Genomic DNA, 56,401 nt, shown 5'->3' on the forward strand with positions numbered 1-56,401 from the left:
CTCCCGGCGCGGGGCCGTCGCCACGAACGGGTGACGCCGCCGAGAGCGGGAACTCCCTTGCTGCGGCGGCCCGTTGAGCCGGTATGAGCGAAGTGAACCGCGAGGGGTATTCCGGTACGGGGCCGGGGGCGATCACGCCCGACGGCTGCGCGGTGGAGCTGTACGCGAGACTGCAGGCGGGCGGGGAGCCGGACGTCATCGCGGGCGCTGTGCCGCCCGGCGCTCACCTTCTCGAACTGGGTTGCGGCGCAGGGCGGATGACGCGCCCGCTCGCCGAGCGCGGCTTCACCGTGACCGCCGTGGACGAGTCGGCGGAGATGCTGGCGCACGTCGAGGGCCTGGCCGGGGTGGACCGTGCGGTGCGCAGCCCATCGAGGCGCTCGACGGGGGAGTGCTCGGCCGGCGGTTCGACGTGGTGCTGCTCGCCTCGTTCCTCGTGCACGCCGCCGATCCCGCGGTGCGGGACGGGATGCTGGGGGCCTGCCGCAGCCATGTGAAGGACGACGGCTGCGTCCTGATCCAACGCGAAGGCGCCGACTACCACACCGACCTGCCGAGAGAACGCGTCGATCCCGCCGGTTACACCGTCCGCATCGTGTCGTCCACGCCGGTCGGCGACGGGGTCAACTCCGTGCACGCGCAGTACATATGGCCGGACACCACCTGGACGCACACGTTCCGGGCCCGGGTGCTGAGCACGGCCGAGTTCGAGGAGCAGCTCGCGCGGGCCGGTCTCGCGGTCGACCGCTACCTGACGGATGACGGCACGTGGGTGCGGGCGCGACCGGTGCGGTGAGGCATGAGAGGAGGCGCACCCTGTCGCCATGACCTCCGCCTCCCCGCCCGATGCCGTGCGGGACCGTGCCGCGCGCGCCGAAGGAAGAGGCGGCGGCGGTGGGCTCGTGAAGGTCGTGCGCCGGGTGCTCGATAGGGTGTGGTCCGGGCGAGCCGGTTGTGGTAACCAAGCATCGTTCAGACGCTGTTGACGGAACGTCAACGCCCAACGCCCATCCCCCACAAGCAGCTTGGCGCTGCCGACGACCCTTTGGAGCCCTCTGTTGGAGCCCGAGCCCTCTGCCGAGTCCTCTGCCGAGCCCTCCGCCGTGGCCGAGAACGCCGGAGTCGGCCGGCGCAAGCTGCTCGCATACCTGGTGGCCGCCCCCACCCTGACGGTCGCGGTCCGCGTGGGCGCCGACGCCTGGGCGCCCGAGGCCGCCGCGGCCACCCCCCAGGCGACCGCTGAGGGCGCCGCCCCCGCCGCGCTCCCGGACCTGCTGCCTGACCTCGGCGACGTGCTGATCCTCGCCGCCGCGCCCACCTCGCACCTGCTCACCCTGGAGCTCGACGAGGACGGCACGGCCCGCTTCGGACTGCCCAGGGCCGAGGTCGGCCAGGGCCTCACCACGGCCGTCGCGATGCTGATAGCCGACGAGTTGGACCTCCCCCTCGACAAGGTGCGGGTCCGACTCGACGACGCCCGGCCCGAGTTGCTCTTCAACCAGCTCACCGGCAGCTCCAACTCGATCCGCGCCCTGCACCGCCCGGTACGCGCAGCGGCCGCCGCCGCCCGCGCCCGCCTCGTCGCGACGGCCGCCCGCCAGTGGGGCGTCGACGCCGCGGACCTCACCACGCGCGACGGCGCCGTGCACGCCTCCGACGGCCGGACCCTCGGCTACGGCGCCCTCGCGAAGAGCGCCGCCGCCCCGCGTACGACGGAAGCGCCGGACGTCACGCTGAAGGCCGCCGGCGACCAGCAGGTCGTCGGCCGCCCCACCAACCGCATCGACGCCCGCGCGATCGTCACCGGCCGCAAGGAGTACGCCCTCGACCTGGACGTGCCCGGCGCCAAGCCCGCCATGGTCCGCAGGCCGCCCACCGTCAACGGCACCGTCGCGCAGGTCCACAACGCCGCCGACGTACGCGCGATGCCCGGCGTGCTCGACGTCGTGGAGATCCCGACCGGCGTGGCCGTCGTCGCCGAGACCTTCGGGCAGGCCCTCGCCGGCAAGGAGGCGCTGCGCGTCGACTGGGGCGCGGGCACCGTGGACGAGCTGTCCCACGACGACATCAAGGCCGAGCTCCGCAAGGCCGCCCCCGACTTCCTGCCGCCGCTGCTCGTCCAGCACATCGACGCCGAGTACGACTTCGCACCGGTCAGTCACGCGCCCCTGGAGACCAACAGCGCGGTCGCCGACGTACGCGACGACCGGGCCACCGTGTGGACGGCCGCGCAGTCCCCGATCGCCGCGCGGGCCGCCGTCGCCAAGGCGATCGGACTGCCCGCGTCCCGCGTCGACTTCCATGTGGTGCAGGCGGGCGGCTCGTTCGGGCGGCGCCTGTTCTTCGACGCGGCCGTCGAGGCGGCGCAGGTGTCCAAGGCGGCGGGCCGTCCCGTACGCCTGATGTGGTCGCGGGTCGACGACATGCGGCACGGGCGGATGCGGCCGCCCACGCACCACAAGCTGCGCGTCACCCACACCCGCGACAAGCCGCTGTCCCTGCAGCACCGGGTGGCGTCCGTCGAGACCGACACGGGCCACGGCATCGGCGACGCGCTCACCGCGGGGCTCACAGAACTCCCCGCGGGCAACGAGACGTTCGCGCAGACCATGTTCCGGCTCTCCATGCGTTCCCCGTACGACCTCGGGGCCACCGCGCAGACCCTGACCGAGCTGCCGCTGAAGCTGCACACCGGCTCGTGGCGCAGCGTGTACTCGGGCACCGCGCGGGCCGCCGAGGAGATGTTCCTCGACGAGGTGGCCGAGAAGCTCGGCGCGGACCCGGTGGAGTTCCGGCGTGCACGGCTGAAGAACGAGGCGCAGCGCAAGGTGCTCGACACGGCCGCCGCCGACTGGGGCCGGGAGCTGCCCGAGGGCGTCGCCCAGGGCGTCGGCTTCCACGAGGAGTACAAGTCGCGGGTCGCGTTCCTCGTCGAGCTCGACGCGCGCGACCCGAAGGCGCCGCGGGTGACGCGCGCCGTGATCGCCGTCGACGTGGGCCGGGCCGTGAACCCGCGCGGCGTCGAGGCGCAGATGCTCGGCGGGCTCACCGACGGCATCGCGACCGCGCTGCGGGCGGGGCTGCACTTCGACAAGGGCCTGCCCCTGGAAGGCAGTTACTCGCAGTTCCACTACGCGCGGCAGAAGGACTCCCCGCAGGACGTCACCGTCCACGTCGTCGAGTCCGACGCCGAGCCGGGCGGGGTCGGTGAGCTCGGCGTGCCCGCCGCGGTCGCCGCGATCGGCAACGCCTACGCCCGTGCGACCGGCACCCGCGCCCGCAGCTTCCCCATCCTGTTCGACGTCGACTTCGAGCCGTTCCCGCGCTGAGCCGCGGCGGCACCCCGCTGAGGAGTTCTCCCTTGCCCGCACAAACCTTCACCGTGAACGGCGAGCAGGTCACCGTCGACGCCCCCGACGACCTGCCGCTGCTCTGGGTCCTGCGCGACCTGCTCGGCATCCGCGGCCCCAAGTACGGCTGCGGCATCGACGTCTGCAAGGCCTGTACGAGCCATCTCGACGGCGAGGCGGTCAACCCGTGCGCCGTGCCCGTCTCCGAGGCGGCGGGCCGCGAGGTCACCACGATCGAGGGGCTCGCCGACGGGGAGAAGCTGCACCCCGTGCAGGAGGCGTGGCTGGAGCAGGACGTCGCGCAGTGCGGCTACTGCCAGCCGGGGCAGATCATGGCGGCCGTCGCGCTCCTCAAGCGGACGAAGAACCCGACGGACGAGGAGATCGACGCGATCGCCAACGTGTGCAGGTGCGGTACGTATTTCCGCATACGGGAAGCGATCAAGTCCGCGGCGGATCGGATGAGTTGAGGTCGTCCGCGGTGCGTGCGGGTTGTCCGGGGCTCGGTACCGGGGCTGCGCCCCAGGCCCCGGCTCTCATCGGCCTGCGGCCTCGTCCTCAAACGCCGGACGGGCTGGGTTCAAGCGCCGGGCAACCGCGAGTTGAGTGCCCGCAGCCGCTCCATCTCCCTGCGGTCCCGCTTCGTCGGGCGGCCCGTGCCCGGGTCGCGCACGCCCGCGGGGGCGACCGCCTCGCGGGGCGGCGGCGGGGGGCTGTTGTCCACGTAGCACTCCACGGCGACCGGGGCGCCGACGCGCTTGCGGATGACGCGCTTCACCACGACCACCCGGTCCCGGCCCGCGTACCGCAGCCGCACCTCGTCGCCGGCCTTCACCGGGTGCGCCGGTTTGACCCGGTCGCCGTTGACGCGGACGTGGCCGCCGCGGCAGGCCGTGGCCGCGGCCGAGCGGGTCTTGATCAGGCGCACCGACCAGATCCAGGCGTCGACGCGCACGCTGCCGCCGCCGTCCTGCGGCTGCCCGGAAGGGCGCTGGGAGGCGGGCGCGGCGGCCTTGTCGGACTGCGAAGTCATGCCCGCACTGTAGTCCTCGGGGGCGTCCCGACGCCGCCGAGATTTCCGGGCCGCGGATACGTACCGTGGTGACATGTCGGACGTCCACGACTCCACCGCTCCCGTCGCCCTCGTCACCGGCGGCAACCGCGGCATCGGCCGCGAGGTCTGCCGTCAGCTCGCCGGCCTCGACCACGTCGTGCTGCTCACCGCCCGCTCCATGAAGGCGGCGGAGAAGGCCGCGGCCGAGCTCGGTTCCGCCGCCGTCGTGCCGATGCAGCTCGACGTCACCTCGGAGGACGACCGGCAGCGCGTCGCCCGCGAGGTCGGGGACCGCTTCGGCCGGCTCGACGTCCTGGTCAACAACGCGGCCATCGCGTACGACACCTGGCAGCGGGCCGTCACCGCCGATCTGGACCTGGTGAGGGAGGCCGCCGAGACCAATCTGTACGGGCCGTGGCGGCTCACGCAGACGCTGCTCCCGCTGCTGCGGGCCAGCCGTCGAGGGCGGGTGGTGAACGTGTCGAGCGGGGCGGCGTCCCTCGCCGACATGGGCGCGGGCACTCCCGCGTACGCCACCACCAAGGTCGCGCTCAACGCCCTGACGCGGATGCTCGCCGCGGAGCTGCGGGCCGACGGCATCCTGGTCAACTCGGTCTGCCCGGGGTGGGTGGCCACAGACATGGGCGGACCCGGCGGCCGGCCCGTCGCGGACGGTGCGGCCGGGATCGTCTGGGCCGCGACCCTGCCCGGCGGCGGCCCCACCGGAGGGTTCTTCCGCGACGGGGTGCGGGTGGAGTGGTGAACGACCCGTCCGGCAGCCCGAACCCGAACCGCGACGACCCGGATGCCGGTCTCGACGCCGGCCCCGCCCCACCCGCGGGCCCCGGTCCTGGTCTCGGTACCGGTGGGCCGTATCCCGACCTGCGCGCCCTCGACCGCGACCTCATCCGCTGCCGCAGGTGCCCGCGGCTCGTCGCCTGGCGGGAGGAGGTCGCCCGTACGAAACGGGCCGCGTTCGCCGACGAGACGTACTGGGGGCGGCCCGTGCCCGGGTTCGGGCCGCCGGACGCCGCGCTGCTGATCGTCGGCCTCGCGCCCGCCGCGCACGGGGGGAACCGGACCGGGCGGATGTTCACAGGGGACCGCTCCGGGGACGTGCTCTACCAGGCGCTGTACGACATCGGCCTCGCCTCGCAGCCCACCGCGACCGCCGTCGACGACGGCCTCGCCCTGCACGGCGTGCGCGTCACCGCGCCCGTGCACTGCGCCCCGCCCGCCAACAAGCCGACGCCGCGGGAGCGGGACGACTGCCGTCCCTGGCTGGTGCAGGAGCTGCGGCTGCTCGCGCCCACGCTGCGCGCGGCGGTCGTGCTCGGCGCCTTCGGCTGGCAGGCGGCGCTGCCCGCGTTCGCCGCGGCCGGCTGGGAAGTGCCCCGGCCGCGGCCCGCCTTCGGCCACGGCGCCCGTACGACCCTGCGGGGCGGGGCGGGTGCGCTCGACCTGTTCGGCTGCTTCCACGTCAGCCAGCGCAACACCTTCACCGGACGGCTGACGCCCGCGATGCTCCGCGAGATCCTCCGCGAGGCGGCGACGGCGGCAGGGCTGCGACCAGTGGCTCCGCAGACGCAAGAGCAGACGCAAGAACTGGCGCAAGAACTGACACGCCAAACTGCACAAAAGGGGCGCAAAGAATAACTTGGGCCGGGTGACGGACATCGCTGACACCTCCCGCGCCACCGAAGCCCCGCCCGCCGCCGGTCCCGGAGCCGCCGCGTACCGGAATCTCCTCGTGGCCACCGTCGGCTTCACCCTGACCTTCTGGGCCTGGAACCTGATCTCGCCGCTCGGCGGGGCCTACAAGGACCAGCTCGGCCTGAGTTCCCTCCAACAGTCGCTGCTCGTCGCCGTGCCCGTGCTCGTCGGCTCGCTCGGCCGGGTCCCGGTGGGCGCGCTCACCGACCGCTACGGCGCCCGCCTGATGTTCCCGCTGGTCACGGCGCTCACCATCGTGCCGGTGCTGCTGCTCATCCCGGCGCGGAACTCGTACGCCGCGATGATCGGCGTCGGCTTCCTGCTCGGGCTCGGCGGCACGACCTTCGCGATCGGCGTCCCGCTGGTCAACTCCTGGTTCCCGCCCGCCAGAAGAGGCTTCGCGATCGGCGTGTTCGGCATGGGCATGGGCGGCGTCGCGCTCTCCGGCTACTTCACGCCGCGCATCGCGAAGCACGGCGAGAACCTGCCGTTCCTGGTGGTCGCCGCGGCCCTCGCCGTGTTCGCGGTGCTCGCCGCGATGCTGATCACCGACCGCCCGGACCGGCCGGTGCCCACCGCCTCGCTCTCCTCCCGCCTCGGCTCCGCCAGCGGGCTGCGCGTCACCTGGGAGCTGTCCGCGCTGTACGCGATCGGCTTCGGCGGCGTCGTCGCCTTCGGCGTGTACCTGCCGACGTACCTGAAGACCTGGTACGACCTCTCGCCCACCGACGCCGGTACCCGCGCGGCCGGATTCGCCCTGGTCACCGTCGTGTTCCGGCCGATCGGCGGCTGGCTCTCGGATCGCGCCCACCCGGCGCTCGTGACGGCGGGCGCGCTCGTCCTCGTGGCCCTCCTCGCGATCGCGCAGGCCTTCGACCCGGCCCTCGTGCCGGTGGGCACGTGCTGCCTGCTCGGCATGGCCGCCGGGCTCGGCGCCGCCAGCGGCAGCGTGTTCGCGATGGTCGCGCAGGTCACGCCACAGCCACAGGTCGGCTCCGTCACCGGCATCGTCGGCGCGGTCGGCGGCCTCGGCGGGTTCGTGCCGCCGCTGGTCATGGGGGCGATCTACAGCGCCAAGGACTCGTACTCGATCGGTTTCATGCTCCTGTCCGACCTGGCGCTCGCGGGCTGCGTGTACGCGTACGGGCGGATGCGGGGCGTGCGTCCGGAGTGAAGGGGCGGCGGGCGGGCGCTGTGGTCGTGGCTCAGTCCGGTACGACCGCGGTGGCCGTGATCTCGACCAGCTGCCCCGTATAGCCGAGCGTGGGGACGCCGATCAGGGTCGAGGAGTGCGGGCCCGAGGCGCCGGTGACCAGGCCCGACTCCTCCACGACGGCCCAGACCGCGGAGAGCGGGCCCGGCTCGTCCGCGACCACGTACACATCGGTGTACGCGACGAGCGAGAGGTCGCTGCCGACCGCCTTCAACTGCTCCTCGAGGTTGGCGAGCACCTGCCGGGCCTGTGCGACGTGGTCCCCGGGCCCGACCAGCTCGCCGTCCGCGTCGAGCGGCACCGAGCCCGCGAGGAACGCGAGCCGCGTGCCGGCCTCGACGACCGAGGCGTGCGCGTACCGGGGTGGGGTGAAGAGGGCGGGGACGACGCTGCGCCTGATCACGGTGGGCCTGTTCGCGGTGGGCTCGTTCGCGGTGGGCCTGTTCACGGTGCGGCCTCCTGGATGCCTGCCGACGTGCCTGCGGGGACTGCCGAGCGGATCATGTACGGGAGGGACCGCCCCTCGCACCCGATTTTCGCCGGGAATGCTCTGTACGGCAGGGGAGTTGCGCCCACCATGAAGGCAATCGCACTTGACGGCTACGGTTCCGCGGACGACCTGCACCTCGCCGAGTTGGCGCAGCCCAAGGTCGCGCCCGGTGAGGTCCTGATCCGCGTCCGCGCGGCCGGGGTGAACCCGGTCGACTGGAAGCTCGCCGCCGGCGGCCTCGACCCGATCATGGAGGCGCGCTTCCCGATGATCCCCGGCTGGGACGTCGCGGGCGTCGTGGAGGAGACCGGGCTCGACGCGACCGAGTTCGAGGTCGGCGACGAGGTGTACGGCTACATCCGCAAGGACTGGGCGCAGAACGGCGCGTACGCGGAGCAGGTCGCGGCGAGTGTGCGGATGCTCGCGAAGAAGCCCGCCGCCCTCGACTGGGAGCAGGCCGCGGGCGTCCCGCTCGCCGGGCTGACCGCGCTGCACGCGCTGCGCCGGATCGGCGTGGGGGCGGGGGACACCGTCCTGATCCACGCGGCCGCGGGCGGCGTCGGCTCGTTCGGCGTGCAGATCGCGGTCGCCGTGGGGGCCCGGGTGATCGGCACCGCGAGCGAGCGGAACCACGAGTTCCTGCGGGAGTTGGGGGCGGAGCCGGTGACGTACGGCGAGGGGCTTGCCGAGCGGGTGCGGGCGCTCGCCCCCGAAGGCGTGGACGCGGTCCTCGACTTCGTGGGCGGCGGGGTGGCGGAGGTGTCCGTGCCGCTCCTCAAGCAGGCGCCGCAGGGGGAGCGTTCGGCCCGGCTCGCGTCCATCGCGGACGGGGAGGTACTGGGCGTCGGCGGCCACCTCGTGTGGGTCCGGCCGGACTCGGAGGGGCTTGCGGAGCTGGCGGGGCTTGCGGATGCGGGGAAGTTGAGGGTGCATGTGGATCATGCGTTGCCGTTGGAGAGTGCGGGGGAGGCTTGGCGGCTCAGTCAGGAGGGGCGGACTCGGGGGAAGATCGTTCTGACGCTCTGAGCTTTTCCCCTCCCCGCCCCTTCCCGAAAGTCCTGCGGACAGCCCCGGGGCTGCGCCCCCGCCCCCGCTCGGGGCTGCGCCCCTGTCCCCCCGGCTTGGGGCTGCGTCCCCGCCCCCGCTTGGGGCCGCGCTCCGGACTCCGGTTGCTTTTCGGGTGCGGCGCCGTCGTGGTTGCTCGCGCAGTTCCCCGCGCCCCTTAAAGGCCAGCCCCTCCGGGGTTTGGCCCCGGGGCCCGGTCGTTCTTCGGCTGCTGCGCCGTCGTGGCTGGTCGCGCAGTTCCCCGCGCCCCTGACGGGGCTCGTATCGCCGCCCGAATTCAGCCCCTCCGGCGTTTGAGGAGCGGGGGTCCGGGGGCTGGCCCCCGTGCCGACGGCGGTCTTTCGGGAAGGGGCGGGGAGGGGGGAAGAGGAGGGCCTACGCCCCCAGGTGTGTGAGTAGGCCCGGCGTCGCAGGATACTCCCGCTCCTCCGGCAACAGGGCCCGTGCCGCGGCCAGTTGGCCCTCCCGTACGAGTGCGTGGATGGTGTGGGCCGTGGGCGTGACGTCGGTGATCGAGGTGATCCACTCGTCCGCGTAGCGCCGCGTCGCCTCGCCGGTCAGGCCGAGTTGGAGCGAGCGGTACGGCAGCGGCCGCAGGCGGATGTCGCGTTCCGGGTCCCACTGCACGCGCGCGGGTGCGCTCCGCAGCTCCTGGCGCCAGGCCTGCGCGTCGGCGTGCAGGTCCCGCTCGTAGTGCGAGAGGCAGGCGTTCCGCAGGGCCCACTCGAAGCCCGCGCGGTCGATCTCGACGGCGAGCACGGTCTGTTGGCCGTCCTTGGCGCCCCAGCCGCAGCGGTACATCATCCACAGGAACGAGGGCTTCACCCAGGTCATCCGGTCCCGCTTCCACGCGGCGGGGAAGTGGCCGTCGCGGGCGGCGGGGAGGCCGAGCGCGGGGGAGTAGGCCTGGTAGACGGTGACGGTGGTGTCGGTGTGGAGGGCGCGGATGCTTCGGGTGGCGATCGTCGTCGTCGCTTTCTGGTCGTGTTGACTCATATGGGTATGGTGCAGGAGCGAAGTCGTCGCGCGCCAATGAATTTTCGGTCGAGGGGCGGGCGGGGGCGCCGATAGTTTGGGTGCCATGGAGCACACCCCCACCCCCACAGGCGACGAGGCCTTCCTCGACCGGCTCGCCGAACCCCTCGCCGCGCTGCCGACCGTCGAAGCCGTCGCGCTCGGCGGCTCGCGCGCCCAGGGCAACCACACCGCCGAGAGCGACTGGGACCTCGCCGTGTACTACCGCGGCGCCTTCGACCCCGATCAACTCCGGCGTACGGCAACGGAGTTCGGCTGGGAGGGCGAGGCTTCCGAGATCGGCGGCTGGGGCGGCGGGGTCTTCAACGGCGGCGCCTGGCTCACCGTCGAGGGCCGCCGTGTGGACGTGCACTACCGCGACCTGGACGTCGTCGAGCACGAGCTCGCCGAGGCCGAACAGGGCAGGTTCCGGTGGGAGCCGCTGATGTTCCACCTGGCCGGCATCCCCAGCTATCTGGTCGTCGCCGAACTGGCCGTCAACCGGGTGCTGCGCGGCCGGCTCCCGCGCCCCGCCTACCCGCGGGCACTGCGGGAGTCCGCCCCCGCCGTGTGGCGCGAGCAGGCCGCGCTCACCCTCATGTACGCCAAGGCCAACCACGCCCCGCGCGGCCGCCTCACCGAGGTCGCGGGCGCGCTCGCCGTCGCCGCGGCCGGGGCGGCGCACGCGGTGCTCGCGGCGCGCGGCGAATGGGTCACCAACGAGAAGACGCTGCTCGCCCGCGCCGGACTGCGCGCCGTCGACACCCTCGTCGAGAGCCTCACCCCCGAACCGGAGGCCCTGGTACGGGCGTTGGAGGAGGCCGAACGCGCCCTGCTCGCGGCATGACGAAGGGCGGGCCGGGCGTCGTGCCTCGACCCGCCCCCGTAGAGCCCTACTTGCCCGCGACCGCGCCCGGCTTGGGCAGGCCGCAGCCCTCAGCGCTCAGGTCGATCTTGCTGCCCGCGCCCACGCACGGCACCATCTGGTACGTCTGCTGGGCGTAGTTGATGCCCTTGCGGACCGTGATCTCGCCGTTCTCGTCCACCTCGCACGGGTTGTTGACCGTGCACTCCTCGCCGCTCTCGTTGCCCGTGTTGTTCACGGCGACGACCTTGCCGGTGGCGTCGTCCACGACCGGGGAGCCCGAGGTCCCGCCGATCGTCTTGCACGCGTCGGTGTAGCGGACCGAGTCCTTCCAGGTCCAGTCGCCCTCCTTGAGGGTGGGCACGAACCCGTCGATGTTGCAGCTGTACGTCTTCTTCCAGTACCCGGAGACGACCGTGATCGCGGTGCCCGCGGTGGGGTGCTCCGCGTTCAGCTCCAGGGCCTTGATCCCGTACTCGCTCTCGATCTGCTCGTACGTCGAGGTGAGTTCGTACAGCGAGACGTCCGTGTCGGTCATCGTGCCGTACGCGAGCTTGCTCGCCTTCAGCGTGCCGACCTCGGCGCCCGAGGCGTCGAGCAGGTCGAAGGTGCGGCTCGACGGCTGGTCCACGAGGACCTCGCCGGGACCGGGCATCCCGCCCTCCAGGCAGTGCCCGTTGGACATCACCAGGGCCGGGTCACCGGGCTGCGCGTCGGGCGTGCGGACGACCGAGCCGGAACAGTTGCTCAGCGCCACCGTGCCAGCGAAGTCGACGGCCTGCGGCTTCTGCTTGCCCTTGCCGAGCACCTCGTCCAGGGCGGTGCCGAGCGACTCGGCCTCCGTGCTTCCCGTGGCCGCCTTGCCGGGCGTGGCGGAGTGGTTGTCCTGCGCCGAGACGTCGCCCTGCGCCACGGCGGGAGCGGCGCCCGCGCCGGCCAGGAGGAGCGCGGCGGCGAACGCGCCGACGAGAGGTTTCTTCATGTGGGGGTCCCCTCTGTGGCCGAGAGCCTTGGCGCCCTCGGCGTTGTCATGCGCATTCTTATGCGGTGAACGCTCCGCGGACAACCGTCCGCGCCTGTCGGACAGTTGGTTGACACGTACCGGCGGCCGGGTGAGAGTCACGCGGTGGAGATCATGGATCTGACGGGCAGTGAGCGGCGGGTGTGGGAGGCGTTCCCCAGCGGCGCCCGGATCGACCTCACCGCCGAGCCCGAGGAGAGCCGGACCCTGCGCGCCCAGGTGCTGCGCGCCCTGCTCCTCGGCGACCACCGCAGCGACGGCGAAGTGGCCGCCCTGCGGGTCGCCGGCGCCCGGATCACCGGCACGCTCCAACTGCGCTACGCGGTGGCCGAGTCCGCGATCACCCTCCTTGCCTGCACGTTCGAAGAACCGCCCGATCTGTACGGCGCCGAGCTGCGCCAACTCAACCTCAGCCACTGCACCCTGCCCGCCCTGCACGCCGCCACCGTCCGCGTCGACGGCGTCCTGCGCATCACCGGCTGCCGCATACCAGGGCCGGTACGGCTCGGCGGCGCCCGGATCGCCGGCGCGTTCTTCCTCGACCGGGCCGAACTGGGGCCGACCGAGGGGCAGTTGGCCGAGCCGACCCTCCAGCTCAACCAGGCGACCGTCGGACACGACGTGCACGGCCCCGGCCTCGTGGCCCACGGCGAGGTGCGGCTCCAGGGGGCCGCCGTCAGCGGCGCGGTGCAGCTGAACGACGCGTTCCTCGACAACCCCGGCGGCGACGCCCTGTCCGCGAAGACCCTCGCCGTCGGCTCCGACGTCCACGGCATGCGGCTGCGCGCCCTCGGCCGGGTCAACCTGCGCGGACTCCAGGTGCCCGGCCAGCTCAACTTCGCGTTCGCCCGGTTCGCCAACCCCGGCGGCACCGCGCTGCGCGTCAGCAGCTCCGTCATCGGCGAGCTGTGGCTGCGCGAGGCCCCGCGCATCGACGGCGAAGTGACCCTGCGCCGCTCCCAGATAGACCTCCTGAACATCCCCCCTGAGGCCTACCCGGACACCGTCCGCCTCGACGGCCTCGTCTACACCACCCTCGACCCGCACGAGCCCGCCGAACGCCGACTCGACCTCCTGGAACGCGAGTTGGAGGGATACGTCCCGCACGCCTACGAGCAGCTCACCACCGCCTACCGCCGGGTCGGCGACGACGCGGCCGCCCGTACCGTCCAGCTCGCCAAGCAGCGCCGGCACCGCGCGACCCTGCCCGCGTACGCCAGGGCCTGGGGGCATCTGCAGGACGTCACCGTCGGCTACGGCTTCCGCCCCGTGCGGGCCGCGGGCTGGCTCGCCTCGCTGCTCCTGCTCGGCACCCTCGCGTTCGTCCTCGACGCCCCGCGCGCGCTCAAGCCGGACGAGTCACCGCCCTTCAACGCCCTCGCGTACACGCTCGACCTGCTCCTTCCGATCGTCGACCTCGGCCAGGAGAAGGCGTACGCGCCGGACGGCGGCGCGCAGTGGCTCGCGTACGGGCTGATCGTCACCGGCTGGGTGCTCGCCACCACCATCGCGGCGGGCGTGACTCGGACGATCAGCCGACAGTGAGCGGCGCGCGGCTCCGGCGCGCGGGATGATCGGGACATGACGCGGGACGAACCGGACACCAGCCGAGCCGAGGAACCCCCGACCGCCGCCGGAGCCCTGCGCACCCGGAGCGCCGCCGGCCGCTGGGTGCTGCTCACCACCGTCCTCGGCTCCGCCATGGCGCTGCTCGACTCGACGGTCGTGAACGTGGCGCTGCCGCGGATGGGCGCCGACCTCGACGCCGATCTGGCCGCGCTGCAGTGGACCGTCAACGCGTACATGCTCATCCTCGCCGGGCTCATCCTGCTCGGCGGCGCCCTCGGCGACCGCTTCGGGCGGCGGAAGGTGTTCGTACTCGGCGTCGTCTGGTTCGCGGCCGCCTCGCTGCTGTGCGGGCTCGCCCCGAACGCGGGCGTCCTGATCGCCGCGCGCGCCCTGCAGGGCGTCGGCGGCGCGCTCCTCACGCCCGGCTCGCTCGCCCTGATCCAGGCCTCCTTCCACCCCGACGACCGGGCGCGGGCGGTCGGCGTCTGGTCCGGGCTCGGCGGCGTCGGCGCGGCCGTCGGACCGTTCCTCGGCGGCTGGCTGGTCGACGGACCCGGCTGGCGCTGGGTGTTCCTGCTCAACGTGCCGCTCGCCACGCTCTGCGTCCCCGTCGCGCTGCGACACGTGCCGGAGTCGCGCGGCGGCGAGGAGTCCCGCGAGCACTCCTTCGACGTGCTCGGCGCGGCCCTCGGCGCCCTCGCGCTCGCCCTGCTCACCTACGCCCTGATCGCCGCCCCCGACGGCGCCGCCTCCCCGGCCGTGCTCGGCTCCACCGTCGCCGGGCTCGTCCTCGCCTGGCTGTTCGTGCGGGTCGAGCGGCGCCGCCCCGAGCCGATGCTGCCGCCTTCGCTGTTCCGGATCCGCCTGTTCACCGCCGTCAACGTCGTCACCCTCTGCGTGTACGGGGCGTTCGGCGGCTTCTTCTTCCTGGCCGCGCTGCAGCTCCAGGTCGTCGCGGGCTACTCGGCCCTCGGCGCCGGCGTCGCGCTCCTGCCCACGACGATCCTGATGCTGCTGCTCTCCGCCCGCTCCGGCGATCTGGCGCAGCGGACCGGGCCGCGCCTGCCGCTCACCGTCGGCCCGCTGCTGTGCGCGGCGGGCATGCTCCTGATGCTGCGGGTGGACGGCGCGCACGCCTCGTACGTCGCCGACGTGCTGCCCGCGATGGTCGTGCTCGGGCTCGGCATGGTCACCCTCGTCGCGCCGCTCACCTCGACCGTCCTCGCCTCGGTGGACACCGCGTACGCCGGTCTGGCCAGCGGGGTCAACAACGCGGCCGCCCGTGCCGCCGGACTCGTCACCGTGGCGGCGCTGCCGCTCCTGGTCGGCATGGGGCCCGAGGCGTACCGCTCGGCGGCGGAGTTCGGGAGTGCGTTCCGGCGCGCGATGCCGCTGTGCGCCGGGCTGCTCGCGCTCGGCGCGCTCGTCGCGTGGTGGACGGTGCGGGCGCCCGAGGCGGAGCGGGCGGAGCGCTGCCACCCGGAGTGCCGGACGAACTGCGCGGTCGCGTCGCCACCGCTGGAGCCGCCGGAGGCGGCGGGGGAGGGCGGCGCTGCGGGGTCGAGCGATCCGGCCTGACTCCCGGCCGGATCCCGTACGGCTCTCGGCTGGTTCCCGTACGGCTCTCGTACAGCCTCTTGACCGTGGCCCGTCAGCCGCTATGGTCTAGGCGCAAGGTCTAGACCAAGACTGAGCGTGAACTCCCGTCGCGGGCCGCCGAGTCGGCGCCCTGGCGGCCCGCCGGGCTGCGCACCTTCACGCTCCTTCACCTCCCCCACACCGTGAAGGAGTAGCCATGCAGAGGAACCGTAAGCTCGCCTTCGCCTTCGGCGCGGGCATAGCGCCGCTCATCGCGCTGACCCTGTCGACCGGCACCGCGAGCGCCCACGGGTACGTCAACTCGCCGCCCAGCAGGCAGGCGCAGTGCGCCGCGGGCACCGTCCCGTGCGGTGCGATCAAGTACGAGCCGCAGAGCGTGGAGGGCCCCAAGGGCCTGAAGAGCTGCAGCGGCGGCAACGAGGGCTTCGCCGAGCTGGACGACGACAACAAGGGCTGGTCCGTCACCCCGGTCGGCAGCTCCCAGGACTTCACCTGGAAGCTGACGGCCCGGCACGCCACCAGCACCTGGGAGTACTACGTCGGCGGCAGCAAGGTCGCCGAGTTCGACGACGGGGGTGCGAAGCCGGGTGAGACCGTCACGCACAACGTGAACTTCGGCGGGGCGAGCGGCAAGCAGAAGGTGCTTGCCGTGTGGAACATCGCCGACACGTCGAACGCGTTCTACGCCTGCATCGACGTCAACATCGGCGGTTGAGCGCGCCGTTGACGCGCTGACCGTCGATCGCGCTCCGCGCGCTGGTCTCCCCTCCCCGCCCCTTCCCGAAAGACTGCCGTCGGCTGTTGTTCGGCTGCGGCGCCGTTGTGGCTGGTCGCGCAGTTCCCCGCGCCCCTGAAAACCAGCCCCTGCCGGGGCTGAATCCAGCCGCAGCCCGCAAAATCCAGCCCCTCCGGCGTTTGAGGAGCGGGGGTCCGGGGGCTGGCCCCCGGAATCGGGGGCCGGGGCGGAGCCCCGTGGTGGGGTCCAGGGGCGGCAGCCCCGGGGAGCGGGGGCCGGGGGCGTAGCCCCGGGAGCTGTCCGCTGAGGACTTTCGGGAAGGGGCGGGGTGGGGAAAAGCTCATGCCCCCGGGCGTACCACCCGCAGGCGAGGCGGTGTCTGGACGGTGGGGTGCGGGGGTGCGGCGGCCTCGGGCCTCCCCGCCTCCTCGCCCCGCCGTCCAGGCGCGTGCAGGATCAACGTGAGCCGCGTGAGGCCGCGTTCCCGCAGCGCCCCCGGCGAGTCCGTGACGACCCGGCACGTCGTGCGGCCCCACTCCGGATCCGGATGCCGCACCCCCCGCACCGCGCCGTCGTGGTCGAGCGCGGCCGGGCCCATGCTGTGCATCCAGCGGGGCAGCCCCTGCTGGTAGGCCGCGTTCATCAGCGGGTCGCGCGCGATGTCCTCGCGGATGCCGCGCAACGTGGCGTCCTGCCCGTACGCGTCGAGCGCCGCCGAGAACTGAGCGAGCAGCGGCAGGCACCAGCCCGTCTCGTGCTCGCGCAGCACCGCCCCGGCGTCCGGGTGGAACAGCACGAAGCGCAGCAGGTTCTCGCCCGGCATCGCCGCCGCGGGCGACTCCCGTAACGCGGCGGGCTCCCGTACGTCCCGCACCTCCCGGAAGAGGTCCTCGTACGCCGAGTTGGCGGCGAGGACGTTCCACGCGCGGTCGAGGAGGAGCGACGGGTACGGCGTGGCGGCGATCAGCGCGGTGTAGTCGCGGAGGTAGGAGCGCAGCTCCAACTCGCGCTCCGCGGACGCCGGTTGGGTCTTGGCCGCGCCGTGGGGCCAGGTTTTCAGGGAGCCGGGGGATCCGGACGCCGGGTCATTCGTCATCGAGATCATTCGTCATCGAGACGCTGTCCCTCCGTGGAGTGAGACCGTTCGGTACGCGGATCCGCGGGGTGGATTCCCGCTGCGGACCCCGGACCGGTCGGCGGTGCTCCCCGCCCGGCGCGACCGGCCGTCACGTACTTCGTTGAAAGCGATACTCCTTCTCCCGGAGACCGCATGTCAATGATCGTGGCATTTCCCGCTGCCGGCCGATCGCTTTGCGCCACAGCTGTGGCAAGCCTTGGCCGGGAAGCAGCGGACCGACTAGCCTCCGGGCAGCCCCGGTTGTTGTCCGAAGCCGGTACGGCGCGGGGGCCGGGTGGCCCGACTGCGCCCGGAACAGGGGGAGTTACCCGAGGTGAGGCGCCGTACGCAGGGTTCGGCGCAGGCGACTCGACCGCATGGAACGACAGTTGGCCTGATTCGACATTCGCAGCTCTATTCGCAGCTTTCGCAGCTTTCGCAGCTTTCGCAGCTTTCGCAGCTTTCGCAGCTTTCGCAGCTTTCGCAGCTCTCGACGTAGGAGATCCACCGGTGACTGAAGACTTCTCGGTTCCCGGTCCGGCAGCCGCCGGGCCGCTCGCCGCGGTGGTCGCCCGAGTCGCCGAACTGGCCGACCGGCTCGGCGTGCCCCGCGGCGAGGCCTTCCGTCTCCCGAGGCTCTCCGCGGAGTCCGGGGTGCCCGTCGCGGTCGTCGAGGAGCTGCTCGCGGGGCGTCCCGCGGGCGAGGCCGACCTGCAGGCGCGCTTCCTGCAGCGTTTCGCCCTGCTGCGGAAGACCCGGCTCAAGCCTGACGGGCGCCGCTACACACAGCAGGAGATCGCCGACGGCGCGGGCATGTCACGGCAGCAGGCCGGCGCCCTCATCAACGGCGACCGGCGCCCCACCATGGAGCACTGCGCCGCCATCCAGCGCTTCTTCAAGGTGCACGCCGGGTTCCTCACCGCCGAGGACGCCGACGCCCTGACCGGTGTGCTGCGGCGCGTCGAGGAGGAGCTGCGCCAGCGCCGGACCCACCAGCCGGAGGAGCGCCCGCCGGTGGACGCGGCCGCGCCCGCCATCGACGCGGAGGGGACGCCCGCGGGCGACAACGCGGACGGCGCCGCCGCCGACGGCCCCGACGACCCGCTGCAGCGCCTCCTGCAGGACCACGGCGTGCGCGGCATCGCCTGGCGCGCCGCCCAACTGCCCACCGACAAGCACCGGGACACCGTCACGGAATGGCTGGACATGCTCCTTGAGAACGTCCGGCGGTCGGAGTCCTGATGACCACGCTCGGCAGGGCCCGTACGACCGGCGGAATCCGCGAGACCGGCGGAATCCGCAAGATCAGCGATATCCGTACGACCAGCGATATCCGTACGACCAGCGGTGTCGGCACGACCGTGGCAGGGAACGCGTCCGCAGGCCGCAGCGCCCGGCCGGCGGAGCACAGGAGCGAGGCACGGAGAGAACCGTGGGGATAGCGAAGGACATGCGCAGGCTCTGCGCCGACCTGCTCGCCGGAGTCGAGTCGGCCGCACCCACCCGCCCCCAGGACCTGCACGCGGCGCTGTGCGAGGCGATGAGCCGACGCCGTGGCCGTCCCGTGCGGCTGCGCGCCGCCTCGTTCCCGCCCGGCACCGCCAGCGGTCTGTGGCTCGACATGGCCGACCAGGACCTGATCGTGATCGAGGAGCGCACCGCCCCCGACCACCAACTCGTCATCCTCGGCCACGAGTTGTGGCACATGGAGGCCGGACACGCCGGCCATCACGTGGACGGCGCGGGCGTCGCCGCCCGGCTGCTCGCCGACGAGGCGGACCTGCGGGACACCGTGCTCAAGGTCGCGGCCCGTACGCACTTCGACCACGACGACGAGAGCGACGCCGAGAGCTTCGGGCTGCTCCTCGCCAGCAGATGCCGCGCCTGGCTGACCGAGGTCGACCAGGCGGGCCCCGCCGACCGCGACCGCCTCATCGGCCGCATCGAGGCATCCCTGGGGAGACGCCGACCGCGGGGCTGAGCTGCCAACACGCCTGCTCCGCAAGGGTGTTCAGGAGGTCGTCGACCGCGCGCCGAGCAGCTTCCGCGCCGCCGCATGCGCCCCCACGGCCGTCGCCGCCGCCAGGCCCAGGCTCAGCGCCGCGTCGGCGGCGGTCGTCGGCCGCAGCACGCCCGCACGGCGCAGTCGGCCGCGCGCCCACAGCGTGAACGGGACCACGAGCAGCGGCGAGGTGACCGACCCCGGCGTGTAGCCGCGTACCGCCGCCGCCTGGGCGAGGTGGACCAGACCGTGCAGGCCGAAGCCGCCGAGCACCGACTGGTAGTACGCCGAGCGGCCGCCCGTGCGGTGGCCGTCCGCCGCGGCCGAGGCCATCACGAGCCCCACCCCGGCCACCGCGAGGGCGAACTCCCGCCCGTGCATGCCCTCCATGCTCCGCCACAGCCGCTCCGGCACCTGCGGAAAGCGCCGCCGCAGCGCCGGCACCCGCGTCCGGGTCCAGCGCGGCACCGTCGCCAACTCCTCCAGGTCGTGCACCAGCCAGGCCGCGAAGAGGCCGAGCGTCACGGCGGTGGTGTCATCCGGCTTGCGTCCAGGGGCAGTTCGGTCCATGCCCGCAGTCTGCCGGAGGCCGCGGCGGCACACGCTGAGAGCCCCGGATCCGGTTCAGAAGTCGACACTCAGCCGGTCGTCGAGCCGTGCCACCGCCTCCTGGCCGTACGCCCGGACGTACGCCTCCCGGATCCGCTCCACCTGCCCGTCGCGCGCCGCCGCCGAGGCCTCCGGATACAGCAGGACCAGCTCGTACGAACGCTCCCGCTCCACCGTGCCGTGGGTGTCCCGCCACTGGCCGCGGCCGGTGTGCACGGTCAGGCCCTCGGGGAAGCGCGGCGTGACCTCGCGGTCGACGAAGGACATGAACTGCCGGTCCGTCACATCCGGTCCGCCGTCGGGGCGTTCGGTGCCGAACAGGAGCCTGGTCTCGACGTACGCGTCCCCACGGCCGCCGCCCGTCGGCTTCTCGTCGAGGGAGGCGTACGCGGCGGGCGCACCCACCGGCGGAAAGCCCCTACCGGTGCGCGGTCGGCGAAGGCGGTGCCGTGCGGGACGTGCGCATCCACAGCGGGACCGTGCCCGTGATCCGGCACAGCGTCAGATACAGCGGGATCGGCGGGGTGTAGGGCGCCGTGCCGTCCGGCCGGTGGACCAGGCGGGGCGCGCTCGGCCCGGCCGGGACCCGCGCCCCCGCCGCGTACCGCAGCGGAGCAGGCCAGTCGAGCGAGACCGACGAACCCGACGGCACGAGCCACCACCAGCGCGCGCCGTCCGCGTACACGACGCCGATCTGCGGCAGCCGGGCCCGCGCCTGGCGGCCGTACTCCTCGGGCATGCCCACGGCGTCGCAGCCGAGCGGGGCCGTCATGCCCTCGGGAAGTTCCAGGGGCACGTCATGGGGGAGGCGCGCGAGCGAGGCAAGCGTGGTCAGGGTCAGTACGCGCATGCGGTCACCCCGGCTCCCGTACGGGCGGCTACGGCTGCGGCGTCGGCGTTGTCGGCAGGGCGGGTCACGCGGCCGCCGTCCGGGCGGACCGCGGCAGCTCGGCCCAGACCATCAGGCCGGGCCCTTCCTCCTGGGCGCCCCACGCACGGCTCAGCGCGGAGACGAGCAGCAGGCCGCGGCCGTGGTCCTCGTCGGTGGAGCGCGCCGGGTGCGGATGGGGGCCGCCGTCCTGGCCGGGGCCCTCGTCGTGGACCACTATCCGGACATGGCCCGCGGCGGGGTCGTCCGTGAGGTCGCAGACGATTCTCCGGCTCACCGTGTGCACGAGGGCGTTGGTGACCAGCTCGGAGACGACGAGCGCCGCCGTGTCGCAGGTGTCGTCGCACACCGCGAAGCCCGACAGGTGTTCACGTGTCAGGCGTCTGGCGCGCGCCACCGAGTCGGCGCGAGCAGCGAGTTCGAAACGGCAGCGGCGGTCGCCGAAGGGCGCCCCGGCAGGGGACTGCACAGTCTGGGTCTTACCGAGTGCCACGGCCGGTTCCTAACGGGGCGGACGAGTTCACGCATGCCACTATCGCCGCGCCGCGAACACTTGGCAAGCGTCACTCTGAAAAGTGCAGAGTGCAGTGTGCCTCACGCGGAGCCCATGGCACACTGCTCCAGCGGACCCGTGCGACACCGCGCGGGCGGCAGAAATCCAGGTGATCGACCCCGGGACGACCGGCGGTCACCGACGACGGACCCAGGTGAAACGGAGGCAGGCAGTGAGCGAACCGCGGTCCGCTCCCACCGTGGGTCAGGTCGTTCTCGGCAAACGTCTCCAGGACCTCCGCGAGGAGGCCGGCCTCAAGCGCGAGGAGGCCGCCCGCGTCCTGCGCGTCGCCCCCGCCACGGTCCGCCGCATGGAGACCGCCGAGGTCACGCTGAAGATCCCGTACCTCCAGCTGCTCCTCAAGGCGTACGGCGTCGAGGACGAGGAGGCCGACGCCTTCGTCACGCTCGCCGAGGAGGCGAACAAGGCCGGCTGGTGGCAGCGCTACCACGACATCCTGCCGAGCTGGTTCTCCATGTACGTCAGCCTGGAGGGCGCCGCCAGCCTGATCAGGTCGTACGAGCCGCACTTCGTGCCCGGTCTGCTGCAGACCGAGGAGTACGCGCGCGCGGTGATGCGCTCCGGCGCCGTCGGCAGGACCGACGACGCCGAGATCGAGCGGCATGTGGCGCTGCGCATGCAGCGCCAGGAGCTGCTCACCCAGGACGACGCCCCGAGGCTGTGGGTCGTCATGGACGAGACCGTGCTGCGCAGGACGGTCGGCGGTCCCGAGGTGATGCGGGCGCAGCTCGACCGCCTCCTGGAGGCCGCGAAGCTGCCCAACGTGACGCTGCAGGTCGCCGAGTTCGCCAAGGGCCACCACCCGGGCACCTACGGCCCGTTCGTGCTGTTCCGCTTCGGCGTGCCCGAGCTGCAGGACATGGTCTACGCCGAGTACCTCACCGGCGCGGTCTATCTGGACCGCCGCGCCGAGGTCGTGACGTACCTGGAGGTCATGGACCGGATGGCGGCGCAGTCGGCGACGGCACACCGCACGAAGGAGATCCTCCGCGATCTCCGCAAGGAGCTGTGAATGGACGGCGCGATCGTCGAGGACCACGCGCGCGAGGAGGGCCGTGTCTACAACGGCATGCCCGCGCGCGAGCTCGGCACGGAGGGCTGGCACAAGCCGTGGAGCGGCGGCAACGGCGGCAATTGCGTCGAGGCGATGAAGCTCGCCGACGGCCGGGTCGCGGTGCGCCAGTCCGCCGACCCGGACGGGCCCGCGCTGATCTACACCACCAGTGAGATCCACGCCTTCATCCAGGGCGCGAAGTCGGGGCAGGCCGACTTCCTGCTCTCCTGACGCTTCTCTTCTTCGCAGGTCCCTCTGCTTCTTCTCTTCGCAGGACCCTCCGCTTCTTCGGAGGTCCCTCTGCTTCTTCGCAGGACCCTCCGCTTCTTCGGAGGTCCCTCTGCGAGGTTGTCTCAGCGCGTGTCCGGGGGCAGGGCCGCGCAGAGCGCGTCCACGGCGGCCGGGTAGGCGTGCTCGGGCGGCGTCGCGTACCCCACGACCAGGCCCTCGCGCAGCGGACCGGGTGCCTTCGGGTGCCGGAAATCGGCCAGGCCGTCCAGGGCGAGGCCCTGCCAGTGGGCCGCCTTCAGCGTCGACTGCTCGGTGCCGGGCGGCAGCCGCAGCACCGCGTGCAGACCGGCCGCGACCCCGGTGACCGGAATGTGCGGGGCGCGCGCCGCGAGGGCCTGCACCAGGTGGTCGCGCCTGCGCCGGTAGCGCAACCGCATCCGCCGCACGTGACGGTCGTACGAGCCGGAGTCGAGGAAGTCGGCGAGCGCCAGCTGGTCGGTCACGCCCGTCCAGGCCTCCCGCTCGCCCTTGACCCGCAGCACGTCGTCCACCAGGTGCTCGGGCAGCGCCATCCAGCCCAGGCGCAGTGCGGGGGAGAGGCTCTTGCTGACCGAGCCGAGGTAGACCACCCGCTCCGGGTCGAGCCCCTGCACCGCGCCGACCGGACGGCGGTCGTAGCGGAACTCGCCGTCGTAGTCGTCCTCCACCACCAGGGCGCCACGCGCGCGTGCCCAGTCGACGGCGGCGGTGCGGCGCTCCGCGTGCAGCGGGCCGCCGGTCGGGAACTGGTGCGCGGGGGAGAGCAGGACCGCCCGCTGGTCCCCCAACTCGGCCGTGCGCGCGCCCTGTTCGTCCAAGGTCAGCGGAACCGTCCGTACCGCCGCGTCGGCGAGCAGCGCGCGATGGAAGGCGAGGCCGTACTCCTCCACGGCGAGCGGGCCCTTCAGGATGCCGTCGCCGGTGCCGCCCGCGCCGCCGAACAGCAGGCGCAGCGCGTGCGCGAAGCCGGAGCAGATGACGATCCGCTCCGGGGCGGTGCGCACTCCACGTGCGCGTGCCAGGTATTCCGCGAGCGCCGTGCGCAGCTCGATCCGGCCCTGCGGCGAGGCGGGCCCGAACGCCTCGTGCGGCGCCGCGTTCACCGCCCGCCGCACCGAGGCCAGCCATGCCGTACGCGGGAACGAGGCCGGGTCGGGCTGCCCCTGCCGCAGGTCGAACCGGGGCCCACGCGCGCGTGCGGGCGATTTCTTCGGTACGCGTACGGGGCTCGCGGGGGCGGCGCGCTCGGCGACCCGGGTGCCCGAGCCCTGGCGCGCGACGAGCCAGCCCTCGGCGACCAGCTCCGCGTACGCCTCGGCGACGGTGTTGCGGGCGATGCCCAGATCGGCGGCGAGGGCGCGGTAGGGCGGCAGGAGCGTCCCGGGCGCGAGGCGACCCGACCGTACGGCGGAGCGCAGCGCCTGCAGCAGGGCGGCGCGGCGGCTGCCGGTGGGCGGGAGGTCCAGGTGCAGGTCGGTGCCGGTACCGGCGTCTGTGTCGGTACCGGTGTCCTCGCCGGTGCCGTCGGCCGTGTCGGGCTGCCGCCCAGAATTGACCTCGGAAACTGCCATGGAATTGCACCCTACAGGGGGTCTTTCGGGGCCCTAGATTCAAGGTCATGAGCAACGAGACGATGTACGACACGACGTACGAGGCAACGAACCGCACCGCCCCCAAGCCGGCCCGGGTGAACTTCGCGCAGGCCGCCCCCCGCGCCTTCAAGGCGCTGATCGGCTTCGACGCCGCCGCTCGCGCGGGCCTCGCCCCGGCCCTGGTCGAGCTGGTCCAGATCCGCTCGTCGCAGCTGAACGGCTGCGCCTACTGCCTGCACATGCACACCGGCGACGCCCGCAAGGCCGGCGAGAGCGAGGAGCGCCTGCACATGGTGGGCGTCTGGCGCGAGGCCCGGCACTTCTTCACCGAGCGGGAGCAGGCCGCGCTCGCCCTCGCCGAGTCCGTGACCCTGGTCGCGGCGGGCGGAGTGCCGGACGAGGTGTATGCGGAGGCCGCCGCCCGCTTCAGCGAGGAGGAGCTGGCCCAGCTGATCGCCCTCATGACGGCCATCAACACCTGGAACCGCGTCGCCCTCGCCACGGCCAAGGTGGCGGGCACGGACGAGCGCGCGGGCAGCTGAAGTCCCGTACCGCAGAAGGGCGTTACGCCCGCATCGGGCGGGCGTCCGCCGTGATCGGTGCGGGCAGGCGGGAGGCGCCGGTCAGGTAGCGGTCCACCGCGGCCGCTGCCGCCCGGCCCTCCGCGATGGCCCAGACGATCAGCGACTGGCCGCGCGCCGCGTCGCCCGCCGCGTACACCCCGGGCACATCGGTCGCGAATCCGGAGTCCCGGCGCAGCGCCCCGCGCTCGTCCAGGTCGAGCCCCAACTGCCCGATCAGGCCGTCCTCTTGGGCGGGGCCGGTGAAGCCGAGGGCGAGCAGCACGAGGTCGGCCGGCAGGGTCCGTTCCGTCCCCGGCACCGGACGCCGCCCCTCCGGCTCCACCTCGACCAGGTGCACCTCCCGCACCCGGCCCGACGCGTCCCCGGTGAGCCGCAGCGTCGACGCCGCGAACAGGCGCGCGTCCGCGTCCGCCGCCGGGGCCGTGCCCAGGGCGCCCGCCTCCTCGTGCGCCGCCGAGAGCCGGTACACCTTGGGGTACGTGGGCCACGGCTCGGCGTCCTCGTCGCGCTCGGCGGCCGGCAGCGGGTAGATGTCCAGCTGCGAGACCGAGGCCGCGCCCTGCCGGACGGCCGTGCCCAGGCAGTCGGCGCCGGTGTCGCCGCCGCCGACGATCACGACGTGCCGCCCGGTCGCGGACAGCGGAGCGCGCGGGTCCGCCTGCGGGTCGTGGCAGGCGCGGTTGGCGTGCGGCAGGTATTCCATCGCCTGGTGGACGCCACTCAACTCCCGCCCTTCGACGGGAAGTTCGCGCCAGGCCGTGGCGCCTGTCGCGAGCACGAGCGCGTCGTGCCGGCGCCGCAGCTCGTCCGCCGTGACGTCCCGGCCCACGGTCACCGAGGTGCGGAAGCGGGTGCCCTCGGCCGCCATCTGCTCGATCCTGCGGTCCAGATGGTGCTTCTCCATCTTGAAGTCGGGGATGCCGTACCGCATCAGGCCGCCCGCCAGGTCGTCCCGCTCGTACACCACGACCGTGTGCCCCACCCGCGTCAGCTGCTGCGCCGCCGCGAGACCGGCCGGGCCCGAGCCGACGACGGCGACGGTGCGGCCGGTGAGCCGGTCCGGCGGCCGGGGCGGCGCGTAGCCGCGCTCCCAGGCCCGGTCGGCGATCGCCACTTCGACGTTCTTGATGGTGACCGCGGGCTGGTTGATCGCGAGGACGCAGCCCGCCTCGCAGGGCGCGGGGCACAACCTGCCGGTGAACTCGGGGAAGTTGTTGGTCGCGTGCAGCCGGTCGCTCGCCGCGCGCCAGTCGTCCCGCGCCACCAGCTCGTTCCACTCCGGGATGAGATTCCCCAGCGGGCACGCCTCGTGGCAGAACGGAACCCCGCAGTCCATGCACCGGTCGGCCTGCCCGCGGACGATCGGCAGCAACGCCCCGGGCACGTACACCTCGCGCCAGTCCCGTACCCGCTCCTCGACGGGGCGGCGCGGCCACTCCTCGCGGCCGGTCGTGAGGAATCCCCTGGGGTCGCTGTCACCCATGGCGTTCGCCTCCGCGGGCCGCGCTGCCTGCCTCGTCGGCCCTTCTCGCCACGATACGTCCGGGCTGGGAGGCTGTCCCTTCCGCCGCCTGTCCGGGCCTGCGGCCCCGCCGTCTACGCTGGCCCGCGGACCGCCGACGATCACCGAGGGAGAGTGGGATGGCCAAGCTGCGCTGCGCCGTGCTCGACGACTACCAGGGCGTCGCCCTGACCACGGCCGACTGGTCACCGCTCGCCGAGGACCTCGACCTCCACGTCGTACGCCGGTACCTGGGCGACGAGGACGCGGTGGTCGCGGAGATCGCCGACTGCGAGATCGTCGTCATCATGCGCGAGCGCACCCCGTTCCCCGCCTCGCTCCTCGCCCGGCTGCCGAGGCTGCGCCTGCTGATCACGTCCGGGATGCGCAACGCCTCCGTCGACCTCGAAGCGGCCGCCCGGCACGGCGTGACGGTCTGCGGCACCCCCAGCAACTCCGAGCCCCCGGCCGAACTCACCTGGGCGCTGATCCTCGGCCTCGCCCGGCACGTCCTGCCGGAAGGGGGCGCGCTGCGGGACGGCGGCCCCTGGCAGTCCACGCTCGGCGCGGACCTGTACGGGCGGCGCCTCGGCGTCGTCGGCCTCGGCCGGATCGGCGCCAGGGTCGCCCGGGTCGGCCGCGCCTTCGGCATGGACGTCACCGCCTGGAGCCAGAACCTCACCGCGGAGCGCGCCGCCGCGGAGGACGTCGAGCTCGCCGACTCCCTCGAACACCTGCTGTCCCGCAGCGACTTCGTCTCCCTCCACGTCCAGCTCGGCGACCGTACGCGCGGGCTCATCGGCGAGCCCGAGCTGCGCCTGATGCGCCGCGGGGCCTACCTGGTGAACACCTCGCGGGCCGCCCTCGTCGACCAGGACGCCCTCGTCCGCGCCCTGCACGAGGGGTGGATCGCGGGGGCCGGCGCCGACGTCTTCGACCAGGAGCCGCTGCCCGCCGACCACCCGCTGCGCACCGCCCCGAACTTCCTCGGCCTCCCGCACCTCGGCTATGTCACGCGACGCAACTACGAGGGGTACTTCCAGGGCACGGTGGAGGACATCGCGGCCTTCCTCGCCGGGGAGCCGATCCGGGTCCTGGGCTGAGCGGTCGATCCGGGTCCTGGGCTGAGCGGTCGGTGCGGCTCCTGTTGTGTGTGTGGGGGGGGCTCACGGCTCGGCGCGGGTGCGCCAGCCGTCCAGGACTCCGTCCACCACGGCCCGTACTCGGCGTCTGGCCTCGCCCCGCGGCACTCCGGCCATCAGCAGCGCGTCGTACGCCGAGTCCTCGTGCCGCACCGCCGCCCGCACCGCGGCCCCGACCGCGACCGTGTCCAGGGCCCGGCCCGCCGCGGTGCGGCCCACCCGGCCGCTGCCGCGCCGGGAGGCGTGCGCCGCGATCCGCTCCGCGCGCTCGGGCGGGCAGCCGGGGAACAGGGTGCGGATCTCCGCCGCGAACGCCGCCGCGAACCGGACGTCCGCCGCCGCCCGCCGCGCCGCGTCCCGCTCCCGGCGTCGCGCCCGTGCCTCCGCGTCCGCGAGGCAGCGCCGCTCGGCCAGGGCGAGCGCGGCCTCCTCGACGAGCACGCCCTGCCGCTCGTACCGCCGTTTCCGATGGTTCCTGCGGACCACGACCACCGACAGCGAACTGCCCTCCCTGGCCCGCCGGGTCAGCGCCGTGTCGCCGCGCGGGAGGAACACCAGATGCCCGAGGTCCGCGCAGTCCAGGCAGTGCGGCGCGCCGTCGGCGAGTACGAGGAGCGCGAGCGGGCCGACCGCGCACTCCGCGCAGTGCCGGGGCTTCCGCCCGAGCGGCTGGATCGCCACAAGTCCCGTACGGGCCACGTCCGTTGACGGCCTGACCGTGACCTTGGCCCTGCCCCTGGCCGTGGAGCGCGTCATGAGCGGTATGTACCCGGTGGTCCGGGGGGCTCACCCGGCTCGCGTTTTTTATGTCTCACTGTGTCATCACGGTTCAGGCGGTGAGTCCGAGCACGAGCGCCGCACAGCCCGCCAGCGCGCCGACCGCCCGCACATGGTTCCAGGCCGTCCACTCCCGTACGTACGACCGCCACGGCTCGACGCTCTCCGGGGCCTCCGGGTCGAGCTTCGCCAGGGCCTCGTTGCGCGGGATGTTCGCCGCGACGGTCACCCCGAACGAGCCGAACAGGTACAGCGCGCAGCCGAGCAGCAGCGCGAGCGTGCCCGGATCCGGCCACAGCACGAACGTCACGACCGCCACCACCGCGCACAATCCGGCCGTGCCGACGAACACCGCCAGGAACAAGGGGTTCACGATCAGCACGTTCAGCTTCTGCATCGCGGCCATGCCCTGCGCGGGCGGCAGCGCGCCGAGCGTGCGCATCACCGAGGTGGAGAACGCGAAGAAGACGCCTGCCATGAGGCCGCAGCCGAGCGCGGCCGCGAGTGTCAGTACGAAGTACGGTCCGTCCATCACTGAGATTCCCCCGGTCACTGCGAGTCCCCCGGTTCTGCGTTTCCCCGACTGCCCGACTGCCCGACTGCCCGACTGCCCGGTGTGCCGATTCGCCCTCGAATGTGGCCCGTTGATCCTGTCGCCGAAGGGCTTGCGCGGCAAGTCGATTGGCCCGTCCCTTCCGGCGGCTTCAATCTGCCTCCCCGGTCGTCTTCCTCCGTGTCCGCAGCCGGGCATCATGGCCGCGTGCGACTCGAACCGATCACCTGGGACCGCCTGACCGACGCCCTCGCCGACCGCATCGCCGGCCTCGACACGGCCGACGGCGGCGACTGGCCCCGGATCGGCATCGACGGCGCCCCGGCCGCCGGCACCGGCGGACTCGCCCGCCGCCTCGCCGACGCGCTGCGGGTACGCGGCCGATCCCCGCTGGTCGTGGACACAGAGGACTTCCTGCGCCCCGCGTCGCTGCGCTTCGAGTACGGGCACGAGGACCCCGAGTCGTACTACGGCGGCTGGTTCGACACCGGCGCACTCTGGCGCGAGGTGCTCGGCCCGCTCGACCCCGGTGGCGCCGGGCGGGTGCTGCCCGACCTGTGGGACCCGGCCGCCGACCGCGCCACCCGCAGCCCGTACGTCCAACTCCCGCCCGGCGGTGTCCTGTTGCTGCACGGGCCGCTGCTCCTCGGCAAGTGGTTCCCCTTCGACCTGACGGTCCACCTGGCGCTCGCCCCCGGCGCCCTGCAGCGTCGTACGCCCCCGGACGACCGGTGGACCCTCCCCGCCTTTGCCCGCTACGCCGACGAGGTCGCCCCGGAGGCCGCCGCCGACGTCCTGGTCCGCGCCGACGACCCACAGCGCCCGGCTTGGGCGGGCGGTTCGTGAGGGCGGGGCGTGCGGGCGGGGCGTGAAGGCGGTGCTTGAGGGCGGGGGCTCGTCACGGAGCGTGGCCGGGGTTGCTCGTGCGGGTGCGGGGTACTCGGCGCGGGACGAGAATTGAGTGCGCCGGCAGCGGCGGCGCCCTTGCGCTCCGTGCCGTTGAGCCGGCCCACCGCCCGGTCTACCCCCGGTCTGAGACCAGGCCGGCCAACCGGCTTACGACCAACCGGCATACGGAGGCACACCATGACCACCGCCGGAGACATCATGCACCGCGGTGCACAGTGGATCCCCGCCCACGAGACCCTGGACCGCGCCGCGCAGTTGATGCGCCAGCTCAACGTGGGCGCGCTCCCGATCAGCGACGAGAACGAGCGCCTCTGCGGCATCCTCACCGACCGTGACATCGTCGTCGGCTGCGTGGCGATGGGCCACGACCCGGCCAAGGTCACCGCGGGCGAGATGGCCAAGGGCACACCCCGCTGGATCGAGGCCGACGCCGATGTCGACGCCGTGCTCCGCGAGATGCAGGGGCACCAGATCCGTCGACTCCCGGTGATCGAGGACAAGCGCCTCGTCGGCATGATCAGCGAGGCCGACCTGGCCCAGCACCTCACCGAGGATCAGCTCGCCTCCTGGGCGGAATTGGTCTACGCGAGGAGCTAGCCCCGGCTCCTGCCCCTGCTGCCGCTCCTGCTCCTGCTCCTGCTTGCAGGGCTCTGGAGCTTGCAGCGTTCTGGAGCTTGTAGGGCTCTGGCGCGTCGGGCCGCCGGCTCGGGCGGCGTTTCGGCGTACTTCACCTGCGTACGGAACGCCGCCCTGCCGGATGATCCGCAATAAAAACGGATCAACTGGGATGATCGCGCCATGACGCAGACGCGAACCCACGGGTATCTCTTCGACCCCCGCCAGACCGAGGCCGGCCGGCCTTACGACGCGACCGCCGCCCTCTTCGACGCGAGCACCTTCCGGCACTTCGAGCGCATCGGCGTCGGCCCCGGCTGGCGCTGCTGGGAGGTCGGCGCGGGCGGCACGTCCGTACTCGCCTGGCTGGCCAAACGGGTCGGGCCCACCGGGCGGGTCGTCGGCACCGACCTCGACATCGCGCGCGCGAGCGCCGCCGCCCGGCCGCCCGTCGAGGTCCGCTGCCACGACGTGTCCGCGCAGGAACCTCCGGGCGAGGGCTTCGACCTGGTGCACGCCCGGCTCGTCCTCTCCCACGTCACCGACCGCGACCGCGCCCTGCGGTCGATGGTCCGCGCCCTGCGCCCCGGCGGCCGACTGCTCGTCGAGGACGCGGACATCGCGCTCCAGCCGCTCGGCTGCCCCGAAGAGCAGGGCCCCGCCCAGCAGTTGGCCAACCACGTACGCCAAGGGCTGCGCGCCCTCCTCGCCGAACGCGGAGCCGACACCGCCTACGGGCGCAGGCTGCCCCGACTGCTCCGCGAGGCCGGCCTGGCCCAGGTCGAGGCCGAGGCGTACTTCCCGCTGACCTCCCCGGCCGCCGTCGCCCTGGAGACCGCCACGGTCCAGGAGGCCCGCGACCGCCTCGTCGACCGCGCCCTGGTCACCGGCGCCGACGTCGACCGCTACCTCGCCCAACTCGTCAGCGGCACCCTCGACTTGGCCACGGCGCCCTTGATCTCCGCCTGGGGGCGTAAGGCCGCCTGACTCCCAGAACACTCCCGCCCGGCATGCACTCACCCAGGCCGTCCTCCCACCCGCAGTACCGCGCGTGCCCCCGCCCGGCAGCCCTCCGCCGCCGCGTCCGCCGCCGAGGCGCCCGCGAGGCGGGTGGCCAGGAAGGCGCCGGTGAAAGCGTCCCCGGCGCCCGTGGTGTCCCGCGCCGCGACGCGTACGCCGGGCACGCGCACCGCGGCCGCCCCTGCCTCGGCTACGAGCGCACCCTCCGCGCCGGCTGTGACCGCCACCAGCGGAAACCGGCTGCCCAGCTTCGCCGCCGCCTCCGCCACCGCCGTGAGGTCGAGCGGGACGAATGGGTCTGACGGGTCGGACCGGCCGGACGGGTCGGACGGGTCGGACCGGCTGGACGGGTCGGATGGGTCGGACGGGCTGGACAGGTTAGGCGGGTGGGGCTGTTGGGGCGGTCGGGGTGATCGGGGCTGTTGGGGTGGGGCGGGCGTCGGCAAGCCCGCGAGCAGCATCGCCTCGTCCCAGTTCGGCAGCAGTACGTCCGCTCCCTCCACCGCGTCCAGGAACCGGTCCACTCCCGACTCGGCCAGGAACCCCGCCGACGCCGGATCGACGCTCACCGTTATCCCCCGCGCGCGTGCCGCCGACAGCGCGAGCCGTGCGGTGGCCCGGCTGCCGTCCGCGAAGAACAGGTAGCCCGACAGGTGCAGATGGGCGACCCCGTCGAGGAATGCCGGCGACCAGTCCGCAGGCCGGAGCCGCAGCACCGCCCCGCTGTCCGTCAGGAACGTCCGCTCCGCCGCCCCGTCCACCAGGCAGATCACCGTGCCTGTCGCCGCCTCCTCGTCGACGACCAGGCGCGGCCGCACCCCGGCGGCCCGCAGTGACTGTTCGTGCCACGCCGCGGACTCGGCGCCCACCCGCCCGAGGAGCGTCACCTCCGCGCACCCCCAACGGGCCGCCCAGCACGCCACGTTGGCGCCCGCCCCGCCCGGCATGAGCCGGATCGCGGCCGCCGTGTCCGTGCCATGGGCGAGCGGCGCGCGATACCGCGCCACCACATCCGTCACCACGTCGCCGAGCACAAGCAGCCCACCGGCCCCCGACCCGGACCCCGCCGCATCCGCCGACCGCGCTCCCGGGCTCACCCCGACCACGCTCCCCGGCTGCTCACCGCGTCCGCCCTCCCCGGCTGCTCATCGCGTCCACGCCGCCGCGACCCGTGCGGCGAGCCGCACATTGCCCCGTACCGCCGCCAGATTCGCCCGCAGCGACGCCCCGTCCGTGTGCCGCACGAGGAAGTCGAGCAGGAACGGCGTCACCGCCTGCCCCGTGATGCCGCGCCCCGCACACTCCTGCAACGCCTCGGCCAGCACGCGCGCGTGCAGCTCGGGGTCCAGCTGTTCCGCCTCGGCCACGGGGTTCGCCACGATCAGCGCCGAGTCCGGCCCGCCGAGCGCGTCCTGGGCCCGCAGCACCGAAGCCACCTCCTCGGGAGAGTTCAGCGTCCAGTCCACCGGGTGTCCCGAGTCGGTGAGGTAGAAGCCGGGGAAGCGGTCCGTCCCGTACCCGGCGACCGTCACTCCCAGCGTCTCGAGCCGCTGCAACGTCGCCGGCACGTCCAGGATCGACTTCACGCCCGCACACACCACCGCGATCCGCGTACGGGACAACAGCGCCAGGTCCGCCGACTCGTCCTGGGTCGACGTCCACTCCCGATGCACCCCGCCGAGCCCTCCCGTGGCGAATACCCGCACCCCCGCGCGTGCCGCGAGGAACGCTGTCCCCGACACCGTCGTCGCGCCGCTCGCCCCGGTCGCGAGTGCGGGCGCCAGATCCCGGTGCCCCAGCTTCCGGATGCCGTCGCCCGAGGCGATCCGCTCGACCTGCTCCTTGTCGAGGCCGACCCTGGCCCGACCGTCGAGCACCGCCACCGTGGCGGGCACGGCGCCCTCGCGGCGTACCGACTCCTCCAGTTCCAGGGCCACTTGGAGGTTCTGCGGGCGTGGCAGCCCGTGCGCGATGATCGTCGACTCCAGGGCCACGACCGGCCGCCCCGCCGCCAACGCCTCCCTGACCTCTTCCGACACGATCAGCACCTGTGGCCTCCCATCGCCGATGTCCACCCCGGCCTTGACTCTCGCCTCATCCCTGGCGTCCGGGCCCCGAGCCCAAACCCGCACACGCACGTACCGGGCCGAAAGCGCGGCCTCCGGCGCAGGGGGGCGGGCGAGGTCGAGATACGCCGAGCCTCAGGCTCTCCGCGTCCCCGCCCACGGCATCAGCCGTCTCTCCGCCGCCCCGAGCAGCGCGTTGACGGCCAGGCCGAGCGCGCCCGCCCACAGCGTCCCCGCCAGCACGTCCGTCGTGCCGTCCGGTATCTGCGCGGCCTGTGCGATGGACGTGCCGAGCCCCTCGCCGAAGCCCGAGAGGATCTCCGACGCGACCGCCAGGATCAGCGCCACCGCCGCCGAGATCCGCACCCCCGCGGCGATGAACGGAGCCGTAGCCGGCAGCGACACCCGCCACAGCACCTGCAGCCGCCCGAACCCGAACGCCCGCAACGTGTCCTTGGCGACCGGGTCGACGTCACCCAGCCCGTACACCGTGTTGAAGAGCACCGGCCACACGCAGGCGTACGCGATGACCGTCACCTGCATCTCGCTGCCCGTGCCGAGCAGCAGCGCCACCAGCGGGATCAGCGCCACGGACGGGATCGGCCGCAGGAACTCGACCACGGCACGGGCCGCCGCGTCGGCCTTCGGAACGCTGCCGAACAGCACCCCCAGCGGCACCGCCAGGGCACACCCGAGCAGCAGCCCGTACGCCCAGACGGTGAGCGTCGCCGCCAGGCCGTCGAGGAAGAGCGGGTCGCCGGCCAGCTCCGTCGCGCGCGCCACGACCTCGGAGGACGGGGGCAGATAGGCGCGCTGCACGATCCCCGCGCGGCCCGCCACCTCCCCGGCGGCCAGCACGACCAGGACGCCGGCGAGGCCGAGCAGCGCCCGCCGCGGCCGGGACAGCGCCGTCACCGCGCTCATGACGACCCGGCCCGGAACAGCAGCTTCTCCGGGTCGAGTTGCTTCTTCAGCAGCCCGCCCTCCGTCATCATCGCGATCAACTTCCCGATGCGCTCGGGGTCGTTGGAGCGTGCGTAGCGGGGGAGTGCGATGGCGCGGGCCGTCTTCACGTCGAGCTTCGTGTACCCCGGCAGCACCTCCTCCACGTGTCCCGGTTCTGCGCCGCGTCCCGCTGGGCCCGTCGGACGGCACGCTGGAAGGCCGCAGCCGTCCTCGGGTTCTCTTCGGTGAACTGCTGCGTCGCCGCGTACCCGGACAGGGGCAGACCGGAGGCGGGGCCGCTCGCGCCGTCGACGACCACGCGCGCGTTGAGCCTGCGTCTGGCGTCGGTGAGGAACGGCTCGGTGATGTCGGCCGCCTCCACCTGGCCCTTCTCCAGCGCTGCGGCCATCTGTGGGAAGGGCACCTGCCGGTACTCCACCGGCTTCGCGCTCTTGCCCTCGGCCTTGAGAATCGCGTCGAGCCGCAGCGACTGGATGCTGTGCAGGACGTTCTCCGCGACCTTGCGGCCCTGAAGGTCCTTCGCCGTACGGATCGGTGAGTCGGGCATGACGACGACGTCCATGGAGTGCCGGGCGAGCGCCACCCCGTCCACCAGGATCCGCAGCTTCAGCGCGCCTCGCTCCTGGGCCTGCAGCATCGTCACGTAGTTGCCGCCCGCCACGACGTCCACCTGGCCGTTGGCGAGCGCCGGAACGGCCTGCACGCTCTGCTGCACGGGCCGCACCCGCACCCGCACCCGCAGCCCCTCGTCCTTGAAGTAGCCGCGCTCCTGGGCGATGTAGAGGGCGGCGCTGTCCACGAGCGGGGTCGCCGCGACGGTGACCGTGGACTTCTCCGGACCATCGCCCCCTGCGGCGCCGCTCCCGGAGCCCGAGCCTCCGCAGCCGGTCGCCAGGAGCAGCAGCGCGACCGGGGCCGCCGCAAGGCGGCGCAGCGCGCCCCGCAGCCGACGGCGCCGCCCGTCGCGGCCCGCGCGGGTCCCCGAGGAGCTCTCCGACGCCCCTGCTGCATGTGCTGTCGAGTGACGTGCCGTCGTGTGCTTCGTCTGCTGTGACACCGTCAACTCCCCCGTATCAGACGTAACTTGGATAGTGCATGCCGCGTTCGCGGTTCAAGACCGCGTTCTGCGGCGGCCGCGCCGGTGAACAGCCGAAAGGCCGTGCCCGCGCGGGCTGTTGACGCTCGCTCTAAAGTGACCGTCCATGACGACGACCGACGCCGCCCCCGCCTCGTTCAGCACGCACATCCCCGACGCCGACCTGGAGCCGGAGCCCCTCGACCCGGCCCAGATCGTCTCCGGCGATCCCGTCGTGACCGGCAAGGTGCTCTGGGAGTCCCCCGACGGCCGGCAGGCGCGCGGCATCTGGCAGATCACCCCCGGAGTCGTGACCGACACCGAGGCCGACGAACTCTTCGTGGTCGTCAGCGGCCGCGCCACCGTAGAGGTGGAGGGCGGTGACGTACTGGAGGTCGGTCCCGGCGACATGGCCGTCCTGCGCGCGGGCGACCGCACGACATGGACGGTGCACGAGACCCTCCGCAAGGCGTACCACGTCAACCTCTGAGGCCGCGGGGCACACCGGACGGCACGAACGCGCGCGGCCGGAAGGGGCGGGCGTGCTCAGAACAGCGGTTCCGGCAGCACTCCTTCGAGGGCGAGCAGCTGACGCTTGGTCTCCAGACCGCCGCCGAAGCCGCCTATCCCGCCGTCGCTCTCCACCACCCGGTGACACGGCACCACGACCGGCAGCGGATTGGCGCCCATCGCCGCACCCACCGCCTGGGCCGCGCCGGGCTGGCCGACACGAGCCGCCAGCTCGCCGTACCCCACGACCGTGCCGAACGGCACGCCTCTCGCCAGCTCGCGCAGCACCTCGCGGTTGAAGCCGGAGATCAGCGTCCAGTCCAGGTCGAGCGTGAACGTGTGCAGCTCGCCCGCGAAATAGGCCGTGAGCTGGCGTATCGGCTCCGCGAGACGAGGGGAGCCGGGAGCCTCGACCGGCGTGCCGCCGAAGCGGGAGGCGAGCCGCTCGACAGCCGCCTTCCGGGTCTGCGCGTCGGCGTGGAAGACGACGTTGACGAGCCCATGGCCGGTCGCGGCCAGGAGCAGCGGGCCGATGTCGCTCGCGACGACGGCCCACTCGACGTCCTGGCCGGAGGTCTGCGGATCACGGTTCGTGTTCACGCTGACAACCGTACGGCCGGGCACTGACAACGGGCCCGCATCGCGCCCCCACCAGGGAGAAGAAGGCCGAGGGCCGGGGCCCGGGAACGACGAGAGCGGCGCGCGGCCCCCCGACCGCGCGCCGCGCTCCGACCCGGCGAGCGAGCGCGGCCCGAGGCCGCACCCGCTGCGGATCGTGTCCGCTGCCGAACCGAAGGCCGGCTCAGTCGTCGGCGATCGCCGAGCGCACCACATCCGGCTTGTTGCTGATGATCCCGTCCACGCCGTACCCGTCCGCCCGCTGCGCGTCGGCCGCCTCGTCGACGGTCCACGTGAAGATCTCCAGCGGTTTGTCGTGCGGGCCGCGCATCGCGTGGATCGATGCCACGTACGCGTACGAGATCGTGGTGTGCCGCGAGTTGATCTGGTCCACGAACTTCGCGTACTCCGGCAGCTCGGCTACCGAAGGCGTGCCGAGGAAACCTTTCTTGATGTCCGGCCGCAGGGCGTGCACCTTGCGCATGCTGTCCGCGCTGAAGCTCTGCCACACCAGCTTGCTGCCGACGTGCTCCCGGTCGAGCCAGCCGGTCTTCTTGAGCACGTCCAGGGTGTCCTGCTCGATGCCGGGGTACAGCTCCGGCTTCTTGACCTCGAGGACGAGCTTCTGGTGGTTCTGCTCGACCCGGTTCATGTACTGCTCGAGCGTCGGCACGCGCGCGCCCGCGTACTTGGCGTCGAACCAGCTGCCCGCGTCCAGCTTGGCGATCTCGGCGGCGGTGAAGTCCGCGACCTTCCAGGGGGAGCGGTCGGGGAACACCTCCTCGACGTTCGTCGTCCGCTTCAGGTTGTCGTCGTGCATGATGACGAGCTCGCCGTCCTTGGTGCGCTGGACGTCGTTCTCGACCCAACGGAAGCCCATGTCACTGGCCTTGTCGATGGCGGCGAGCGTGTTCTCCGGGGCGTAGGCGGACGCGCCGCGGTGCGCGACGACGACGGGGCTGTCGGTCGCGGTGGACGCCTGGACGGTGTTCGTGCTCTGCGGGGTGGCCGCCTGAGCCGTGGCCGTGGGGAGCAAGAGCGCGCCGACTCCCAGTAGCGCTGCGGCAGTTGCGGCTGCGGGACGTGCGTACACGTGAACTCCTCGGGTCGATGGATCGCGGACCGGACGAGAGTGGCAGTCGGGGACCAACAAGAGGCTGGTACCGGATGGACATAGGTTGAACGGAGTTGCCCCGAGACAGGCCGAACACGCCCATCCCGCCTGATTCTTTGCCGAAAAATCGCTCGTACGTTTGTCGGTGCGCTCTAATCTCTGCTCAATCACTCGCACTGAGAGGGTGGTTGCACGGGGGCTCGCAGGTGATACCAGGTCAATTCAGGTGGAAGGGCTACCGCGCATGCAGGGCACGATCGACGGATTCAGTTACGGGCTGGTCACGCCCGTGGTCGCGTACCTCATGGCATGCCTGGGCGGCGCGCTCGGGCTGCGCTGCACCACCAGAGCGCTGCTCGTGGAGAACTCCTGGCGCCGCGGCTGGCTCGCCCTCGGCTCGGCCGCCATCGGTTCGGGCATCTGGACCATGCACTTCGTCGCCATGATGGGCTTCGCCGTCGAAGGGGTGCCCGTCCGGTACGACGCTCCGATCACCTTCGCCAGCCTCGGCGTCGCCGTCGTGATGGTCGGCATCGGGATCTTCATCGTCGGCCACCGCGGAGCGACCGTCATGGCCCTCTTCACAGGCGGCACCATCACGGGACTCGGCGTCGCCTCCATGCACTACCTGGGCATGGCCGGCATGCGCCTGCAGGGAACGCTCCGGTACGACACGTTCACCGTGTCCCTCTCCGTCCTCATCGCCGTCGTCGCCGCCACCGCCGCGCTCTGGGCCGCCGTACAGGTGCGGGGTTTCCTGTGGAGCCTCGGCGCCAGCCTCGTCATGGGGCTCGCGGTCACCGGCATGCACTACACGGGCATGGCCGCCCTCGACGTCCACCTGCACGGCGCCGGCGGCGGACCGGCCGGCGACCCGGCCGCCGAACTGCTCGCGCCCATGCTGATCGGCCCGCTCGCCTTCCTCGTCCTCGCCGGCGTCGTCGTCATGTGCGACCCGCAGATGGCGGTCGGCGCCGACCGGCAGCGCGCGGAGCAGAGCGTGCGCCCCGGTCTCGCCCTCGTGCCCCGACCCGGCATCCCGGCCCACGGCCCCGGCTCCGACGCCGCCCGCGGCCGCCCGCCGCACCGCCGCCGCACCTTCGTCTCCGCCCCGCCGCGAGGCCCCCGCTCACGCCTCGACCGATGATCGCCCTGGCACTCCCACCACGCCTCTGACCAGGGAGGAAGGCGCCGCCCGGCAGATTCCGAGGCCGGTTGTCAGTGGGGAGTCGTACGGTGGGTCTCATGCGGCCCGTATCCAAGATCGAACGCACGGTGGCGCCCTTCGAGGTCGTCAGCCCGTACCAGCCCAGCGGTGACCAGCCCACCGCCATCGCCGAACTCGACCGACGCATCCGCGCAGGCGAGAAGGACGTCGTCCTGCTCGGCGCGACCGGCACCGGCAAGTCCGCCACCACCGCGTGGATGATCGAGAAGCTGCAGCGCCCCACGCTCGTCATGGCGCCGAACAAGACCCTCGCGGCCCAGCTGGCCAACGAGTTCCGAGAACTCCTGCCGAACAACGCGGTCGAGTACTTCGTCTCGTACTACGACTACTACCAGCCCGAGGCGTACGTCCCGCAGTCGGACACCTACATCGAGAAGGACTCCTCGATCAACGAGGAGGTGGAGCGCCTGCGCCACTCCGCGACGAACTCCCTGCTGACCCGGCGCGACGTCGTGGTGGTCGCCTCCGTCTCCTGCATCTACGGCCTGGGCACGCCGCAGGAGTACGTCGACCGCATGGTCCCGCTCAAGGTCGGCGACGAGATCGACCGCGACCAACTCCTGCGCCGCTTCGTCGACATCCAGTACACGCGCAACGACCTCGCGTTCTCGCGCGGCACCTTCCGCGTCCGCGGCGACACGATCGAGATCTTCCCGGTCTACGAGGAACTCGCCGTGCGCATCGAGATGTTCGGTGACGAGATCGAGGCCCTCTCCACCCTGCACCCGCTCACCGGCGAGGTCATCAGCGACGATCAGCAGCTGTACGTCTTCCCCGCCTCGCACTACGTCGCCGGTCCCGAGCGCATGGAGAAGGCGATCAACGGCATCGAGAAGGAGCTCGACGAGCGCCTCGCCGAGCTGGAGAAGCAGGGCAAGATGCTGGAGGCCCAGCGCCTGCGCATGCGCACCACGTACGACCTGGAGATGCTCCGCCAGATCGGCTCCTGCTCCGGCGTCGAGAACTACTCGATGCACTTCGACGACCGCGACCCGGGCACGCCGCCGCACACTCTCCTCGACTACTTCCCGGACGACTTCCTGCTCGTCCTGGACGAGTCCCACGTGACCGTGCCGCAGATCGGTGCCATGTACGAGGGCGACGCCTCCCGCAAGCGCACCCTCGTCGACCACGGCTTCCGGCTCCCCTCCGCGCTCGACAACCGCCCCCTCAAGTGGGAGGAGTTCCAGGAGCGCATCGGCCAGACCGTGTACCTCTCGGCGACGCCGGGGGCGTACGAACTCTCGCGCGGGGACGGGCACGTCGAGCAGATCATCCGCCCCACCGGCCTGGTCGACCCGGAGGTCGTCGTCAAGCCGACGGAGGGCCAGATCGACGACCTGGTGCACGAGATCCGCACCCGCGCGGAGAAGGACGAGCGGGTCCTCGTCACCACGCTCACCAAGAAGATGGCCGAGGACCTCACGGACTACTTCCTCGAACTGGGCATCCAGGTCCGCTATCTGCACAGCGACGTCGACACCCTGCGCCGCATCGAGCTGCTGCGCGAGCTGCGCGCCGGCGAGTTCGACGTCCTGGTCGGCATCAACCTCCTCCGTGAGGGCCTCGACCTGCCCGAGGTCTCCCTGGTGGCGATCCTCGACGCCGACAAGGAGGGCTTCCTGCGCTCCGGGACCTCCCTGATCCAGACCATCGGCCGCGCGGCGCGCAACGTCTCCGGCCAGGTCCACATGTACGCCGACAAGATCACCCCGGCGATGGAGCGGGCCATCGACGAGACCAACCGGCGCCGCGAGAAGCAGATCGAGTACAACAAGGCGAACGGCATCGACCCGCAGCCCCTCCGTAAGAAGATCAACGACATCGTCTCGGCCATCGCGCGCGAGGAGGTCGACACGGAGGAGCTCCTCGGCTCCGGGTACCGCAAGGCCAAGGACGGCAAGGGCGCCAAGGCCCCGGTGCCGTCGCTCGGTTCGGAGAAGAAGGGCGCCAAGGCGGGCGCCTCCGCCAAGTCCGGCAAGTCCGCGAAGTCCGCGAAGGGCAAGGCCGAGCAGGTGCCGACGGACCGGCCCGCGGCCCAACTCGCCGAGCAGATCGAGGAGATGACCGACCGGATGCGGGCCGCGGCTGCGGACCTGCAGTTCGAGGTCGCCGCCCGGCTGCGCGACGAGGTGTCGGAGATGAAGAAGGAACTGCGTCAGATGAAGGAGGCAGGCCTCGCCTGACAGGTGGCAACGGCAGCCCGGGGGGCGCCGTTGGACCGGCCGGAGACGACCGGCCGGCCGGGTTGGCTGGATGTGTTGCAAGACCGCCACAATGCGCGGTCCGGACTGCGGTGCTGTCAGTGGCACTGCGTAGGGTGCTGACCAACCGCACCTGGTGCGGTTGGTCGTCGGGGAAGGTTCGAGAGGGGACAGCGCGTGTCGGTCAACATGACGAAGGGGCAGGCGATCAGCCTGCAGAAGAGCGACGGGGGCACTCTGACCGCGGTGCGCATGGGGCTCGGCTGGCAGGCGGCGCAGCGCCGGGGCCTGTTCGGCTCCCGGACCAAGGAGGTCGACCTCGACGCGTCGGCCGTGCTGTTCGCCGACAAGCAGCCGGTGGACGTCGTCTTCTTCCGCCACCTCGTGAGCGACGACGGCTCGGTGCGGCACACCGGTGACAACCTCGTCGGCGGCGTCGGCCAGGGCGGCGACGACGAGGCGATCCTCGTCGACCTGCAGCGAGTCCCGGTCCACATCGACCAGATCGTGTTCACGGTCAACTCCTTCACCGGCCAGTCGTTCCAGGAGGTGCAGAACGCCTTCTGCCGCCTGGTCGACGAGACGAACGGCCAGGAGATGTCCCGCTACACGCTGGACGGCGGCGGCCAGTACACCGCCCAGATCATGGCGAAGGTGCACCGCACGGGCTCCGGCTGGTCCATGACGGCTCTCGGAACTCCGTCCAACGGCCGCACCTTCCAGGACCTGATGCCGTCGATCCTGCCGCACCTGTAAGCATCACGCCGCGTCCGTGAATCAACGGCAACTGCCGTTCTGGCAGCGGGAGCTGAGGCGTCCGTGCCTCGTTGAGGCTGGGCCGAAGCCGACTGCGCCGATGATGACTGCGTCGGCGGCAACTGCGTCGTAGGCAACTGAAGAGAAGCGCAACGAGGGGAACGAAGGCGATGACGGCCGAGCTGGTCAGGGGCCAGAACCATGTACTGCCCCAGACCCGACTGGAGATCCGGGTGTCGGCCGGCAAGCCGATCGTGGCGGGCGCGACGCTCAGCGACGAAGAGGGCAGAGTCCGCGGCGCCGACTGGGTGGCCCACCCCGCATCCCCAGGAATGCCAGGCCTCGAAGTCTCCAAGCAGGCCGCAGCCGACCACCGGCTCGCCGTCGACCTCGGCGCACTGCCGAGCGGCGCGGAGCGGGTCAACATCCTCCTGGCGCTGCCCGTCACGGATGGCGCTCAGGGGCCGGGCAGCGGGGGAGGGCCGGCGCGGTTCGGTGCGCTCGCGGCCCCCTTCGTCGCGGTGACCGGCCTGGACGGCGCCGAGATCGCCAGCTACACCATCACCGATCTCGACGCCGAGTCCGCGGTGGTGGCCCTGGAGCTGTACCGCAGGCAGGGCGCCTGGAAGGTGCGCGCGGTCGGACAGGGGTACGCGGGCGGGCTCGCGGCGATGCTCAGCGATCAGGGCCTGCCCGACGGCCCGGCGCTCGCCACCGAGATCCTGGACGCCGTGGCGAGCGGTATGGCCCGTTCCGTCGCGGCGCCCCCGCAGCGCACCGCCGAGGCCGACCGCGTGCGGCACTCGACGCCAACGGTCCAGCCGGCCCACGAGACTTACGGCGCGTCCGCCTCTCAGCACGCCAACTCGGGGCGCTCTGCGATGACTTCGCCGCCGGACGGCCAGGCCTCGCCCGAGGGGCAGGTGTCGGTCGACGGCCACGTCCCGCCCGACGGCCAGGTGACGCAGGCGCCGTCCACTGCCCCGTCCACCGCCCCGTCCGGTGACAGCGGCAGCCCGCAGCAGCCCGAGCCGCACGACTCGCGCAGCCGCGACGACCTGCATGGCCAAGGCCACCCTGGCCAGGGCCAAGACCGCCAAGGCCAAGACCACCTGGACCAGCCCGAGCAGCAGACCGCCGCCCCGGCGTCCACCGGCCCCGTGGACTACACCCACCCCAGTCGTCGTACGGCCGCACCGCCCACCCCCGCGCCTGCCGCACCGACCGCCCAGCCGGGGCAGCCCGCGCAGCCCGTCGCAGGCGATGCGACCGGCTGGTCCATGGAGGAGCGGCTCTACAACCAGGTGTGGGGCATGTTCGAGGACCTGGCCCGCACCGCCGCCGCGTACCGCAGCGCCGTCGAATTCGCCGACTCCCGGATGGAGCAGGAACTCGACCAGGTCCTCACCGACCCGCGCAGCCGGATCAGCGGGCAGGGCGACGCCGCGCGTGAGGCGGCCCGCGCCAAGCAGGCCAAGCTCGTCGAGCAGGCCAGGGAAGTCCTCGACCGGGACATCGCCCAGCTCACGGCGGAGGCGGACGTGGTCGAGCCCGCCCTGCCCCCGTCCTTCGCCGCCTGGGGCAACCCGATCTGGCAGGCGTACCGCGTCCCGATGGAGCCGCCCATGGCGCTGCGCCTGGGCGACCTGCATCTGCCCGAGTGCACCGACCTGCGGATCCCGATGCTGATCAGACTGCCGCTGGAGCGCGGACTCTGGATCGACAGCGGGCGCACGGCCTCGTCGGCGACCGCGTCCCTCGCCGACAGCGAGGAGCTGCGCCGCCTGGCCATGGACACCGCGGTCGCGCACGCGGCCCGGCTGCTCGCCGTGTACCCGCCCGGCGACTTCGCGGTGCATGTCATCGACCCCGCCGGCTCGGCGACCGGATCGCTCGCGCCGCTGCGGGAGTCGGGCGTGCTCGGCGAGCCGCCCGCCGCAGGGGCGGCAGGCGTGTCCGAGATCCTGGCCCAGCTGACGCGTCGTGTGGACCTGGTGCAGATGGCGGTCCGGGCACGCGCCACGGACTCGCTGCCGCCCGACATCGACCCGGCCGAGCAGCTGCTGATCGTCAACGACTTCCCGCACGGCTTCGACGACCGCGCGGTGACCCAGCTGCGGTACCTCGCCGACGAGGGCCCGGCCGTGGGCGTGCACCTGATGATGGTCGCCGACCGCGAGGACGCCGCGGAGTACGGTCCGATCCTCGACCCGCTCTGGCGCTCGCTGCTGCGGCTCACACCGGTGCCCGACGACCACCTCGCGGACCCGTGGGTCGGCCACGCGTGGACGTACGAGCCTTCGCTCACCCCGCCCGGCAGCGAGGTGCTCAGCGACGTCCTGGCCCGGGTCGCGGACGCGCGCAGAGCCTGGGGCCGCTGAGGCATGACCGGGGTTTTGCCAACGCCCCCTGCTGGCAAAACCCATCTGACCTGGGCTTTTGGTTTGTGCTTTACCTCACTCTTTACCTTTCCTTGGTAATTCGCGTACTCTTCATCTCGCGGAGGGGAGTACTCCCTGAATGCGGCGTTCCCGTCAATACGGACCTGGGCCAGGTCCCGGGGCGTCGGCCCGTCGGGCGTTCGTGAGAGCGGCGCCCAGGGTGGAAGAGACCTCCGGCAGCGACGACGCTGGTGTTTGTGCCGTTACGTACTGCCGGAGGCGCAGTGGATGTTTCCCTGACCCTATGGGTCCTCACGATCGTGGGCCTGTGTGTCCTGATCGGTGCCGACTTCTTCATCGGGCGCAAGCCCCATGACGTATCCATCAAGGAAGCCGGAATCTGGACGGTCGTCTGGATCGTCCTCGCCGGACTCTTCGGCCTCGGCCTCCTGATCTGGGGCGGCGGCCAGCCCGCCGGCGAGTTCTTCGCCGGCTTCATCACCGAGAAGTCGTTGAGCGTCGACAACCTCTTCGTCTTCGTACTGATCATGGGCAAGTTCGCGGTGCCCTCGCAGTACCAGCAGCGAGTCCTGCTCGTCGGAGTCCTGATCGCCCTCGTGCTCCGCGCGATCTTCATCGCCGCCGGCGCCACGATCATCGCGAGCTTCTCCTGGGTGTTCTACATCTTCGGCGCGTTCCTGATCTACACCGCCTGGAAGCTGATCCAGGAGGCCAGGGCTGAGGAGGAGGACGAGGACTGGGAGGAGAACAAGCTGCTCAAGGCGGCGGAGAAGCGCTTCGGCGTGGCCGACCGCTACCACGGCACGAAGCTGTGGATCGAGCAGAACGGCAAGAAGGTCATGACGCCGATGCTCGTCGTCATGCTGGCGATCGGCAGCACCGACGTCCTCTTCGCCTTGGACTCCATCCCTGCGATCTTCGGCCTGACCCAGGACCCGTACATCGTCTTCACCGCCAACGCCTTCGCCCTGATGGGTCTGCGGCAGCTGTACTTCCTCATCGGCGGACTGCTGAAGAAGCTCGTCCACCTGAGCTACGGCCTGTCGGTCATCCTCGGATTCATCGGCGTGAAGCTGGTCCTGCACGCACTGCACGAAAGTGGCGTGCACGTGCCGGAGATCTCCATTCCGGTCTCTCTCGGCGTCATCTGCGCCGTGCTGGTCATCACCACGATCACCAGCCTGATCGCCTCGAAGAAGCAGGAGGCGCGAGAGGCGCAGGATGCGGAGCAGCCCGAGCAGCCCGAGCAGCCCGAGCAGCCCGAGCAGCGGGAGCAGGCGTTGGGGGCTGAGAAGGCCGCCGACAGCGCAGGCCTGCCGAGCGACGCTCTGACGAAGAGCGGTTCGGCGCAGCCCGAGCGCTCGAAGGACGACATAGAGGCCTGACCGGACCGAACCGGCCGACCGAACCTCCGAGTTCGAAGGCCGGCACGGCCCTCATGACGACAGCCCGTCTCCGCCCCGCAGGGGGTGTAGACGGGCTGTCGCCGATCTGTCGACGCGGCGCGAGAGCCTCGACCCATGACCTCGTACGAGACAACGCTCCCGGTTCGTTTCCTCCAAGTCGTCCGCGCCCGACGCCTCACCTCGCGCATGGTCCGCGTCACCTTCGGCGGTGCCGACCTCGCGGACTTCCGCCTCGACGGCCCCGATCAGCAGGTCAAGCTGTACTTCCCGAAGCCCGGCCAGGACCGCCCGCGGCTTCCCGAACGAGGTGCCGGGGGCGGCGATCCGGTGCGCTGGTACGAGGAGTTCAACGCGATCCCCGAGGCCGAGCGCCCCTGGATGCGCAGCTACACGGTGCGCGGCCACGACCCGGCGGCCGCCACGATCGACATCGACTTCGTCCTGCACGGCGACACCGCCCCCGGCGCCGACCGGCACGGCGGAGGCGCGGCGGGGCCAGCCACCCGATGGGCGGCCGGCGCCCAACCCGGCGACGTCCTCGGCATGTTCGGCCCGTCCGCGTACTTCGCGAAGCCGCTCCCGCTCGGCACCGCCGACTGGACCCTCCTCGCCGGTGACGAGACGGCGCTCCCCGCACTCGGCACGATCGTCGAAGCCCTGCCGGAGGGCGCCAAGGCGGTCGCGTACATCGAGGTCCAGGACGCCTCCGACGAGCAGCACTTCACAACCTGCGGGGAGCTGGCCGTGCATTGGCTGCACAGGGGCGAGACACCCGCCGGGCACGAGGGTCTGCTGCTCGACGCGGTACGGACGGCCGATCTCCCCACCGGTTCCGCCTACGCCTGGCTGGCGGGTGAGGCCGGGGCTGTACGCGAGCTCCGTCGCCACCTGGTGGGGGAGCGGGGCATCGCCAAGAACGACATCGACTTCGCCGGGTACTGGCGACTGCGTCTCACCCAGGACGACGCCCCGACGGCGGCCGATCTGGCCGACGCGCAGGAGCTTCTCGCCCAGGCCCAGGCCCAGGCCCAGGCCCAGGCCCAGGCGCAGGCCTCGGGGTGACCTGGCGGAGGCGGAGGTGGAGGCGGAGGTGGGGGTGGAGGTGGATGCGCTGGTTCACCCCCGAATCAGACCAGCGCCGCGGCCTCCCGTACGGACAGCTCCGCGCCCTGTGCGTGCGCCTGCTCGTACACCGCAGGGCCCAAGTCCGTGCGCAGTTCGGCCTCGGCGCGCGCCCGCAGCTCGGCCGCGTCGGGGAACGGCCGGAAGCCGAAACTACCGCTCAGCCCGTAACCGTCGTACGCACCGAGCAGCCGCGCCCCCTCCTCGCCCGCGCCGAGCCGCGCCTTGGCCCAGGCGGCGATGAGGAACTGGTCCGCGACGACCCACGGTGCGACCAGATACGCCACGCTCTCCATCCGGCGCACCGCCCGCTCGACCTGCTTCGCAGCCTCCTCGAACCTTCCGTCCAGACAGTCCAGCCAGGCCCACTGCCCCGCGAGCGCGCCTTCGAACAGTGCCGACACCCCGCCGGGCAGGGACCGCTCCAACTCGAGCAGTTCCTCCCGGGCCGGCTCGGTCCGGCCGGAGGCGCCGTAGTGCTGGACGAGCAGCAGCCGCGCGGTGCTGACCGGTTCGACGCCGAACCGGTCGGCCTCCCGCGCCGCCTCGCGCAACAGCCCCTCGGCCTGCTCCCGCTCCGCCGCGTCGCGCGCCGTGCGCAGCCGGACATCGGCCAACCTGGCCTTGAACAGCGGCACTTGGTGGTGCGCGCCGAGCCGTACGGCCTCCGTCATCGCCCGTTCGAGGTCCACGGCCGCAGCCGCGTACCGTCCCTTGCGCGCGTGCTCCTCTCCCCGGGCGGCGAGCGACTCGGCGATGCCCCACGGGTTGTCCGCCCGCTCGAAGTGCGCGAGGGCCAGGTCAGCGTCCCTGGTCGACGGCCCCGGCGACTCGGGGCGGTCGTGCGTCAGCCGCGCCCGCATCAGGTACGTGAACCCGAGCTCCCAGGCGTGCTGCTCCCGCCAGCGCTCCCCGAGGGCCTCGGTGTCCCGCACGACGGCGTCCATCGTCTCCTCGACGCTCGCGAACTCGCCCGTCATCAGCCGCGCGAAGTACCACATCGCGCCCGGCTGTCGACTGACCTGCGGCATGCCGGAGTCGTACGCCGTCACGATCCGGCGCAGGTACGCCTGCGTGTCCGGCCGCGCGAGCGCCTCCGCGTCCCCGTCAGGGCTGGTGGCCTGCACCAGGAGCCGCACCCCGCGCCGCGCCTCCCACAGCTGCGCCTCGTCCCAGGGCGGCGGGCGCTCGGTGCACCGTTCCTCCAGCGGTACGGCGACCCGCACCGGATCCGCGAAGGGGTCGGGGCCGAGCTCGGCGACCGCCGAGGACCAGATACGGGCGTCCGCCTGGTTGCCCCGCACCTGCCAGAACCAGCTCATCGACAGTGCCAGGCACAGCCCGTCCTGCTCCGCGCCCAGCTCGACAGCGGTGCGCAACGCCGTGCGCACATTGTCGTGCTCGCGCTCGAACCGCCGTAGCCAGCCCACCTGTTGCGGCCCACGCAGCTCCGGTTCGCCGAGGCGCATCAACTCCCGGTACGCGGTGAGGTGACGCCGTAAGACGAGCTCCCGTTCCCCGGCCTCCTCGAGGCGCTCGGCGGCGTATTCGGCGACTGTTTCGAGTAGCCGGTACCGCATGCCGTCCGAGTCACCGGAGCGTCGGGTCGCCCTTGCGCCCCCGCCCCGGCCCCGGCCTGCGCCATCGTGGCCGTGGGCTTCAAGTCCGCTGCGCGCATATGCAGTTGTGGTCGTGTCTGTGCCTGTGTTCGCGTTCCAGGGGCAACCCTCCTCTCGTTCGACCCCTTCGACCCCTTCGGCCTGTTCGGCGCCCCCGATGCCGACGGCATTCCGAAGCCCCTCAGCTCCCTGCGGTGTCGCCACCACGAGGGACTTGTCGACCAGGGACGCGAGCGTCTCCAACGTGCCCGCGCCGCACACTTCCTCTGCATCTTCCACGGCGCAGCCGCCCGAGAAGACGGAGAGCCGCCGCAAGACCGTCCGCTCCGCCTCGTCGAGCAGGTCCCACGACCAGTCCACGACGGCGCGCAGCGTCTGCTGCCGGGGCAGCGCCGTCCGGCTGCCGCTGCCCCGGCCGAGCAGCCGGAACCGGTCGTCGAGCCGGTCCGCGAGTTGCCGTGGAGTGAGCAACCGCAGTCGTGCAGCGGCCAGTTCGACCGCCAGGGGCAGGCCGTCGAGCCGGAGGCAGATCTCCGCGCAGGCGTCCGGATCGACCTGGACGCGGAATCCCGGCCGCGCAGCCGCACCCCGAGCGGCGAGCAGGCGCAGCGCGACGTCCTGCGGCAGCGGCTCGACGGGCCGCACCGTCTCACCTGGCACCCCGAGCGGCTCCCGGCTGGTTGCCAGGACCGTCACCTCGGAGCACTCCGCGAGCAGCGCGTGCACCAACTCGGCGGCGGCCCCCACCAGATGTTCGCAGTTGTCGAGGACGAGCAGCAGCCGTCGACGCCGGCAGTGCTCCACCAGTTGCGCCAACGGGTCGCGGGGCGCGGGCTGTAGCTCCTCGGCCGACGCACCGGGGCCGCGCACCGTCGTCTCGCGGGCGCCAAGGGCGGTGAGCACCGCCTCCGGGACGGTCTTCGCATCACGTACGGGTGCCAGTTCGGCCACCCACACGCCGTCCGGCCACACCTCCTTCCCTGCTGTCTCGCGCCCTGCGCGGGCTGCTTCCGTGGCCAGTCGCGTCTTGCCGACACCGCCAGGGCCGAGCAGCGTGACAAGTCGCTGCTTCTGCAACTCCCCGGACAGCAGCCGGAGTTCCGACTCGCGACCGACGAACGAGGTGAGGGGCGCGCGCAGATTGCCCCGGGCGCGCGCCCCAGGCGCGGGGGAGCGCGAGGGGTGGCCGACAGGCGGATGCGCGGCCTCCGGGCTTCCGGAAGCCCGCCCCGAGCCGTCGCCCGCTCCCTCTGCCGGACTCAGCAACTCCGCATGCAGGACCCGCAGTTCGGCCCCCGGATCGGCCCCGAGCCGTTCGGCGAGGCCGAGACGTACCTCCTCATAGGCCGCGAGGGCCTGGGCCGTGCGGCCGGCGGCGTGCAGGGCGCGCAACCGCAGCGCCTGCAGCGGCTCGTCCAGCGGGTTCTCCGAGGCCAGCGCGGTGAGTTCCGCCAGCGCCGTGTCGGCGCGCCCCAGTGCGACCTGTGCTGCGAGCCGGTTCAGATGTGCGGACTCGCGCAGCCGATCCAGCCGTACGGCCAGCGGGTCCGTCGCATGTCCGGGGAGGTCGAGCAGAGCGGGCCCCCTCCACAGGGCGAGCGCCTCGTCGAACAGCGTCACCGCGCGGGCGGCGTCACCCTCGGCGGATGCGGCCGAACCCGCTGCTGCGAGCCGCTCGAATCGGTGCAGGTCGACATCGTCCCGGTCCACGGCCAGCCGGTAGCCCCCGGGCGCCGAGGCGACCGCCGCGCGCCCGAGCGTGCGCCGCAGCCTGCCGACCAGCGCCTGCAGAGCCTTCACCGCATCCGCCGGAGGCTCTTCGTCCGGACCCCACACCTGGGCGATCAACCGCCCCACCGGCACGGTGCGGCCGCAGTCGGCGGCCAGGGCGGTCAGCAGCGCGCGCAGTCGTGCACCGCCGAGCGAGGCCTCCTCGCCGTCGGGTCGCAGCACACGCGCGGTGCCGAGTACGCGGTAGTGGGGAGTCACCCGACCATTGTCCAAGGCGCGCGGACACGTCGCCCGCCGCTCCCGGAAGCCGTACGGCGGCCCGTGGCCGCAGGCATCGGCGGGCGCAGAATTAGCCCCCGCGCGTGTGCGGATTACCGCAGGAGCCCCGTCCACTCCGGGAGCGCCGCAAGCCCCCGTCGCAACGAGGCGGCAGCCGCGCGGAACCGCGCCGCCGACCGCGCACGCTCGAGGGCGTCACCACCGCGGTGCCCGAGCGACAGCCACAACGTGTACGCGGTGAACCCGAGCGTGGCCCGCAGCAGCCCGGCGAACGCCGACTCGTCGGCCGGGCCCTGCACCCCGCCCGCTGCCCGGTGCCCGTCGAGCACCGCGCGTACGACATCGGGGCGTGACGTCGTCGCGTCGTCCAGGCCGCCGGCGAACCGGAACGCGGTGTGCACGGCCTCCCACCACGGCACGGCAGGACCGGCATGGTCATGGTCCCAGTCGATGAGCGTGAACCCCGCGGGGCCGTGGAGGACGTTGGCGGGGCCCATGTCGCGGTGGCAGAGGAGCACAGCGGGACAGGTCGCCTCGGCGCGCTGCACCAGAGCCGTGGCGCGCTCCACGTACGGCAGCAACTCGCGCGCGGTGTCGGCCACTTCGAAGGAACCGGCCTCCGCGATCCACGCGCGCCAGTCGGTGATCGGATGCAGGGGCGTGGACTCGTCGTCGGACAGGTCACCGGGCAGGCCGAGCTGTTCGACGGCGGCCAAGGTGCGCCCCAGCCACGCGCCGAGGGTGACAAGCTCGACGCCCGAATCACCCTCTACAGGGCGCGCGTTCTCGACGAACCGCACCACGCGCGCGTGCATACCGTCGATCTCGGACCAGAAGCCGACGGCGGGCTCGGGCGGGGCGAGGGGGTGCGGTAGCGGAAGGCCCGCGCCGTGGGCGGCCTGCTCCAGGGCGTGTGCGCGCCACATGTGGCGCCGCCGCCAACCTTCAGGCGAGGCCTGGGTCTTGACCACCCACCGCCCCTCGGTGGTGCGCAGCTCCCACACCCTGTCGGAACTCCCGCCGCGCAGCACCCGCGCGGGGCCCGACACCGGCCCGAGGCCGAAGACCTCGGCCACCCGTTCCTGGTCCACGACCGGCCTTCCGACGGTGCGTACGAGGGCCCCCTTGGCGGACGAAGAGGCCCCGCCACGGCGTGCGCGGCGGGGCCGGTCGAGCTTCGTCCGGGCGGGTCAGCGGCTACCAGCCGCGCTCGCGCCACTCCGGGAGGTGCGGCCGCTCCGCGCCCAGGGTGGTGTCGTTGCCGTGGCCCGGGTAGACCCAGGTCTCGTCCGGGAGCTGCCCGAAGATCTTGGTCTCGACGTCGTCGAGCAGGCTCGCGAATGCCTTCGGGTCGCTGTGCGTGTTGCCCACACCGCCCGGGAAGAGGCAGTCGCCGGTGAACACATGCGGGTGACCGTGCGGGTCGTCGTAGATCAGGGCGATCGAGCCCGGAGTGTGCCCGACCAGGTGGCGGGCGGTCAGTTCCACCCGGCCCACCTTGATGGTGTCCCCGTCCTCGACCGCCACATCGGTCGTCACCGGAATGCCGTCCACGTCGAAACGGCCCGCATACGTGCGGGCGCCGGTGGCGGAGACGACCTCCTGCAGTGCGCCCCAGTGGTCGCCGTGCCGGTGGGTCGTGACCACCGACGCGATCCCGCTCGGGCCGATGAAGTCGAGCAGCGCGGCCGCCTCGGCCGCCGCGTCGATCAGGAGCTGCTCGCCGGTGGTCCGGCAGCGCAGCAGATATGCGTTGTTGTTCATGGGGCCGACGGCGATCTTGGAGATCATCAGGTCCGCGAGTTCGTGCACGTCCGCGGGTCCGCCGACCTTCACCGCTCCGCTGTACGTCATGGATTCACCCTACAGAGCAGGAAGTACGGGCAGCAGGCCGCCGTCACAGTCGAGACCCGCGCCCTCACGGCGGCCGGCGAGCCAGCCGAGGATGTCGGCGGCCGGGCCGATCACGGAGATCACGTCGTCGTCCGCGCGGCCGGTGGTCCACTGCCCGCCGTCGGTGGCGGTGATCGCGATCTGCGGCACATGCGTGTTGCCGGAGAAGCGGTCCGCGAGGAACGTGATCTCGCGCTGAGTGAAGTCGGTCGGCAGGTCCTCCAGTTCGTAGCCGATGTCCAGGTCCACGTGGTGCAGCTCCACCTCGATCAGACGTCGGAACGGCACCCGCGACGCGGTGTCGGTGATGCCGTTGCGCAGCTCCACGGTCCGCGACCAGTCGGCGTCGACCGACGCGGCCTCCAGGAACCGGTCCGCGCTCTCACGCAGGTCGGCGAGCTGCTCGGGCTGCGGGCGCGGGGCGTCCCGCTCGATGTCACCGTCGCGGTCGGCGGCGCTCGCGTACATGGGACGGCCCGCGAAGACGTTCACGAGGGCGTCCGCGTTGCGGGAGAGGTGGGCCAGGACGTGCCCGCGGGTCCAGCCCGGGAGCCGTGACGGCGCGGCGAGCGCCGCGTTGTCCAGTTTGCCGACCGCGGTCAGGAGCCGATCGGTCGCTTCTCGCAGAGTCGCCAGGTCACGCACATGATCACTCATGACTCCGACGATAGACCCCGCCACTCGTACGGGTGAAGGAACCAAACGATGGCCGTAAATCGAATGCCCGTGCTATAGCCTGGGTCGAGGCACTCTTGGACTGTAGGAATGCGAAGCGGTGCCGAGGAGTTTCAAGCAGTGCAGTCCTTCGCTGTGGCGGCCCCCAATAGTCTGTTGAGACGGGGGCCCCGCCCCCGCTTCTCTAGTGAAAGGTGCGGACCGGCGTGGCCGACCGTCTCATCGTCCGTGGCGCGCGCGAGCACAACCTGAAGAATGTCTCGCTCGACCTGCCGCGTGACTCGCTCATCGTCTTCACCGGTCTGTCCGGCTCCGGTAAGTCCTCGCTCGCCTTCGACACGATCTTCGCCGAGGGCCAGCGCCGGTACGTGGAGTCGCTCTCCTCGTACGCGCGCCAGTTCCTCGGCCAGATGGACAAGCCGGACGTCGACTTCATCGAGGGCCTCTCGCCGGCCGTCTCCATCGACCAGAAGTCGACCTCGCGGAACCCCCGCTCCACGGTCGGCACCATCACCGAGGTCTACGACTACCTGCGCCTGCTCTTCGCGCGCATCGGCAAGCCCCACTGTCCCGAGTGCGGCCGCCCCATCGCGCGCCAGTCGCCGCAGGCCATCGTCGACAAGGTCCTGGAACTGCCCGAGGGCAGCCGCTTCCAGGTGCTCTCGCCGCTCGTGCGTGAGCGCAAGGGCGAGTTCGTCGACCTCTTCGCGGACCTCCAGACCAAGGGCTACAGCCGCGCGCGGGTGGACGGGCAGACCATCCAGCTCGCCGAGCCGCCCAAGCTGAAGAAGCAGGAGAAGCACACCATCGAGGTGGTCGTCGACCGCCTCACCGTGAAGGACTCCGCCAAGCGCCGCCTCACCGACTCCGTCGAGACCGCCCTCGGCCTCTCCGGGGGCATGGTCGTCCTCGACTTCGTCGACCTCCCCGAGGACGACCCCGAGCGCGAGCGGATGTACTCCGAGCACCTCTACTGCGCGCACGACGACCTGTCCTTCGAGGAGCTCGAACCCCGCTCCTTCTCGTTCAACTCGCCCTTCGGCGCCTGCCCCGACTGCACCGGCATCGGCACGCGCATGGAGGTCGACCCCGAGCTGATCGTGCCCGACGAGGACAAGTCCCTCGACGAAGGCGCCATCCACCCCTGGTCGCACGGCCACACCAAGGAGTACTTCGGCCGCCTCACCGGAGCCCTCGCCGACGCCCTCAGCTTCAGTACGGACACCCCCTGGGCAGCGCTCCCGCAGCGCGCGAAGAAGGCCCTCCTCAACGGCCACAAGACCCAGATCGAGGTCCGCTACCGCAACAGGTACGGCAGGGAGCGCGTCTACACCACGCCCTTCGAAGGCGCCGTCCCGTTCGTGAAGCGGCGGCACAGCGAGGCCGAGGGCGACGCCAGCCGCGAGCGCTTCGAGGGCTACATGCGCGAGGTGCCCTGCCCCACCTGTGAAGGCACCCGCCTCAAGCCGATCGTCCTCGCGGTCACCGTGATGGGCAGGTCCATCGCCGAGGTCTCCGCCATGTCCATCGCGGACTGCGCGGACTTCCTGGCCGAGCTGAAGCTCAACGCGCGCGACAAGAAGATCGCCGAGCGCGTCCTCAAGGAGGTCAACGAACGCCTCCGCTTCCTTGTCGACGTCGGCCTCGACTACCTCTCCCTGAACCGGGCCGCGGGCACCCTCTCCGGCGGCGAGGCCCAGCGCATCCGCCTCGCCACGCAGATCGGCTCCGGCCTCGTCGGCGTGCTGTACGTCCTGGACGAGCCCTCGATCGGCCTGCACCAGCGCGACAACCACCGGCTCATCGAGACCCTGGTCCGCCTGCGCGACATGGGCAACACTCTGATCGTCGTCGAGCACGACGAGGACACCATCAAGGTCGCGGACTGGGTCGTCGACATCGGCCCCGGCGCCGGTGAGCACGGCGGCAAGGTCGTCCACAGCGGCCCCATGAAGGAGCTGCTCAAGAACGCCGAGTCGGTGACCGGCCAGTACCTCGCGGGAAAGAAGGCCATCCCGACGCCCGACATCCGCCGCCCCAGCGATCCGGCCCGCCGCCTCACCGTCCACGGCGCCCGGGAGAACAACCTGCGGGACATCGACGTGTCGTTCCCGCTCGGCGTCCTCACCGCCGTCACCGGAGTCTCCGGCTCCGGCAAGTCGACGCTGGTCAACGACATCCTCTACACGCACCTGGCACGCGAGCTGAACGGCGCCCGGAACGTCCCGGGCCGGCACACGCGCGTGGACGGCGACGACCTCGTCGACAAGGTGGTGCACGTAGACCAGTCGCCCATCGGCCGTACGCCGCGCTCCAACCCGGCGACGTACACCGGGGTCTTCGACCACGTCCGCAAGCTGTTCGCCGAGACCACCGAGGCGAAGGTCCGCGGGTACATGCCCGGACGCTTCTCGTTCAACGTCAAGGGCGGCCGCTGCGAGAACTGCTCCGGCGACGGCACGATCAAGATCGAGATGAACTTCCTGCCGGACGTGTACGTCCCGTGCGAGGTCTGCCACGGCGCTCGGTACAACCGCGAGACCCTGGAAGTCCACTACAAGGGCAAGTCCATCGCCGAGGTCCTGGACATGCCCATCGAGGAGGCGCTCGGCTTTTTCGAGGCCGTCCCGACCATCGCCCGCCACCTCAGGACGCTCAACGAAGTCGGCCTGGGATACGTGCGGTTGGGCCAGTCCGCGCCCACCCTCTCCGGTGGTGAGGCGCAGCGCGTCAAGCTCGCGAGCGAACTGCAGAAGCGCTCCACGGGCCGCACGGTGTACGTGCTGGACGAGCCCACCACCGGCCTGCACTTCGAGGACATCAGCAAGCTGATCAACGTCCTGTCCGGACTGGTCGACAAGGGCAACACGGTCATCGTCATCGAGCACAACCTCGACGTGATCAAGACCGCCGACTGGGTCGTGGACATGGGCCCCGAAGGCGGCAGCGGCGGTGGCCTCGTCATCGCCGAAGGCACCCCCGAGGAGGTGGCGGGCGTCCCGGCCAGCCACACCGGCAAGTTCCTGCGGGACATCCTCGGCGCCGACCGCATCAGTGACGCGACGGTGCCGCCGGCCCGGAAGCGCACCGCGAAGAAGGCCGTGAACAACACGGTGGCGGCGAAGGCACCCGCCAAGAAGACCGTCACCGCGAAGACCGGCACCGCCAAGGGCGCGGCGAAGAAGACGGCCAAGGAAGCCACCACCCCGGCCAAGAAGGCGGCACGCACGCGCAAGGCCTGACACGCGCAGCAGTGCACTGCACCACGCGCAGCAGTGCACTGCACGCACGGCACACCCGCGCGGCACCGCACCACCCCGCCGCCGGACGGGCTCGGCACACCACACGGAGCCGAGCCCGTCCGACGGGGCAGCGGCCTGAGCCACTGCTCTGCCCCGAGAGCTGCCGTACTGATCTGCACCGGTATCGTCGGTTCCGTAACCGACCCCCCTGACCAGTGGAGACTCCATGTCCGGCAAGGCCTCTGCCGCCCGTCGTACCGTCCTGAAAGGCGCTGCCCTGGCGGGAACGGCAGGCCTGGGCGTCGCGGCCTGCTCGACGGAGTCCAAGGTCGGGCACGCCAAGAACCCCACGCCCACCGCGCCCGTGGACCTCGGCGACGCGGAGGCTGTGCCGGTCGGCGGCGTGAAGCTCTACCGCGAGCAGCGCCTGCTGGTGACGCGCTCCGCCGACGGCGAGTACAAGGCGTTCAGCGCCCAGTGCACCCACGCCGGCTGCGTCCTCGACAAGATCGAGAAGGACGAGGGCAACTGCCCCTGCCACGGCAGCAGGTTCGACATCCGCACCGGCGAGGCGCTGAAGGGCCCGGCCACCGTGCCG

General features: G+C 72.4%; 51 protein-coding genes and 2 pseudogenes (1 of these 53 cut by a window edge). 29 read left to right on the forward strand and 24 right to left on the reverse strand.

Annotated features, from left to right (window positions below):
* The first annotated feature begins 83 nt into the window (after positions 1–83).
* The 3 genes and pseudogenes from QIS96_RS13240 to QIS96_RS13250 all read left to right on the forward strand — a co-directional run bounded on the left by QIS96_RS13240 (position 84) and on the right by QIS96_RS13250 (position 3,820).
* Positions 84–796: pseudogene (locus QIS96_RS13240) on the forward strand (class I SAM-dependent methyltransferase).
* 262 nt (positions 797–1,058) lie between these two features.
* The gene (locus QIS96_RS13245; RefSeq protein ID WP_282542730.1) at positions 1,059–3,329 is read left to right on the forward strand and encodes a xanthine dehydrogenase family protein molybdopterin-binding subunit; all 2,271 of its coding nucleotides are present in this window, start codon (positions 1,059–1,061) and stop codon (positions 3,327–3,329) included.
* A 32-nt stretch (positions 3,330–3,361) separates the two neighbouring features.
* A complete protein-coding gene (locus QIS96_RS13250) occupies positions 3,362–3,820 on the forward strand; it encodes a (2Fe-2S)-binding protein (RefSeq protein WP_282542731.1) in 459 nt (152 codons plus the stop codon).
* A 110-nt stretch (positions 3,821–3,930) separates the two neighbouring features.
* Here QIS96_RS13250 and QIS96_RS13255 read toward each other — a convergent pair whose 3' ends face one another.
* Positions 3,931–4,383: an RNA-binding S4 domain-containing protein gene (locus QIS96_RS13255; RefSeq protein WP_282542732.1), complete on the reverse strand. Its 453-nt coding sequence runs from the start codon at positions 4,381–4,383 to the stop codon at positions 3,931–3,933.
* A gap of 73 nt (positions 4,384–4,456) precedes the next feature.
* Between QIS96_RS13255 and QIS96_RS13260 the strand changes: the two genes are divergently transcribed.
* From QIS96_RS13260 to QIS96_RS13270, 3 genes are all read left to right on the forward strand, one after another.
* Positions 4,457–5,167 carry an SDR family NAD(P)-dependent oxidoreductase gene (locus QIS96_RS13260; RefSeq protein ID WP_282542733.1) on the forward strand — a complete coding sequence of 237 codons (711 nt, stop codon included), beginning with the start codon at positions 4,457–4,459 and terminating at the stop codon, positions 5,165–5,167.
* 119 nt (positions 5,168–5,286) lie between these two features.
* Positions 5,287–6,060: a uracil-DNA glycosylase gene (locus QIS96_RS13265; protein ID WP_282542882.1), complete on the forward strand. Its 774-nt coding sequence runs from the start codon at positions 5,287–5,289 to the stop codon at positions 6,058–6,060.
* A 10-nt stretch (positions 6,061–6,070) separates the two neighbouring features.
* The gene (locus tag QIS96_RS13270) at positions 6,071–7,291 is read left to right on the forward strand and encodes an MFS transporter (RefSeq protein ID WP_408907175.1); all 1,221 of its coding nucleotides are present in this window, start codon (positions 6,071–6,073) and stop codon (positions 7,289–7,291) included.
* 31 nt (positions 7,292–7,322) lie between these two features.
* Here QIS96_RS13270 and QIS96_RS13275 read toward each other — a convergent pair whose 3' ends face one another.
* Positions 7,323–7,778, reverse strand: coding sequence for a RidA family protein (locus tag QIS96_RS13275; protein ID WP_408907176.1), 456 nt, complete (start codon positions 7,776–7,778; stop codon positions 7,323–7,325).
* Between the two features lie 129 nt (positions 7,779–7,907).
* Here QIS96_RS13275 and QIS96_RS13280 point away from each other — a divergent pair, with 129 nt between their 5' ends.
* Positions 7,908–8,846, forward strand: a complete 939-nt coding sequence (locus tag QIS96_RS13280) for an NADP-dependent oxidoreductase (RefSeq protein WP_282542734.1) — start codon at positions 7,908–7,910, stop codon at positions 8,844–8,846.
* Between the two features lie 414 nt (positions 8,847–9,260).
* On the opposite strand, the gene QIS96_RS13285 is transcribed toward QIS96_RS13280, so the two are convergent.
* Positions 9,261–9,881: a DUF4291 domain-containing protein gene (locus tag QIS96_RS13285; protein ID WP_282542735.1), complete on the reverse strand. Its 621-nt coding sequence runs from the start codon at positions 9,879–9,881 to the stop codon at positions 9,261–9,263.
* A gap of 85 nt (positions 9,882–9,966) precedes the next feature.
* On the opposite strand from QIS96_RS13285, the gene QIS96_RS13290 reads away from it, so the two are divergent.
* Positions 9,967–10,746 (forward strand): nucleotidyltransferase domain-containing protein, encoded by a 780-nt coding sequence (locus QIS96_RS13290; protein WP_282542736.1) that lies wholly within the window; start codon positions 9,967–9,969, stop codon positions 10,744–10,746.
* A 46-nt stretch (positions 10,747–10,792) separates the two neighbouring features.
* On the opposite strand, the gene QIS96_RS13295 is transcribed toward QIS96_RS13290, so the two are convergent.
* Positions 10,793–11,746, reverse strand: a complete 954-nt coding sequence (locus QIS96_RS13295) for a S1 family peptidase (protein ID WP_282542737.1) — start codon at positions 11,744–11,746, stop codon at positions 10,793–10,795.
* 144 nt (positions 11,747–11,890) lie between these two features.
* Between QIS96_RS13295 and QIS96_RS13300 the strand changes: the two genes are divergently transcribed.
* The 3 genes from QIS96_RS13300 to QIS96_RS13310 all read left to right on the forward strand — a co-directional run bounded on the left by QIS96_RS13300 (position 11,891) and on the right by QIS96_RS13310 (position 15,668).
* Complete coding sequence (locus QIS96_RS13300; RefSeq protein ID WP_282542738.1) at positions 11,891–13,330, forward strand: translocation/assembly module TamB domain-containing protein; 1,440 nt, start codon at positions 11,891–11,893, stop codon at positions 13,328–13,330.
* A 36-nt stretch (positions 13,331–13,366) separates the two neighbouring features.
* Positions 13,367–14,932 (forward strand): MFS transporter, encoded by a 1,566-nt coding sequence (locus QIS96_RS13305; protein ID WP_282542739.1) that lies wholly within the window; start codon positions 13,367–13,369, stop codon positions 14,930–14,932.
* A gap of 217 nt (positions 14,933–15,149) precedes the next feature.
* Positions 15,150–15,668 (forward strand): lytic polysaccharide monooxygenase auxiliary activity family 9 protein, encoded by a 519-nt coding sequence (locus QIS96_RS13310; protein WP_282542740.1) that lies wholly within the window; start codon positions 15,150–15,152, stop codon positions 15,666–15,668.
* Positions 15,669–16,029: 361 nt separating this feature from the next.
* Here the strand turns inward: QIS96_RS13310 and QIS96_RS13315 are convergent, their stop codons facing one another.
* On the reverse strand, positions 16,030–16,785 hold the full coding sequence (locus tag QIS96_RS13315; RefSeq protein WP_282542741.1) for an MmyB family transcriptional regulator: 756 nt from the start codon (positions 16,783–16,785) through the stop codon (positions 16,030–16,032).
* Positions 16,786–17,316: 531 nt separating this feature from the next.
* On the opposite strand from QIS96_RS13315, the gene QIS96_RS13320 reads away from it, so the two are divergent.
* Positions 17,317–18,048, forward strand: coding sequence for a helix-turn-helix domain-containing protein (locus tag QIS96_RS13320; RefSeq protein ID WP_282542742.1), 732 nt, complete (start codon positions 17,317–17,319; stop codon positions 18,046–18,048).
* Between the two features lie 208 nt (positions 18,049–18,256).
* Positions 18,257–18,787: a toxin-antitoxin system, toxin component gene (locus QIS96_RS13325; RefSeq protein WP_282542885.1), complete on the forward strand. Its 531-nt coding sequence runs from the start codon at positions 18,257–18,259 to the stop codon at positions 18,785–18,787.
* 30 nt (positions 18,788–18,817) lie between these two features.
* On the opposite strand, the gene QIS96_RS13330 is transcribed toward QIS96_RS13325, so the two are convergent.
* The 4 genes from QIS96_RS13330 to QIS96_RS13345 all read right to left on the reverse strand — a co-directional run bounded on the left by QIS96_RS13330 (position 18,818) and on the right by QIS96_RS13345 (position 20,799).
* Positions 18,818–19,378 (reverse strand): HXXEE domain-containing protein, encoded by a 561-nt coding sequence (locus QIS96_RS13330; protein ID WP_282542743.1) that lies wholly within the window; start codon positions 19,376–19,378, stop codon positions 18,818–18,820.
* Positions 19,379–19,432: 54 nt separating this feature from the next.
* Positions 19,433–19,822, reverse strand: coding sequence for a DUF3574 domain-containing protein (locus QIS96_RS13335; RefSeq protein WP_282542744.1), 390 nt, complete (start codon positions 19,820–19,822; stop codon positions 19,433–19,435).
* Positions 19,823–19,835: 13 nt separating this feature from the next.
* The gene (locus QIS96_RS13340) at positions 19,836–20,267 is read right to left on the reverse strand and encodes a hypothetical protein (protein WP_282542745.1); all 432 of its coding nucleotides are present in this window, start codon (positions 20,265–20,267) and stop codon (positions 19,836–19,838) included.
* A gap of 64 nt (positions 20,268–20,331) precedes the next feature.
* On the reverse strand, positions 20,332–20,799 hold the full coding sequence (locus QIS96_RS13345; protein ID WP_349017382.1) for an ATP-binding protein: 468 nt from the start codon (positions 20,797–20,799) through the stop codon (positions 20,332–20,334).
* A 232-nt stretch (positions 20,800–21,031) separates the two neighbouring features.
* Here QIS96_RS13345 and QIS96_RS13350 point away from each other — a divergent pair, with 232 nt between their 5' ends.
* Positions 21,032–21,892, forward strand: a complete 861-nt coding sequence (locus QIS96_RS13350) for a helix-turn-helix domain-containing protein (protein WP_282542746.1) — start codon at positions 21,032–21,034, stop codon at positions 21,890–21,892.
* Positions 21,893–22,165 (forward strand): DUF397 domain-containing protein, encoded by a 273-nt coding sequence (locus QIS96_RS13355; RefSeq protein ID WP_282542747.1) that lies wholly within the window; start codon positions 21,893–21,895, stop codon positions 22,163–22,165. It abuts the gene before it with no gap.
* A 122-nt stretch (positions 22,166–22,287) separates the two neighbouring features.
* Here the strand turns inward: QIS96_RS13355 and pdxR are convergent, their stop codons facing one another.
* Positions 22,288–23,775: a MocR-like pyridoxine biosynthesis transcription factor PdxR gene (gene pdxR / locus QIS96_RS13360; protein ID WP_282542748.1), complete on the reverse strand. Its 1,488-nt coding sequence runs from the start codon at positions 23,773–23,775 to the stop codon at positions 22,288–22,290.
* A 62-nt stretch (positions 23,776–23,837) separates the two neighbouring features.
* Between pdxR and QIS96_RS13365 the strand changes: the two genes are divergently transcribed.
* Positions 23,838–24,338 (forward strand): carboxymuconolactone decarboxylase family protein, encoded by a 501-nt coding sequence (locus QIS96_RS13365; protein ID WP_282542886.1) that lies wholly within the window; start codon positions 23,838–23,840, stop codon positions 24,336–24,338.
* Between the two features lie 22 nt (positions 24,339–24,360).
* Here the strand turns inward: QIS96_RS13365 and QIS96_RS13370 are convergent, their stop codons facing one another.
* The gene (locus QIS96_RS13370; protein WP_282542749.1) at positions 24,361–25,863 is read right to left on the reverse strand and encodes a glutamate synthase subunit beta; all 1,503 of its coding nucleotides are present in this window, start codon (positions 25,861–25,863) and stop codon (positions 24,361–24,363) included.
* 158 nt (positions 25,864–26,021) lie between these two features.
* Between QIS96_RS13370 and QIS96_RS13375 the strand changes: the two genes are divergently transcribed.
* Entirely contained in the window at positions 26,022–26,984 is a 963-nt protein-coding gene (locus tag QIS96_RS13375) for a D-2-hydroxyacid dehydrogenase family protein (protein WP_282542750.1), read from the forward strand.
* 63 nt (positions 26,985–27,047) lie between these two features.
* Here QIS96_RS13375 and QIS96_RS13380 read toward each other — a convergent pair whose 3' ends face one another.
* Together QIS96_RS13380 and QIS96_RS13385 are read right to left on the reverse strand one after the other, a co-directional pair.
* Complete coding sequence (locus QIS96_RS13380; protein ID WP_282542751.1) at positions 27,048–27,779, reverse strand: DUF2293 domain-containing protein; 732 nt, start codon at positions 27,777–27,779, stop codon at positions 27,048–27,050.
* Positions 27,780–27,852: 73 nt separating this feature from the next.
* A complete protein-coding gene (locus QIS96_RS13385; protein ID WP_282542752.1) occupies positions 27,853–28,335 on the reverse strand; it encodes an anthrone oxygenase family protein in 483 nt (160 codons plus the stop codon).
* Between the two features lie 225 nt (positions 28,336–28,560).
* Between QIS96_RS13385 and QIS96_RS13390 the strand changes: the two genes are divergently transcribed.
* From QIS96_RS13390 to QIS96_RS13400, 3 genes are all read left to right on the forward strand, one after another.
* Entirely contained in the window at positions 28,561–29,199 is a 639-nt protein-coding gene (locus QIS96_RS13390) for a nucleoside/nucleotide kinase family protein (protein ID WP_282542753.1), read from the forward strand.
* 240 nt (positions 29,200–29,439) lie between these two features.
* On the forward strand, positions 29,440–29,859 hold the full coding sequence (locus QIS96_RS13395) for a CBS domain-containing protein (protein WP_282542754.1): 420 nt from the start codon (positions 29,440–29,442) through the stop codon (positions 29,857–29,859).
* A 201-nt stretch (positions 29,860–30,060) separates the two neighbouring features.
* A complete protein-coding gene (locus QIS96_RS13400; protein ID WP_282542755.1) occupies positions 30,061–30,864 on the forward strand; it encodes a methyltransferase domain-containing protein in 804 nt (267 codons plus the stop codon).
* A gap of 29 nt (positions 30,865–30,893) precedes the next feature.
* On the opposite strand, the gene QIS96_RS13405 is transcribed toward QIS96_RS13400, so the two are convergent.
* The 5 genes from QIS96_RS13405 to QIS96_RS13425 form a co-directional block, all read right to left on the reverse strand.
* The gene (locus tag QIS96_RS13405) at positions 30,894–31,994 is read right to left on the reverse strand and encodes a carbohydrate kinase family protein (protein WP_282542756.1); all 1,101 of its coding nucleotides are present in this window, start codon (positions 31,992–31,994) and stop codon (positions 30,894–30,896) included.
* A 48-nt stretch (positions 31,995–32,042) separates the two neighbouring features.
* Positions 32,043–32,945 carry a pseudouridine-5'-phosphate glycosidase gene (locus QIS96_RS13410; RefSeq protein WP_282542757.1) on the reverse strand — a complete coding sequence of 301 codons (903 nt, stop codon included), beginning with the start codon at positions 32,943–32,945 and terminating at the stop codon, positions 32,043–32,045.
* A gap of 153 nt (positions 32,946–33,098) precedes the next feature.
* Positions 33,099–33,887 (reverse strand): ABC transporter permease, encoded by a 789-nt coding sequence (locus QIS96_RS13415; protein ID WP_282542758.1) that lies wholly within the window; start codon positions 33,885–33,887, stop codon positions 33,099–33,101.
* On the reverse strand, positions 33,884–34,036 hold the full coding sequence (locus QIS96_RS13420; protein ID WP_282542759.1) for a hypothetical protein: 153 nt from the start codon (positions 34,034–34,036) through the stop codon (positions 33,884–33,886). The genes QIS96_RS13415 and QIS96_RS13420 overlap by 4 nt, the downstream gene beginning before the upstream one ends.
* Positions 34,033–34,986, reverse strand: a complete 954-nt coding sequence (locus QIS96_RS13425) for an ABC transporter substrate-binding protein (RefSeq protein ID WP_282542760.1) — start codon at positions 34,984–34,986, stop codon at positions 34,033–34,035. Before QIS96_RS13425 ends, QIS96_RS13420 begins: the two co-directional genes overlap by 4 nt.
* 145 nt (positions 34,987–35,131) lie before the next feature.
* Between QIS96_RS13425 and QIS96_RS13430 the strand changes: the two genes are divergently transcribed.
* The gene (locus QIS96_RS13430; protein WP_282542761.1) at positions 35,132–35,494 is read left to right on the forward strand and encodes a cupin domain-containing protein; all 363 of its coding nucleotides are present in this window, start codon (positions 35,132–35,134) and stop codon (positions 35,492–35,494) included.
* A 56-nt stretch (positions 35,495–35,550) separates the two neighbouring features.
* Here QIS96_RS13430 and QIS96_RS13435 read toward each other — a convergent pair whose 3' ends face one another.
* Both QIS96_RS13435 and QIS96_RS13440 read right to left on the reverse strand, forming a co-directional pair.
* The gene (locus QIS96_RS13435) at positions 35,551–36,114 is read right to left on the reverse strand and encodes a methylated-DNA--[protein]-cysteine S-methyltransferase (RefSeq protein WP_282542762.1); all 564 of its coding nucleotides are present in this window, start codon (positions 36,112–36,114) and stop codon (positions 35,551–35,553) included.
* A 202-nt stretch (positions 36,115–36,316) separates the two neighbouring features.
* Entirely contained in the window at positions 36,317–37,225 is a 909-nt protein-coding gene (locus QIS96_RS13440) for a glycerophosphodiester phosphodiesterase (RefSeq protein ID WP_282542763.1), read from the reverse strand.
* A 265-nt stretch (positions 37,226–37,490) separates the two neighbouring features.
* Between QIS96_RS13440 and QIS96_RS13445 the strand changes: the two genes are divergently transcribed.
* From QIS96_RS13445 to QIS96_RS13470, 6 genes and pseudogenes are all read left to right on the forward strand, one after another.
* The gene (locus tag QIS96_RS13445; protein WP_282542764.1) at positions 37,491–38,393 is read left to right on the forward strand and encodes an MHYT domain-containing protein; all 903 of its coding nucleotides are present in this window, start codon (positions 37,491–37,493) and stop codon (positions 38,391–38,393) included.
* 98 nt (positions 38,394–38,491) lie between these two features.
* Positions 38,492–40,660 carry an excinuclease ABC subunit UvrB gene (uvrB, locus tag QIS96_RS13450; RefSeq protein ID WP_282542765.1) on the forward strand — a complete coding sequence of 723 codons (2,169 nt, stop codon included), beginning with the start codon at positions 38,492–38,494 and terminating at the stop codon, positions 40,658–40,660.
* 195 nt (positions 40,661–40,855) lie between these two features.
* Complete coding sequence (locus tag QIS96_RS13455; RefSeq protein WP_282542766.1) at positions 40,856–41,434, forward strand: TerD family protein; 579 nt, start codon at positions 40,856–40,858, stop codon at positions 41,432–41,434.
* Between the two features lie 170 nt (positions 41,435–41,604).
* On the forward strand, positions 41,605–43,815 hold the full coding sequence (locus QIS96_RS13460) for a TerD family protein (protein WP_282542767.1): 2,211 nt from the start codon (positions 41,605–41,607) through the stop codon (positions 43,813–43,815).
* A gap of 284 nt (positions 43,816–44,099) precedes the next feature.
* Positions 44,100–45,062: pseudogene (locus QIS96_RS13465) on the forward strand (TerC family protein); the annotation flags it as partial.
* Between the two features lie 294 nt (positions 45,063–45,356).
* On the forward strand, positions 45,357–46,304 hold the full coding sequence (locus QIS96_RS13470; protein ID WP_282542768.1) for a siderophore-interacting protein: 948 nt from the start codon (positions 45,357–45,359) through the stop codon (positions 46,302–46,304).
* 65 nt (positions 46,305–46,369) lie between these two features.
* On the opposite strand, the gene QIS96_RS13475 is transcribed toward QIS96_RS13470, so the two are convergent.
* The 4 genes from QIS96_RS13475 to QIS96_RS13490 all read right to left on the reverse strand — a co-directional run bounded on the left by QIS96_RS13475 (position 46,370) and on the right by QIS96_RS13490 (position 52,543).
* On the reverse strand, positions 46,370–49,972 hold the full coding sequence (locus QIS96_RS13475; protein ID WP_282542769.1) for an AfsR/SARP family transcriptional regulator: 3,603 nt from the start codon (positions 49,970–49,972) through the stop codon (positions 46,370–46,372).
* 113 nt (positions 49,973–50,085) lie between these two features.
* Positions 50,086–51,084 carry an aminoglycoside phosphotransferase family protein gene (locus QIS96_RS13480; protein ID WP_282542770.1) on the reverse strand — a complete coding sequence of 333 codons (999 nt, stop codon included), beginning with the start codon at positions 51,082–51,084 and terminating at the stop codon, positions 50,086–50,088.
* Positions 51,085–51,190: 106 nt separating this feature from the next.
* On the reverse strand, positions 51,191–51,847 hold the full coding sequence (locus QIS96_RS13485; RefSeq protein ID WP_282542771.1) for an MBL fold metallo-hydrolase: 657 nt from the start codon (positions 51,845–51,847) through the stop codon (positions 51,191–51,193).
* Positions 51,848–51,856: 9 nt separating this feature from the next.
* On the reverse strand, positions 51,857–52,543 hold the full coding sequence (locus QIS96_RS13490) for a maleylpyruvate isomerase family mycothiol-dependent enzyme (protein ID WP_282542772.1): 687 nt from the start codon (positions 52,541–52,543) through the stop codon (positions 51,857–51,859).
* Between the two features lie 224 nt (positions 52,544–52,767).
* Between QIS96_RS13490 and uvrA the strand changes: the two genes are divergently transcribed.
* Together uvrA and QIS96_RS13500 are read left to right on the forward strand one after the other, a co-directional pair.
* The gene (gene uvrA, locus QIS96_RS13495; RefSeq protein WP_282542773.1) at positions 52,768–55,803 is read left to right on the forward strand and encodes an excinuclease ABC subunit UvrA; all 3,036 of its coding nucleotides are present in this window, start codon (positions 52,768–52,770) and stop codon (positions 55,801–55,803) included.
* A 226-nt stretch (positions 55,804–56,029) separates the two neighbouring features.
* On the forward strand, positions 56,030–56,401 hold the 5' portion of the coding sequence (locus tag QIS96_RS13500) for a Rieske (2Fe-2S) protein (protein ID WP_282542774.1). 60 nt of this gene lie beyond the right edge of the window; 372 of the gene's 432 nt are visible here — the first part of the coding sequence; it begins with the start codon at positions 56,030–56,032; its stop codon lies off the right edge, out of view.

Origin of the sequence: Streptomyces cavernicola (genome assembly GCF_029968035.1) — a bacterium.
Lineage (GTDB): Bacteria > Actinomycetota > Actinomycetes > Streptomycetales > Streptomycetaceae > Streptomyces > Streptomyces cavernicola.

What these genes read in the sequence shown, in the direction of transcription:
- QIS96_RS13255 (WP_282542732.1), bottom strand. Translation starts at nt 4,383, where the DNA reads ATGACTTCGCAGTCCGACAAGGCCGCCGCGCCCGCCTCCCAGCGCCCT.
- QIS96_RS13260 (WP_282542733.1), top strand. Translation starts at nt 4,457, where the DNA reads ATGTCGGACGTCCACGACTCCACCGCTCCCGTCGCCCTCGTCACCGGC.
- QIS96_RS13280 (WP_282542734.1), top strand. Translation starts at nt 7,908, where the DNA reads ATGAAGGCAATCGCACTTGACGGCTACGGTTCCGCGGACGACCTGCAC.
- QIS96_RS13285 (WP_282542735.1), bottom strand. Translation starts at nt 9,881, where the DNA reads ATGAGTCAACACGACCAGAAAGCGACGACGACGATCGCCACCCGAAGC.
- QIS96_RS13290 (WP_282542736.1), top strand. Translation starts at nt 9,967, where the DNA reads ATGGAGCACACCCCCACCCCCACAGGCGACGAGGCCTTCCTCGACCGG.
- QIS96_RS13295 (WP_282542737.1), bottom strand. Translation starts at nt 11,746, where the DNA reads ATGAAGAAACCTCTCGTCGGCGCGTTCGCCGCCGCGCTCCTCCTGGCC.
- QIS96_RS13305 (WP_282542739.1), top strand. Translation starts at nt 13,367, where the DNA reads ATGACGCGGGACGAACCGGACACCAGCCGAGCCGAGGAACCCCCGACC.
- QIS96_RS13310 (WP_282542740.1), top strand. Translation starts at nt 15,150, where the DNA reads ATGCAGAGGAACCGTAAGCTCGCCTTCGCCTTCGGCGCGGGCATAGCG.
- QIS96_RS13315 (WP_282542741.1), bottom strand. Translation starts at nt 16,785, where the DNA reads ATGACGAATGACCCGGCGTCCGGATCCCCCGGCTCCCTGAAAACCTGG.
- QIS96_RS13325 (WP_282542885.1), top strand. Translation starts at nt 18,257, where the DNA reads ATGCGCAGGCTCTGCGCCGACCTGCTCGCCGGAGTCGAGTCGGCCGCA.
- QIS96_RS13330 (WP_282542743.1), bottom strand. Translation starts at nt 19,378, where the DNA reads ATGGACCGAACTGCCCCTGGACGCAAGCCGGATGACACCACCGCCGTG.
- QIS96_RS13340 (WP_282542745.1), bottom strand. Translation starts at nt 20,267, where the DNA reads ATGCGCGTACTGACCCTGACCACGCTTGCCTCGCTCGCGCGCCTCCCC.
- QIS96_RS13355 (WP_282542747.1), top strand. Translation starts at nt 21,893, where the DNA reads ATGGACGGCGCGATCGTCGAGGACCACGCGCGCGAGGAGGGCCGTGTC.
- pdxR (WP_282542748.1), bottom strand. Translation starts at nt 23,775, where the DNA reads ATGGCAGTTTCCGAGGTCAATTCTGGGCGGCAGCCCGACACGGCCGAC.
- QIS96_RS13365 (WP_282542886.1), top strand. Translation starts at nt 23,838, where the DNA reads ATGTACGACACGACGTACGAGGCAACGAACCGCACCGCCCCCAAGCCG.
- QIS96_RS13370 (WP_282542749.1), bottom strand. Translation starts at nt 25,863, where the DNA reads ATGGGTGACAGCGACCCCAGGGGATTCCTCACGACCGGCCGCGAGGAG.
- QIS96_RS13375 (WP_282542750.1), top strand. Translation starts at nt 26,022, where the DNA reads ATGGCCAAGCTGCGCTGCGCCGTGCTCGACGACTACCAGGGCGTCGCC.
- QIS96_RS13380 (WP_282542751.1), bottom strand. Translation starts at nt 27,779, where the DNA reads ATGACGCGCTCCACGGCCAGGGGCAGGGCCAAGGTCACGGTCAGGCCG.
- QIS96_RS13395 (WP_282542754.1), top strand. Translation starts at nt 29,440, where the DNA reads ATGACCACCGCCGGAGACATCATGCACCGCGGTGCACAGTGGATCCCC.
- QIS96_RS13400 (WP_282542755.1), top strand. Translation starts at nt 30,061, where the DNA reads ATGACGCAGACGCGAACCCACGGGTATCTCTTCGACCCCCGCCAGACC.
- QIS96_RS13415 (WP_282542758.1), bottom strand. Translation starts at nt 33,887, where the DNA reads ATGAGCGCGGTGACGGCGCTGTCCCGGCCGCGGCGGGCGCTGCTCGGC.
- QIS96_RS13430 (WP_282542761.1), top strand. Translation starts at nt 35,132, where the DNA reads ATGACGACGACCGACGCCGCCCCCGCCTCGTTCAGCACGCACATCCCC.
- QIS96_RS13445 (WP_282542764.1), top strand. Translation starts at nt 37,491, where the DNA reads ATGCAGGGCACGATCGACGGATTCAGTTACGGGCTGGTCACGCCCGTG.
- uvrB (WP_282542765.1), top strand. Translation starts at nt 38,492, where the DNA reads ATGCGGCCCGTATCCAAGATCGAACGCACGGTGGCGCCCTTCGAGGTC.
- QIS96_RS13460 (WP_282542767.1), top strand. Translation starts at nt 41,605, where the DNA reads ATGACGGCCGAGCTGGTCAGGGGCCAGAACCATGTACTGCCCCAGACC.
- QIS96_RS13470 (WP_282542768.1), top strand. Translation starts at nt 45,357, where the DNA reads ATGACCTCGTACGAGACAACGCTCCCGGTTCGTTTCCTCCAAGTCGTC.
- QIS96_RS13485 (WP_282542771.1), bottom strand. Translation starts at nt 51,847, where the DNA reads ATGACGTACAGCGGAGCGGTGAAGGTCGGCGGACCCGCGGACGTGCAC.
- QIS96_RS13490 (WP_282542772.1), bottom strand. Translation starts at nt 52,543, where the DNA reads ATGAGTGATCATGTGCGTGACCTGGCGACTCTGCGAGAAGCGACCGAT.